Here is a 52248-nt window from a genome sequence, read left to right on the forward strand (position 1 = left end):
CGGGAAGAGCTTTTCTACATCGATGACGAACTGGGGCTCGAGGTTGTCGGCGAGTTCCTGGTCACCGGTAAATACACGGACGTAACAGTCGTCGGTAAGTCCCGGGTGGGTCTCGACCATGTGTTCCTGAACGACGGCGCCTCCGGGCATTGCGTGGTTCACGACGTGGAGATACTCGTTGATGGTTTCCGGAGTTACTTCTTTGCCAAGACGTTTCTGCAGGGTCTGGTGTGCCATATCCATTGATACAATGACAGTTCTGCGGATATCATCCCACATCTGCTGCATTGCGGCGTTGTTGACAAAGTGAAGGTCATCACCCTCAACGAAGGTTCCGGTGCCGGAAAGTTCGTAGGTCATCAGCTGACGCTGACCCATCGGAATACCACCAAGGTGGCAACGCTCTGGGTTGTACATGGAGATACCACGTTTTGCTTCGATCTTCTTGTTCTCTTCCATGAACTCCATCTTACGTGGAGACTGGCGAACACCGTTGAACTTATAGAACTCAGCGGTTTTGGACGTGGGGTCCTGCTTTGGGAACTTCTGCTTGAGTGCTTCAAGGAAAAGTTTCTGGGTCTTTTCTACTTTTGCCATATTACTCAGGCCTCCATGGGCATGAATCCGTACTTGGTACGAAGGGCGTGGATACGCTGGACATATGCGATGTACTCAGCGTCAGAGCGGTATGCACTCCCAACTAGCGAGTTGAAGATGGTAGTGTGCTCTTTGAGCCAGCCTGCATCCATCGGTTTGCCGACGGCAACTTTGCGGTCAAGTGGAACACCGACCTGATCTTTGATGTACTTTACAATGCCGTCTTTGTCGAGGATACAACGCTGAAGCATATCGAACATCATTCCGTTCTCTGCGAGACGGAGAGAGTGTCCATGCACAGTTGCACCGCGAATACCGGTGGTTGCCGGGTCGAAGATGGCGGACTCGATAAGCTCGCGTGCGTATCCTTCAAGGTCACGCTCACGGCACTCGACGATCTGACGACCGGAAAGAGTTCCCGGGTCAATACCCCGGAAGCGGTAGCATTCGAGGTAGGTTCTCTGGTAAGGCTGACAGGGTGCATTCTGCATAGAGTCAGTGAACTGGATGTATCTTACACGGTCACCTGCTTTCGCTCCTTCAGTCGGTTTAACGAGCTTCCGGATCGGGCAGTCAGGTTCTCCCTGTTCTGCGAGTGGTGGGTGTGCGGACGGGTATGCCTGTCCTGGTGCACGGTGTCCTAAGATAAGGACAATGTCCTCATCGGTGACGCTGCGAATCTTTTCGAGCTTTACGTTCGGGTTCATCTGGTTGCGGCGGTTTGCTGCAACTTTTGAAGTTCCCGGACCATACTGTGGTTTGTATGCCATAGTTTGTTCACCTAGTTTGTAGATTTAATAATTCTGAGTACTTCATGAATGACATCTGACATAGCCACACGACTTGGCGTCTGTCCCCGGGTTATCCCGGTAACAAGTCCCATTACCGTGCCTTTGGTCCGAATGTCATCTGGTTTTGGCATTACGTATGCGGTCTTAACACCGGCTTTTGCAAAATCCTCATAATCAACCGGAGCCTGGCAGACGACAACAGCATTTACGCTGCATTCCTGCAGGATCTTTCTTGATTTGTGGACCACATGAGACCGTATGTTTCCGTGGTGAAGAACGGCAACTTTGTGACGTTCTATCTGTTCTATCTCGCGATCGAGAATTCCGAAATTTGAGCCGAGTGCTACCCCGCCGATATCCGCATCAGGTGGAACTCCGCTGCCTGCGTTCAGCACCAAGGTACTTACGCTGTATTCGATCCCCTGCTGCCGCAGTGCTGACGTAATATCGCAGACAGGTTTTGTAATATGTCTCCGGCCTGGAGACATGCCCACGATGATAACATCAGGATTTTTACATTCAGAGATGGTTCCCCTCTGAGCAAGAGATCCCCCCTTGCCCATACCCATACTCTGTCTGCAGTCGACGAGTTGTGTTACACGACCAAGCGGCATTTTTATTTTGTTCCCTGAAGGATGATAGGGCGCTGTTTGCTTTTTGGATCGCTCATTCCGAGAATTCGTTTGTCATCGACAATACCGTATTTAGCATAGTCGGTGGTAGTCATGTTCGACCGCATATAGGTACCTTCGGTGATACCATACGGGAATTTGTCAGCGAAGACCTCATCACATGCCGCCTTGACAAGCGGAATCACAGAAGCATCTTCCAATTCAAGAAGAATTGCACCGACCTGAACGTGGAGAAGATAATCTTCACCGCAGACTTTTATGATGCGCCGATGCGAGTTGTCATTGATCTCGCCTCTGGCCGGACCGTAAGGTACGGTAGCCGGAAGGTTTGGACCATTGAGGACCAGACGGCGTATCCCATCTATTGCGCAGATTTTATCGAGAAGAATCTCGGTAGTTTCCGGATTCAGAAATCTCGTGGGGACGATTCTTAGTTGTGGATATGTTGTTTCTGTCATTCTAGTTCCTTTCCGCCTAAGCGGAAATCAGTACAGGTTTAAACTGCTTTTGCAATTGCCTGGAGCGGGTGGGCGAACTCATCGATCTGACCGAAGGTCTCACCATAGATCTTGGCGGTTCCTTCCGGAGAGAACATCTGAGTACCTGCATCAAGTGCACATGCTGCAACGATACAAGGCATACCGACACCTGCTGCGTGGCGGGTAACGACGTGGTTTCCGTTGAAGATACCAGGTCCTCCTCCACCATAGATGGAGTGGCTGAAGAAGGAGAAACCGACTGCAACACCCATCGTTCTTCCGAAGTCAGATCCCGGAAGTCCGGTTTCGTGTTCGATAAGGTCGTTGAAGTACAGTAAGGTCGAGGATACTGCCTGGGCGAAACGTCCGGCACCACAGTTTACCATGGTTGCTGCAAGCGTTCCGGCAGAGGTGTATGCGTTCCAAAGCATTGGGTCTTTGGTCTCGTAGGGTTTGAAGTAGCCGCCTTTTGCTGCTGCACCCTGTTTGATGACTTTATCTTCGACTGCACGCTCGACTAAGGACTGGACAACAGTACCGACAGTTCCCGTCTGGCCGTTCTCTTTTACAAGATCGTAGACGATGTTGTTGGCGTTGAGACCCTGGTAGGCGAGCAGTAAGAGCTGTGCACGCTCGAATGGACCGATAGCGGCACCCATTTCGAACTCTCCTGCCTGTTCAAAGACAGAAGTAAGTGCTGCGCCCTGCATTGCATTACGGTGGGTGATCATCACAGACTGGTTTGCCGGGATGTTACGAAGTGCATATCCAAGAGACTCGTTGTTCTGCGGGATGGACATGATCATGGAGCAAGCGCCGCCTGCCATATCCATAGTGACCGGGTAGGTACCGTATGCTGCTGCTTTGACAGTGTTTGCGTTGAACATGTCAACGTTGAACTGCTCAACAACTGCGTAGGTCGTTGCTGCTGCTACAGAGGTAAGAGCTGCATCGTAGGTCGCAGCTGCTGCAATACGTGCCGAGGGCACTTTGACGAGCAGAAGTTTTCCGCCGTTGTAGCGTTTGATCACTGTGTCGTCGCCTGCTTCAACAGAGACGTACTCTTTGATCTTTGCTTCGATAGCGTCGATGTTGCCGACGATATCAAGGTTGAGTTCACGGCCGAGGATCTGCTGGTGCTTACCGATCTTACCGGTCTTTAAAGCCTCCTGCATACCGCCGAGGTTGACTGCGACGGTCCTCTTGGTGTCGTCGATGATTTTCTTTACTGCCGGGTTAACCAGCGGGCTGATCTTTTCGAGTGCGACATTGCTCTTTAAGAGCTTGCCGTTGTCGTCGTAAAGGTCGATTACATCTTTGTATTTTGCCATAATTTTTCCTCTTTTGTAAGGTGATTGGATTGGCTGTTTTACCGTTACTTATACTGAAAATACCTGCTTGTTACTGAATAGAAACGCTGATGGTCAGTGACGGTTGCTTTTTTCACGTCCACGGCCCGGTTTTTGCAAACCTACAGGCCAGGCAGATAGCCATTGTCTGGATATCCGCCCCCTCTCGGGACATTTACACTGTTTCTTTGTGTCGGGATATAAGTATTATCTTTAGAAGAGAGATTAAGTGATTTAGTGTACATTCCTGATATTTTGACGAATTTTGCCAGTCAGAGCATATTTCAAGGGTGTTTTCATTCACAGGGATTTTTTACGTGCGTGAAAAAGTACATTTGTAATACTTTATTTGCTCAATTAGTTCTCTGCGTGATATTTCAGTATGCGCCCTAGAAATTTGCAGAAATCATCATCCTTTACAACGATCCCGGATGAACTTTTTTCACCCCTCACACCCAACCATAGTATCACAATGATAAGGTTTGCAGTAATAGGACACAAAGCAGTCACAACACCCGACTTCTCACTAAACGACATGCCGGGAGGAGCCGGACGGATGGATGTTTTATGCAGATGCATCAACGCCTCGTTTTTTCTCAGCCATGACCTGCGGCGAAACACCGAATGTTTTCTTATCCTGAAAGGAGGAGAACAGGCCGACCCTGAGAACACAGTCACCCTCCGGTTTTCCGGTGAAAAGATCAAATCCCTCAACCCCGACGAACGAAGTGCCGGTGCACTGATCAAAAAAGCACTCGTAACTATTCCTGAGGAGGAATACCAGCGGGCAGCTCCCGGAATATCCATCAGAAAAAGCGGACTTTCCAAACTTCTTCAAGAACACCCCTTCGCCGTCCTTGATGAAAACGGCGAAGACATCCGAACAGCAAAAATCCTTCCGGAAAATTTCATATTGAGTGATCATCAGAACTTCACCGAAGAAGAAATGGACCTTATCAAAGACCTCCCGAAATACTCAGTCGGCCCCCGTGTCCTCCATGCAGATCACACGATCACCGTAATCTTAAACGAGTTTGACCGCCGTGGAGAACAAGCCTAAATGGTTTCCCATCCAATATAACAGAATCAAATGCTTGAACTCGTCAACACCATATTAGAGTACGGCGATATCTGCGATCACTGCCTTGGCCGGCTGTTCGCAAAAAAATCATTCGGACTCACCAACGAAGAGCGGGGCCGTTCCCTTCGGATAGCTCATGCCCTTGCGTATAATATCCCCTACAAACCCTATGAAAAAGGAACCTGCTGGGTCTGCAACGACTTATTCGATACGATTCCCTACTGGGCTGAGAAAGCAGCAGCAGCCGTACAAGGAATCGACCACGAGACATTCGTCATAGGCACCCGCGTTCCCCCGATGATGGCTGAATCAGAAGAGATGCTCTGGTCCGACCTTTCACTCGAAAACCCCGAACCCCTCAAATCCGAGATGAACCGTGAAGTCGGAAAAGCAGTTTCCGCTCTCACCGGCAAACGCGGGAATCCGAAAAATCCCGAGGTCACCATCGTTTTGAATATTGCCGACGACTGTGTCGAAGTCCAGATCGCCTCATTATACTTCTACGGCAGGTATCTGAAATATGAACGCGGGATCCCGCAGACCCACTGGGACTGCCGCGCATGCAAAGGGAGAGGGTGCGAAATCTGCAGCTTTACCGGCAAACAATACCCCACATCAGTGGAAGAACTCATTGCAGAAGTCCCAAAACAGATTTTCGAAAGTGACTGCGGGGTCCTGCACGGAGCGGGAAGAGAAGACATCGACGCAGTCATGATCGGGACCGGAAGACCCTTTGTTATGGAGATGCAGAACCCGAAAAAGCGGACATATGACATAAAAGAACTGGAAAAAGCGATAAACGAGTCTGCAAACCCCAGAGTAGGGGTCGTCCTTGAAAGCTGGTCCGACAAAAAAACCGTGGAAATGCTTAAATCAAACAAAGGGCATAAAACATACAGGATTCTAGTCTCAATAGATGACAGTATCTCTCTGGAAAATGTTCAGAATGCCGTATCCAAGCTCAAAGGAGCCTGGATTGATCAGCGCACGCCTGAACGGGTCTCGCACAGACGTGCAGACCTCGTTCGAAAGAGACAGGTCATTGACATAGGAGTTCTTGGTGTGGAAAACGGCCTTTACCGGCTTGAAGTGCTCGGTGAAGGCGGCCTCTACATCAAAGAGCTCGTATCAGGAGACGGGGGTCGAACGACCCCCAGTCTTGCTGAAATCCTCGCCGTTCCGGCTAAAGTCGTCGAATTAGACGTGGTGCAGGTCGACGGATTACCAAATATTGGAGATGAGTAAACATGGCAAAGCACAATGGAATTAAAAAACGAACAAGATATAAGTTACAGAAAACCCTGCGCACCCGCGGAATGCCCAACGTGACCAAGATCATTCAGAACTTCGACGAAGGACAGAAAGTTCACCTTGTCTTAGACTCAAGCGTTCAGAAAGGACAGCCCCACCCGAGATTCCACGGCAAGACCGGAACGATCATCGGCAAGAGAGGCAGAGCCTGGCTCCTTGAGATCAAAGACGGCAATGCAACCAAAACAGTCATTGCAAGACCGCAGCACCTCACGGCGCAGAAATATAATTAACCCCCAAATACTTATTTTACATTTATCAGGAGTCTCGCATGAAAGTAAAGAAAATTATCAGTGAAGATATGATGACCCTTCCGGAGCTTCGCGTAGAACTTATTGCTATCCGCGAAAAACGCTCGGTTGGAGAACTGGATGATGAACCATCCCGGAGCATATCATACGAACTGCGTAAGAGTATTGACCATGCAGACAGTCTCAGTAAATGCAGTGTTGAAACGGCAAAGTCACTCCTTGTTGACCTTGCCTCAATGGAAAAAACGAAACCGGAGATCGCCTGCAGGATCGTCAACATTATGCCGCAGAGCCGTGATGAGATCAGAGCGATCTATGCAAAAGAGCGGTTCACCCTTCTTCCAGAAGATTTAGATCAGATTCTTGACACTCTGCACAAATACGAGTGAGTGGTAGCGATGCCGCCAAAGACTGAGAGGACCGATAAAAAGGAAGTCGAAGCTGTAGTCCTTGACTATCTTCAGTGGGGATATGCAAGCGACAGACGTCCGTTGAATCAGCGCGAGTCGATTATTATCGCAGTCGGCACTGACCAGTTCAAACTTCTCGAACTCATCGCAAAAAAAGACGTCGCGATCAATCTGCACGACAAAGTCTACATCGGCGAAGAGGAGAGAAAACATGTCGAGCGGGTAAAACGCCGGTTGTCGTACGACGAACTGACGCCGACCGCGAAAGGCGAGCTTGAGCCGGTAGTTGAAAAGATCATTGCAGCGTCTGAAGGCAGGTTCGTGGAGTTCTACAACACCGCTGTTCCCATCAGCCTCAAGATGCATATGTTAAATCTCCTCCCCGGATTCGGAAAGAAAACCCTTACCGACACCCTGGAAGAACGCCAGAAAAAACCGTTTGAGAGCTTCGAGAACATCCGCACCCGGGTCAAGACCCTCCAGAAACCGGAGAAGTTTATCCGTGAACGGATCATGCTCGAACTTGAGAATCCGGAAGAGAAGTATCATCTCTTTACCTCAAAATAATCTTTTTTATGAAAGCGCCAAAGGATCAGCATTTTCTGATTGATACAGACGCCGTAGATTTTATCGCCGGGTCGGTCCCGATCCAGGGACGAAAGGTGCTTGAAGTAGGGCCGGGCGGAGGAGTCCTGACAGCGGCTCTTCTCGAACGGGGAGCAAATGTCAGAGCGGTCGAACTGGACGGAACGCTTCTCCCAAACCTTGAACAGCGGTTCAAAGATGAACTCGCTTCAGGTCAGCTGACCATAACCCGGGGCGATGCTTCCAGAGTTGACCTCCCGGATTTTGATCTGGTGATCGCAAATCTGCCCTACTCCATCTCATCGAAGATCACGTTCCGGCTCCTCGAAACCGGATTCGAGACAGCTGTTCTGATGTATCAGTGGGAGTTTGCAAAACGCATGGTGTCCCCGCCTGGCGACGGAGAGTACGGCAGACTTTCCGTAATGGTGCAGACCTATGCGGATGTGGAGCTCATCCTCAAACTTCCGCCCCGGGCGTTCAGCCCCCCGCCGGAAGTCGATTCAGCAGTAGTAAAGATCATCCCGCGTGAACCCCCGGTCAAAATACTGAACCGCGAGGTCCATGCAGTTCTCGTTCGCGAACTCTTCTCCCACCGGAGAAAAACCATCCAGAACGGACTCAAAGGAATGAAAAGCATCTACGGTGAAGAGATCATAACAAAACTCATCGGCAGTCTACCAAAAGATCTCACAGGCAAACGCCCCGAGAAGCTTTCTATTCTGGATTTCATTGAGCTTGCCAACCGGCTAAGTGATCTGATATAATGGATATCGACAGGACCCAGATCTATTTTCCCTCTGACGATACGTATCTCCTGATAAAAGCAGCACTCGCCGAAGTAAAGCCGGCCGACCGGGTCCTTGAGATCGGAACCGGATCGGGGGCAGTGGCAAAATCCGTAAAAGAAGTAACGCCGGATGTCCTCGCAGTCGAAATAAATCCCCACGCGGCAAAATATGCACACGAAGTAAACGGTATCGAGGTCATCAGAGGGGATCTCTTTGATCCGATCTGCGGAGAGTTCGATCTGATCTTATTCAATGCACCCTATCTTCCGACGGATCCGGAAGAGCGGCTTGACGACTGGCTTGAGTATGCTCTTGACGGAGGGCCGACCGGCCGGGAGGTCGTTGAGCGGTTTATCCGCGAAGCACCCCCTCACCTTTCAACATTCGGACGGATCCTCCTTCTCATCTCCTCCCTTACCGGGATCGATGACGTCCTGAAGATCTGTCATACAGAAGCATTGATCGCTCTCGTGACGGCAGAAGAACGGCAGGAAGACGGGGAGATCCTGTATGTTCTCCGGATCTCGCGGGATCTGTGTTCTCTTTGCAAAACCTAATTAATCCATGAATCCCCAATGTAGAATATGTCTCGTATATTATCAGAACACGATATAGCCCTTCTTTTAAAACTCGCACCCGAGTGTGATACACTTGTCTGCGGAAAATCAGAAACAGCGTTTCGCTCGATCCTCCCGCCGGTAGCCAACCATTATGCAAAGGATGCGGATGATTTCGCAGCACGGCTGAACAGGCTCACGGAGGAGGAGTTTATTTCGCTCATCGAACTCATCCGGATCGGAAAAGAAGGAGTGGCATGTCTGCCGGCCGAGTGTGCCGAAGTTCTGATCGAACAGGCGATGCGCCGTGCCGGAGCAGATGCTGCAAATGAATTATATGCACTCTACGAACTTGGCAATCAGTGCCAATAATTTTTTTACCACATTGCAATACTTTTTATCCCCGGAAATGAGTAAGAAGATACTATGGATAAAAAACAGGATCTTACTCATGAAAACGGAGCGCCGGTAGCCGACAACCTGAACTCGCTCACTGCAGGACCCCGCGGACCATTGATGCTCCAGGATCTGTGGTTTCTGGAAAAACTTGCACATTTCGATCGGGAAGTCATCCCGGAAAGACGTATGCATGCAAAAGGTTCCGGAGCGTTCGGCACCTTTACCGTGACCGCTGACGTGGAAAAATACACCAAAGCAAAAGTTTTCGAGAAAGGAAAAAAGACCGAGGTCTTTGTCCGGTTTTCTACCGTGGCAGGCGAGAGGGGAGCTGCCGATGCAGAGCGCGATATCCGGGGATTTGCGATCAAATTCTATACCGAAGAAGGAAACTGGGATCTTGTCGGCAACAACACGCCGGTCTTTTTTATCAGAGACCCTCTGCAGTTTCCCGATCTGAACCATGCCGTAAAACGTGATCCTAAAACGAACATGCGTTCCGCGCAGAACAACTGGGACTTCTGGACCTCGCTTCCGGAAGCGCTCCATCAGGTAACGATCGTCATGTCTGATCGGGGGATCCCGGCAAGTTACCGGCACATGCACGGGTTTGGCAGCCATACCTACAGTCTGATCAATGCCGAAGGGAAGCGGGTATGGGTCAAGTATCATTTCAAGACCCAGCAGGGGATCAAAAATATCACCGACCAGGAAGCGGAAATCCTCGTAGGCAAAGACCGGGAAAGTAATCAGAGGGATCTCTTTGAAGCGATCGAACGAAAAGAGTTCCCGAGATGGAAGATGTACTTCCAGATCATGACAGAAGAGGAGGCGAGAGTCAGAAAAGAAAATCCGTTCGACATCTCCAAAGTCTGGAGTCACAAAGAGTATCCGATGATAGAAGTCGGTGTGCTTGAACTGAACAGAAATCCGGAGAACTACTTTGCCGATGTGGAGCAGGCGGCGTTCAATCCGGCAAACATCGTTCCGGGAGTCGGCCTTTCGCCGGATAAACTCCTGCAGGGCAGACTGTTTTCCTACGGCGATGCGCAGCGTTACCGGTTAGGCGTGAATCATTCGCTGATCCCGGTCAACCGTCCGAAAGTCGACGTCCATGCATTCCATCGGGACGGACTTATGCGGGTGGATGGAAACTACGGAGCTGCCAAAGGGTATGTGCCAAACAGTTATGATGAGTGGAAACAGCAGGAGGCATACCGTGACCCGTCGCTGAAACTTTCCGGGGATATGGACAGGTATGAACAAAAAGATGATGAGAATGACGACTGTTTCTACCAGCCGGGCGATCTGTACCGTCTGATGACGGAGGATAAAAAACAGGTCCTGATCGAAAACACCGCACGAAACATGGAGGGCGTAACGGAGAACATCAAATACCGACACGCAGCCCACTGTTATCTTGCAGATCCGGATTACGGGACGAGGTTTGCAAAACTCTGCGGTCTTGATCTGAATAAAGTTGTCTCCCTCTCAAAAATGAGCCATGCGGAGAGGATGGAAAATACAAAAAGGTAGAGGATCTCCTCACTCTTTTTTCTTTTTTACGATAGCAGGTCCTTTTCCGGCGCCGGGGATGTCCGTGTCGATGTCAACAGTGATCCCGATCAAAAACGCGTTCATTCGGTCGATCGCTTCACGGTTTCTGGTATCGGCCGCAGCAGCTCTCTGATAACACAAATATGCTGTATCCCGCTCGTTTCGAAGGTCATACACCTTGCCAAGTTCAACAAGGGCACGGCTGTCTTTTGGATTGTCGGCAACGTAATTGCCAAGCATCGACAGTGCCTCGTCATATTTTCCGGCACGTCTGAGATCGACAGCGGTCTCGATGAGGGTGTGCGGATCACCGGATGACGATGTGCGTCTGGATCCGGATTCGCCGGGACCGGAGGTATTCTGCTGTTTTCGCTTCGGCGGAGGGATATACTGGGAAGCTTCGCGTTTTTTGCGCTCGACACGGTCCTCCATCTCTTTGTTCGCCCGGCGGGGAGGTTTGGGCAGCTCAGGCTCTGCTGATTCACGGCGGAGTTTTCTGGATCCTGCTTTTTTCCGCCGTTCATCCTCATGGACATGCTTGTCGGCTGCATGGATCTCCTTCTTTTTGGCAACCCAGGCCGGCTCGGAGGCGGGTTTAGCGGAAGCCTTTTTGTCGCCGATCCAGGCGGCTTCCTTTTTCTCCGTCGAACGGCGGTCGGTCCGGCGCTTTTCCTTTTCCCGTTCGTCGTCCATACAGGAAAGTTCAGCGATCATTTCCAGGGGATCATCCATCACGCGAACGAGTTTGTCGATCTCCAATAACCGCTCCATACCGATGAAGTGTTCGGCCATGATCTTTCCAAGCTGGGAAAGTTCCAGGACCCCGCCGGATTTCCTGACGAGTTTGTGTTTGATAAGTTCCGCAAGGGGATCATCACCCACGCCTACCATGGTGTTTCCAACGGCGATGATATCTGCTTCACGTCCGCGGCAGACGATCGCATTGGCGGCAAACTCTTCAGATGTCTCCTCGATGTCATACACCGGCGAGACCTCTTCCATATCTCCTTTGAGAAGCTGGATGGCCACCTCCTCCTCGGTGAGTTTGGTTTCACGCGAATACGAGGCCCCGGGCTCGGCGAGGACGACAACTCTGCCAAGATCATGGAAGTCAGGCCGGCCGGCACGTCCCATCATCTGATGGAACTCCTGAACGGAGAGCCAGTCGATTCCCATCGCGAGAGCATCGAAGATCACCTGGCTTGCCGGGAAATCCACGCCGGCTGCGAGTGCCGCAGTAGTGACAACACAGGCAAGTTTTCCCTCTTCGAACTGCCGTTCAACTGCCCGGCGTTCCTGGGACGTAAGTCCGGCGTGATACGGAGCGGCGGTCCCTCCTATCGCCTCGGCTACGGTATGACACCTGCTCCGGGCATTCGTGAACACGATCGTCTGCCCTTTGAATCCTTTCGAAGAGGTTTTGTTGAACTCCTCAAAGACCAGTTTTTTGATGAACGGGATCTTTCCGTCTTTTTCTGTGAAGATCAGATGGCGTTCCAGAGCCACCGGACGGTCTGCATACGATACAAGAGCAGCATTCAGTTTTTTTGCGAGAAGGTTGGGTGAACCGATCGTTGCCGAAAGATAGAGGAACTGGGCTTTTGGAGCGATATATTTCAGCCGTGCAATCAGTCCGTCGAGACGGTGACCCCGTTCGGGATCCTCGAGCATCTGGACCTCGTCGATAACGACCGTGCCAATATTGCTGACCGGCATGCCCTTTCTCAGAAGATTGTCCATACCTTCGTAGGTTCCGACAACGATCCCTCCGCCTGCACCGCGGTTTCCAATAGGACGGGTCTCCGGCAGATTCACCCGGGAGACACCGGTCATTATCGAGGTCTGGGTTATGGTCTTGTATTTTTCTGAGAATCGGTCATACTTCTGATTGGCAAGAGCGACGAGTGGAACGAGAAACAGCATTCTTCCGCGCTTCTCGAGATAATTTTTCAGCCCGGCCATCTCACCGATGAACGTCTTCCCGCTTGCCGTCGCGGCGACAACGAGGAGATCTTTTCCATACAAAAGTCCCGACTCGACCGCACGCTGCTGGGCAGGCATGAGTGTCTCAACACCGCACCGTTCAATAAATTCCCGGGGAAGCGGCAGGTTTTCGATACGTTCGGTCGGCGTCTGATCATGCGCCTCGAGCCGGTCGAACATCGTCTTTTTGGTGTCGAGCGACTCAGGCTGAAGGATCGCAAGCACCATATCCAGATCACGATACTCTTCGAGAAGATTTTCGATATGGAGCTGGGTTCGTTTTCCAAGATGTTTGATGTGACCGAGTTCACGGCGGAGCTCACGCTTTGCGCAGTCAAGGCAGACAAACTCCTGCCCGCATCTGATCCTGGTCTCTTCGGTAAGGGGGGTGATCCGGTCGTCAAAAAGACAGGTCCGGCAAAGTGTCGTTGTTTCCCAGGATAACTGCATGCCTCTGAGAAAATCCTGGAATTCCGGCAGGGTCTGGGTGAGTTTAATCGGACCGTTCCCCCGAAGTACCGTGATGAACTCTTTTGTGGGCGTCTTCTCGACGTGGGAAGTCCCGGGTCTTCTGACAAAAAACTCAGACGGACGCATGCCTTTTGAGGTCTCTTCGAGTTCGACGGTACCTACATGTTTTATTCTGCCTGCCTTTGCGTCGTCACAAAAATAGACTTTATACCCTTTTTTCCAGGGCTGAACGATGGTCGTCACGTTATTCAGTCACCAGTTCGTGGATCGTATAGGAAAGACCCGCAGTTTCCAGACGTTTCAGGAAATCGGTGAACTCCTCGTCAACGATCAGGATCAGGCAGCGCATCCCGTGGAATGCCGCCTCAACAGCCCCTTCCCGCGCCCCGAAGAACATATCCGGCGTTAGGCCTGAATTTTTACAGGCAAGATAGGCCTCAAGTCCGACGGCTGCGATGATATCCGCATTCTTTGCAAGAGAGAGGAATTTTTCCGTCGAAACCATCTTTGAGCCGCCGCGTTCGATGCGCGGAACTTTGGCAACGTCCACTTTTCCTTCCGTGTGTTCGATGATGCCGGCAAGTCGGGCTACGCCGACGTCCATTCCTTCCGATGCATCGGCCGTGACCATTCCCATTGCCGTCTGAGGGCGTTTGCCCGCATACAGCCAGCCGGATTTCATGTACACGCCGACCGAGTCGCCTGCTTTCAGATCGGAATCGGCGATAGCGGCCCAGGTCACGACCTGATGGATGATGTCACGGCGAACATGCCGGGCGTAGGATTCCAGGATCTCCGCATTGTTCAGGACCCACTCGACCCCTTTGTGGGTGACATAATACCGCCCTCTCCCTTCAGCGCTGATGTACCCCTCTTCGGCGAGGTCACGAACGTATTCAGATATTGCCTGGGGGGTGACGCCGAGCTTTTCCGCGATCTCCTGCTGGCGGATCGACGGCTGGTGCTCGGCAACCTCGACTAAGACCTGGAATCTGGTCGTTTCACGTTTACTGCGAAGGATGTTGGTTAATGGATCATCAGGCATGGTATATCTCCTATTCTGTAGTATGGGCGCTCCACAAAGAAAATATGTGGGGCACAAAACCCTACACTTATATTGTCTGTGATTCTATAATCCTTTTTGAGAGGGATTGATGAAGTCAGGTAAAATAATCCTGCGCGGAATCGTGCAGGGAGTGGGGTTCCGCCCGTTTGTCTATGCGCTGGCACAATGCTACGAAATGTGCGGAACGGTCATCAATCACGGAAGTGAAGTGGAGATCGATGCCGGCGGGGAAAATTTCGATGAGTTCTCCCGTGAAGTGGCAAAAGGGCCCAAGATGGCGGTCATCGATTCGGTATCGGTCCAACCTCTGCCTGACTGGATCCCGCCAAAAGGATTTTTTATTCTGAAAAGTCAGGACGGGGCGAGGACGGGATTTGTTCCGGCTGATATTGCGACCTGCGAAAACTGTCTGCACGATATTATGGACCCGGAAAGCAGATACTTCGGTTACTGGGCAACGTCATGTACCGACTGCGGACCAAGATACAGCATAATAAAATCCGTTCCCTACGACCGGGAACGAACAAGCATGGATGAATTTCCTGTATGCAAAGCATGTCTGAACGATTACGAAGACCCGGGAAACAGAAGACATCATGCCCAGACGATCGCCTGCACAGAATGCGGACCGAAACTTTCTCTCCTGAAAGGATCCGGAGAGCTTGTGCAGACGGCCGATCCGATAGCCGCCGCAGCAGAGCTGCTGGATGCGGGAAATATTGTTGCCGTCAGAGGGGTTGGGGGATTTCATATCTGCTGTGTTGAAAAAACGGCAGAACGCCTGAAACAAAATCTCGGACGGCCGAACCAGTCGCTCGCCGTGATGATGAAACCGGAAACGATTCGGGAGTTTGTGGTCGAACCGACAAAAGATGAGTGGGAACTTCTGAACGGACCTGTCCATCCAATCATGGTCCTTGACAAGCTTGATCCGGAGTCACATGGGTCCCTGTCGAGCCTGCATAATCTCGGGATCATGCTGCCGTACACCGGACTTCACCATCTGCTTTTTGCAAAACTCAGGTCCCCTCTTCTGGTAATGACGAGTGCGAATTCTCCGGGAACACCGATGATCACCGAAACGAAAACCATCATCGAAAAGATGGGGCGGGTCGCGGATTATATTCTCACCCACGGCCGGGAGATCGTGAACCGGTGCGATGATTCTGTCGTTCGGGACGGGTATCTGATTCGAATGTCACGGGGATTTGCCCCGCTCAGAACCAGAATGGATCTCGGGGACAGGCAGATCCTCGGGGTAGGCCCGGAACTGAACGCGAATGCAACGATCTATAAGGGCGGATTTCTGATAACTTCGCCGCATATCGGAAACATCAGAAACCCCCCGACCGTGGCATATTTAGAGGAGACGATCGAAAAACTGACCAGTCTTACCGGATCGGTTCCCGAAATCATTGCTCACGACCTCCATCCGCAATTCCTGAGCACGCGGGTCGCTCAGGAACTCGCCGAACGATACGGGGCAACCCTATGCCCGGTCCAGCATCACTGCGCACATATCGCCTCGGTGACCACCGGAGAGGTCGTGGGTATCGCGATCGACGGTGTCGGCTATGGGGACGATGCGACCATCTGGGGAGGGGAGATCCTTGCAGGATCGCCGGCAAACGGATACATCCGAACCGGCCATCTCGAACCGGTCATGATGCCCGGAGGGGACCTCGCAACAAAATTCCCGGAGAGAATGCTCTACGGCATTCTTCCAACAGAAGAGACCCTGGCACTTCTCCAAAGCAGAGGATGGAACGACACGGCTCTCAGGATCCTTTCCCAGCAGACAGCTAAGCGTTTCAATACTCCCGTCACGACCTCGACGGGCCGGGTTCTGGACGCAGCGGCGGCATTACTCGGGATCTGCCGGGAACGGACCTACGACGGCGAACCGTCAATGATGCTGGAAGCATATGCAGCACGAGGCGTTGCCCAGCCGATGGAGATCACTATCGAATCACGGGATGGGAGGGATGTTCTGTCGACCCCGGCCCTTTTACGCGAAGGAATGGAGATGATGAGCGAGGGGATCTGTGCAGAAGATATTGCAGCTTCGATACAAACCTCGCTCGCGAAAGGAATAGCAGAGCTGGCACTTGCAGGCGTGGAAAAAACCGGGATACGCAAAGCAGCGCTCTCCGGAGGGGTCGCGATCAACCGCCAGATCAGGGAGACGATCATTTTGACCCTGCGTGAATCGGGCGTTTCATGCCTGACAAATCCCCGCTATCCGTTAGGTGACGGATGTATCTCCTGCGGACAGGTAATCACCGCCGGAATCCTCGCAAAAGAGGGACGCATATGACGTCATGCAGATTACATGACTCATGGACAGCAATCGAACTGCGGATCACCCATCAGATCCAGTTTTATAATTTTCTCGACCCGGCGCCGAATGATGAAAAGGAGATCAATCAGGCAACAGAAACATATATCATGGACTCCCTTGAGGACATGCCGAATGATAAACGCAGTTCTGCCAAGATCATTTTATATCTGGAACGGACACTTTACGATGATGAGGAGATCCGGGCCGATATGGAACAGGCGATCCATTCGCATTTTGCTCTGAGGCACTGCTCGGAAAACCAGAAATATAAGCTTTCGATGAGCAAAGGAAGACGATACCTCCTCCGCGGTCTGATATTTCTGGTGATATGCCTTATCCTCAGCAGTATTATTACAAGCACCTACGACCAAAATGACATACTGTATGCTATCGGACAGAGTTTTGTGGTGATCGGCTGGGTCGCTCTCTGGAAACCGGTGGAGTTCTATCTCTATGACCGGCGCGATATTTTAGATGAGATTAACATACTCACGCAGCTGGAGACGATTCCTGTGGAGACACGCAGATGGAATAAAAATCTTGAGAATGAAACTCTCATACTGATGTAGAACGTTTCTGACACCTTTTTTTCATAAACCCATCGGTTGCTAAAAAACACCGGAACAAACGATAAAGGATCGGCTCGATACTGCCGGATTAATAAAAAAAAGATTTAGCCGAAGAGGGCGCCAAGGCCTGCCATGGCGTTCTCTTCTTCTTCTTCCTTGCTCTCTTCGGGCTCTGCTGCCTCTTCTGCTGCTGCTGCTGCGCCTGCTGCTGCCGGTGCTGCTGCAACTGCTACGGGTGCTGCTGCTGCCTTGGAGATTGCTTCCTCAATGTCAACACCTTCAAGTGCTGCAATTAATGCTTTGACACGGGAGTCGTCGACTGCGATACCTGCGGCAGAGAGAACTGCCTTTACCGATTCTTCATCCACAGTCTTAGCTGCGGAGTGAACTAACAGAGCTGCGTATATATACTCCATTTTGATTTCACCTTTGTATTTGTTTAAATTGCCTTCAGGGCGTTTGCTTGTCTGTATGCCTTGCTGATGATCAGCTCGATGACACCCTTCTCATAGATGGATGCTTCTACACCGAGGTTTCTTGCCTCACGGACGGCCTTCGCGATCTGAGCTTCAGTAACTCCGGCACATGCCGTTGGAACTGCTGCGTTGACTGCGAGGTTGAATGCCTGCTGTGCTGCGAGAGTGATCTTTGCCTTGTATGCCTCGTCGTCTACTGAGAGGACGTCCGGCAGATACATATCTCCCTCGTAACATACTGCGAGGAGGGAGAGACCGACCGGCATTGGTTTGATACCAAGCTTGGAAAGTACGTCGGCCTGTTTTTTGTTGATAGCCTGACCGGCCTTAACAACGGTCTTGGTCTCTTTGATCTTGACCTTACCGCCGTCGATGGCTGCCGGGATACCAGCCTGCTGGAGTTCTCCTACGATCGGTCCGGGCTTAAAGGTAGTTGGTCCTGCCGGAACAACAATGTCTTCAGGAGTGATCTCGCCTGCTTTGGCGGAGCGTTTTGTCTTTGTCTGCTCAAGGGACTTGAACAGTTTGAACGGGTTGCCGTTCGCAAAGATCAGCGCCGAGTGCTCGGAAACCTTCTCGTTCAGATCAACGAAGTGACCGCCGAGTTCATTCAGGGAATGCTCGACAAGAGTGTTTCTTGCAACCTTCACAACTGCATTGCTGCGCAGATTTCTGCGGATCTGCTGGAACTGTCTTGCGGGAATACCGTAGACATCAACTAAGCCGACGAGTGTATACTTGCCGGCGAGATCTTTGATCTGCTCAACTTCTTCACGTTTCCATGCCGGAAGATGGTGGGTATAAATTGCCATACTTACATCACCTTCACTGCTGGACCCATCGTGGTTTTGACGTAGACGGAACGGATGTTTAACTCTCCGCTTTCAAGTCTTCCTACAACCCTCTTTACGACGGCGTCAATATTTTCTGAAACTTCCTCAACGGTCATGCCGGTGTTGCCGACTTTGACAGACATATTGAGTCTGTCTTTTGACCGGATCTTGACGGAGTTTCTCAGACGCTCGACGATCGGAGTGATGTCCTGGGTCGGCGGGATCGGCTGCGGCATTTTGCCGCGGGGACCGAGTCTCTGACCAAGCCAGCGACCAACAAGGGGCATGACCGCGGTCTCTGCAAGGAAGAAGTCATATTGTCCGGCCATTTTGCGTGCTTCACGCGGAACGCCGCCCAGACGCTCGATCTCGTCAGGGCCGATAATTAAATCGACACCGGCGTTACGTGCCTGGGACACAATATCTCCCTTACCAAGAACGGCGATCTTTTTGACGCCTATTGCCTGTGGCAGAAGAATCGTCTCATCAATACGGTTTTTAGGCTGGGCCATGTCAACGTGTTTCAGGTTGATAGTGATATCAATACTTTCCTGGAACTTACGCTCGGGGGCCTGCTTGAGTGCTGCCGTAACAGCTGTTATAATTTGGGTTCTTTCAACCATTTGATGAAGCCTCCCATAGTTCTTCGACTGGAGTGTTCCCCAATCTCCTATGGTTTTGTTCTCTACTACTGTACATTTTTTTACGTGGGAAATCCACGTACCCGTTTGAAGCGGCGCGAACTAACTCACTTACGCGAGCTGTTCGTCCCACTCGCCTGCATTGACGGCGGCAATTGCCTGTTTGGCAGTTTTGCCTTCGACGGTTACACCAACGGAAACGCAGGTGCCCATAACTTCCTTTACGGCCGTTTTCAGGTCGTAAGAGAGCATGGATTCCATCTTCATCTTTGCAATGCGAATGACAGCTTCAAGCGGCAGATTACCAACTGCCTGAGTGTTCGGAGTGCCGGAACCCTTTTCGACGCCCGCTTCTTTCATTACAAGAGCGGTTGTCGGAGGAATACCGACTGTTAACGTGACGTTCTTTTTGTCATCGACCATTACCGTTACCGGAACAGACATGCCATTGAACTCAGCGGTCTTTTTGTTGATATCATCAACGACTGCTTTTACGTTGATCCCAAGGGGACCCAGTGCCGGACCGAGTGGCGGTCCTGCAGTTGCTCTACCGCCGGGTACCAGTACCTCGACAGTTTCTGCCATTGTATCACCGTATGTTGGCACATACCCGAAGGTAGCCCAACATTGGTTCACTAAGGTCGACCTCTGAGAACATAAATCTACTGGATAGATAGGCCGAAAAAAACAGATGGATGGGAGAATGGATCAGGATTTTCTGCATCCTCGCAGAAAAATCCGGGTTCAATCCTGATTACGATCGATCACACGGACATTATCGCCGCGAATGGTGATCGGGATCGGGACGATCGATTCGTAAAGTTCAACGGTGATCTCTTCTTTGGTGTGGTCAACGCGCTTGACCACTGCCTTCTCACCCTTGAACGGACCGGCGATCAGTTCCACGATAGTTCCCTCGTCGATGCCGGAAACTGCCGGCTTTGGAACGAGGAAATGTTTGATCTCTTCCAGAGATGTTTCATTCTTCAAAACAATTCTGGCATGAGCGATCGATTCGACAAGCTCTTCGATCCTGGCATGCTCTTCAGGGCTTTCCACGAAGACATAGCCTTTGATATCTTCCGGTACGACTACTGCTGTGACGACGACGTCCGTCATATTGTTCTCGATAGCCTCACGGATGTTGTCTGCAACGGTCCGCTCGTGCTTGGAGGTCGTCTTTAAGATATAGTAGTGATTGCCAAACTTTGATTCTGTCATAGTTATGGAAGGAGATATTCAAATATCAGATATATCAGGAACCCAAGGACGCCGATAAGTGCGATACCCACGGCGGCGACGGCGGAGATCTTCCAGAACTCCTCTTTTGTGGGCCTGCGTGCAAGTTTCAGAACACGAAGGTATTTTCTGAAGAATTCTGAAACACTTGCTTTCGTGATCACCGGCTTCTTAATATGAATGGTGGGAAGTGCCTTTTTTTCATCGGTATTTTTCTCGTTTTTAACCATGTATTCACCTCAGGAAGTCGATCTCAAACTTTGAGCGCTGGACCTGACTAGATTGTGATGCCCTAGATATTTGTTCCTGCTTACCATAAATCTGTGGTGACTGAACACCGGTAACGATGATCATGGTACGCATGCGGCCTTCCATCTTCGGGTCGACCTGGACACCCCAGATGATGCGTGCTGCAGGATCGATCCTCTGATAGACTTCCTGGACAACACCTTCCGCTTCCACCATCGTCATATCGGGTCCGCCGATAACGTTGATGAGAGCAGCCGTCGCGCCGGTGATATCCACATCGAGGAGCGGGGAACGGAGAGCTTTTTTGATCGAATCGGTCGCTTTGTCCTCACTGTCAGAGTCGCCGACACCGATCATCGCGATGCCGCCCTGTTCCATAACGGTCCGGACATCGGCGAAGTCGAGGTTCACGAGACCAGGCAGCGTGATAAGTTCGGTGATACCTTTCACGGCACGCATTAGGACTTCATCGGAGACTTTGAATGCCTGGGCGAGCGGAAGGCGCGGCACAACTTCGAGGATACGGTCGTTCGGGATCACGATAACCGTGTCGGCAACTTCCCGGAGACGCTCGAGACCGATCTCGGCGTTTTCCATCCTGGTCGCACTTTCACTCGTAAAAGGCAGAGTAACGATCGCGATCGTCAAAGCGCCGATCTCTTTTGCGACTTTGGCAACGACGGGAGCGGAACCGGTACCGGTGCCGCCTCCAAGACCCGCGGTCACGAAGACCATATTGCTGCCGGCAAGCGCCTGGCGGATAACATCCTCGCTTTCAACGGCAGCCTCTTCACCGCGCTGGGGGATCGCGCCGGCGCCGAGACCTTTGGTGGTCTGCCGGCCGATAAGGATACGGCGGCCGACTTTTCCGCGAAGCATAGAGAGATGCTGGGCATCGGTGTTGAGTGCATAGATCTCGGCACCCTCAACCCCTTCCTCATAAACGCGGGCAACGGTGTTGGACCCTCCGCCTCCGCAGCCGATCACCGTGATCTTTGTCCGGAGAGCAGCTAAGATGTCGTCGAACTCTTCGTCATCGTCGGTCGGTGTTGTCTTGGCAGCGGTAAAACTGTACTGGCTGGAGTAGTCTACCTCGGGTTTTGGCTGCTCCTTCTTTACAGCCGGAGCCGGAGTCTGGACCGGAGCTGCCGCCTGGGCCGGTGCCGGCGTCTGCGGACGGGCAGAGTAGGTTTTTGCACCGAGCTCAGCCTCGGTTTCCGCATCATAAATTGCGGAGACCGGTGTATCGTCGCGTGCAACGTCTTCGAACCGTTTGCGTGATAATGCTTCTTCTACAATTGATCTCATGAGTAATTCTCCAATCCCGGTATTTTGATGGATTTCCTGACCACTTTCGTGACCATATCCGGCGTGATCGTTCTGCCGTCGGGAAGATCCACAGATGATCCGGCGGCGAGCTGCCCGTACAGCGGACCTGACGGGACCCCAAGCGTGCGCGCGATACCGGGGTCAAACTGCCGGCGGGTTATCGTGATTTGATCACCTTCCACCAAACTATCCTGTGTACGTGTTATTTGTTGAACGGATAAGACTATTAAATCACCTGATACCTGACGCCTGTTTTTTGCAGATGTCAGCAGAGTCGGCATAATCCTGCCGCCTTTTCCTGTCGTGTGAAAAATATTCCCCATTTTCTCCAGCTCAGCCATAAAGAGCTCTTCATACCCGAGAAATGCTGCAGAAAACAGATCCGGAGGCATCTCGATCACCGAAGGTTCTTCGTCCAAAATCCTGCCGTGCGGAAAGATTTTCAGATCCTGACCTGTTTTTGCGGCCAGATCGCGATACGCGAGCCAGGTCCCAAACGACATCTCATTGATTTTTCGCAGGTCGCCTTCGGTGATCTCCTCAAGACCAAGATCGGCGAGGATCCCGTCAATATGCGCTAACTCCTGCTTTGAAAGAGCTTTACGGTCGATATGCGCGGCCGCGGCCCCGCCGGATTTTGCGATCATCTGGGATACCATCTCCTTTGACACGGAACCTGCATCCCGGGTGTGCATCATATGGCCGAATGCCCCTTTCGTCTCGAGACAGATCGCCGTCTGCCTGGCTGCATAATGGGTCCCGCCAAACCCGATAAGCGCCAATGCTTCCGGCGAAGGCTGAGCATACAAAACACTTTTAGCCGCAGCCGTACATGCGGAAACATCGTTCCACTCCTTTTCGGTACTGCCCACCTCGACAAAGAAGAACGGAACCGGAAGATCCGTCGGTCCGTGATGAGTGATCTCATAAGAGACCCGGTAACCTTCCGGAGCGAACATTGCATGATTCTGCAGAACCGCCTTCATCCAGGCCGGACTCGTCAGACCAAGCTCCATATGCCGGCCGCCAAGTCCGGCGACGCCGAAGTTTCCTGCCGGATGGACCGTCAGGACCGGAACCGGGTTCACACTTGAGTGACGGGAAACAACGATGATAAGATCAGCGTTGGGATTCACCGCGGATCTTTCCGCGTGAATGATCCGGCCGGGAACAGTGTGAAACGTCACCTCGTTTCCATTGAAAAGAGGGAACCCTCCCTTTGGCGGATTTTTCAGAAGGTCATCGACAGCAGCCCGGATATTTCGTCCCGCCGGATCGGAATCAGAGTTCACTATGTCAATGATCATACTACAAATATCCGATCCCCGTCAGGGAAGAGAAGATCCACAAAATAACAAATATCACCGGAACATGGACGAGATAAATGAACAGCGTCACCATCCCGTTTCCAAGCTTTGCAAGACCGGTCCCGACCGGCCCGGGTTCCCGAAGGGAAAAACCCCGGCGTCCGTGAGGATAGAAAACATTCCCCAGACCCACTCCCAGAAGAAGTACGCCAAACCAGGGAAACAGCGGGAAGTAATCCTGCGTATACTGCATAAAATCCTCTGCATGGATGCCCAGAGGATAGAGCCAGGACGGATCATTGATATACGGAAAAATGAACGCGCCGACCGCGATGATGATCATGCCGATGATGATGTTCCATTTTCCGTATCTCAAGAGAGGGATCGCAAGAAGCATGGAAACCCCGAGCATATGGAGAAAACCGAACTTGATAAATGCCTCGCTCCCAAGAAAGACAGAGGCGCCGATCCAGCTCGCGATCGTGATGCAAAAACCGAGAGCCAAAAGAAACAGGGCTTTGACGACCAGAGCGCCGTAATACTCTTTTGTGGTTTTTCCCCTCATCCGTTCATGCCGAAGGATCATCGCCATGCCTGCAATGAGAACGAAAATGCCGGACCCGAACATATACGTGTTATAATAGGCAAGGAACCGGGGATCCTCGGTGATGATGTGAAACATCACAAGACACGCAAGTAAGTGGTAAAAGAGCATCCCCAAAATGGCAATACCGCGAACGGCGTCCACCTCCCAGTACCGCTCGCTCTGCGGAGCGCCTGACCCGCCGGGCATTACCCGGAGAGAGTCGTCGTTTTCCAGTATTTCACCACCCATTGTTCCATTCCTATTGGTTGTGTGCATCTAAGTACTTTATGAACAGCTAAACATACCCGATCCCGGTCGTGATGCTGAGCAGCCACAGGATAACAAAAAAGACCGGCATGTGAACGAGATAAATGATCAGCGTGATCTTGCCGTATCCCATCTTCGCGAAAAATCTGCCGAGGATCCCGGGCTGTCTGACGGAAAACGATCTGACGCCTTTTGGATAGAAGATGTTTCCAAGACCCACCCCTAAGAGAATGAACCCGCTCCACGGAAAGATCGGGAAGTAGTCAGGCGTGTGATCCATAAAATCGGCGCCATGGATCCCGAGAGGATAAAGCCACCCGGGATCCTGGATCCCTGGAATGATGAACACCCCGATAAGGATGATCAGGATGCCGAATAAGATGTTCCATTTCCCAAACCTCAGGAGAGGGATCGCGATCAGCATCGAAATACTCAGCATATGGAGGAATCCGAACTTGATGAAGACATCGTTGTTATAGATAACGACCGAAGCAAGCCATGTCAGCGCCGTGATACACATCGCGATAAAAAACAGGACCAAAGCCTTTTTCGCGATCTCGCGGTAATAAGACCCCATCGGCTTTCCAAGCATGCGGTTATACCGGAGAACGATCGCCACGCCGGCGATCAGAATAAAGGCCGCCGAGACGATCACGATCGGGCTGTAATAAAAGAGAAACTCTTTGGTCTCCTCCAGGATGTGAAACATCACGAGGATCGCGAGAAAATGAAAGTAGAGCATCCCGAAAAGGGCAAGACCGCGGATGGCGTCGATCTCCCAGTATCGTTCACTTTTCACCCGCGGGGGAGAACCCGGAGTGCCGCACTGCTCTTCATTTCTCATTGTTTCAGGCATGTATGCGCTTTTTGGATAAGTAGTTTGTCAGCAGGGATTCAGAGATGACCGATCGGAAAACCGAGCAGACCGGAAACTACGACGATCACGAGGATCACAGCGCCGATCAAAGGTATGTGGGCGAGGTAGATCTCCAGAGGATATCGGCCGATGAAGGCAAGCGCCTGACTGATCTTTCCCGCTTCGGGGAAAGCATATCTGCGGATCCCTTTTGGATACAGAAGAGCTCCGATGCATACGCCAAGCAGCATAACGCCGACCCAGGGAAAGATAGGGAAATAATCACGCGGAACAAAATCCGGCGGCAGGATCCCGAAAACCATCAGCCATGCCGGTCCTTTGATCTTTTCAAGACCGATCCCAAGCAGGATGAAAAATACCGCAGGAATCAGATTCCATTTGCCGAGCCGCAAAAACGGGATACATATGATCATCGAAAGACCCATCATCTGCAGAAAATTGAAGTACATGTACCTTGCGTCGTTGATGAACAGCAGGATCAAAAGAGAGGCAACGACAGAGACGCCTACGCCGATCAGAAATATCTCGACACCGCGTTTCAGGATGGCGAAATGATAAGCACGTCGCGGCCGGCCGGCCATTCGTCCGTGACGAAGGACAAGGGCCGCTCCGGATATGATGACAAACACGCTTGTCCCGAGAGGCAGATAGACATAGAGTCCTAACCACACCTCCGTATCAATGATGTGAAAGACACCCAGAAGAAAAACGGTGTGGAGAATGATCATCGCCAGAAGCGCAAAACCGCGTATCGCATCGATCTCCCAGTACCGTTCCTTCACCGGGGCGGGACAGACGTCATCCATGTGCATCACTATAGGTCGGGGGAGATAAAGAAGGTCGGCATGGAAATGATCCGGGGAGGGATCAGTACACCTTCTTTGCCAGTTCGCTCACGAGCCCGAAAAGTTCCGGCGCCACCCACGCGGGATCACAGTATTTCTCATAAATGCAGAGCCGTTCTCTGAGTTCATATCCGCGGGCGGTCTCTTTGAGCGCATCCAGAGCCGGCCAGGGATGCTCCGGATTGATGTAATCGATCGTCACCGGAGAAACACCGCCAAGATCCGTCACCCCGAGATCGAGGAGAAGAGAAGCGTCGGCAAGATTCGGCGGGATCTGGATCGAGACGTCTGATGGCAGGATCTCTTTTGCAAGCCGGATGGTATCCGCGATCACCTCGGTCGAAGCGCCGGGGCAGGACGCCATCTCGGTTCCCGGTTTTGGACAGAAGTTCTGGACGATCACTTCCTGGATGTGCCCGTATCTTTTATGCAGATCACGGATGACTTCGAGAGACTCGATCCGGTCGTCCCGTGTCTCGCCGATCCCAAGGAGCAGTCCGGTCGTGAACGGGATCTTCAGTCTGCCGGCATTTTCCATCATCTCGATCCTGACGGCCGGATCTTTTCCCGGACTGTGGGCATGGGCAGGGATCGCGGCGGTGGTTTCAAGCATCAGACCCATGCTCGCGTTCACGGGCCGGAGCTCCTCCAGCTCTTCATAGGTAAGGATGCCGGCATTCGTGTGAGGCAAAATCCCAAGCGATATGGCATAGCGGCTCATGTCCTTACAGTAGGAAAGAATATCCGGGTATCCCATCCTGTTGATGTATGCGGTGAACCCGGCTTCCCGTTCGGGGCGTTCGCCGAACGTAAAGAGGGCTTCGGTGCAGGAAAACGCGGCTCCCCGTTCCAGCGTGGAGATGACCTCCTCTTTTGGCATAACACATCCGTCCGCCACACGGGATTTGAACGAACAGTATCCGCAGGCATTTGCGCAGACATTGGTCAGCGGGAGAAACACATTGCGGGAAAACGTAATGACCGGCATATCACACAACCTCATTTTCAAAACGGCGTCCGATGAAGATGCAAGCGAGTGAAAGGATCAGGCATACGCCGGCGACTAAATAAAAAACACCGGCATTGCCGATCAAAAGTCCGGCAACTGCCGAGACGACCGAAGCAACCAGGAGCCCTTTTCCCCAGTACTCGAAGAGCATTCTGTAAGACACCACAATATAGTATCATTCGAGGTGTAGATACATCAACTTTTATCATCCGCAAAGCGCATATTCATGTATCTTATGCTTGATCTGGTATCCGTAATCATCGAAGAGTTTCTCTGGTTTCTGCAGCTGATCGTTGTGCTGCTGGACATCGGCGCATGTATCACGGTGATATTTCTGGAAAGACGGAGCCCCCAGACGGCACTGACCTGGGTCCTGGTCATGATCTTTCTCCCGTTTCTGGGATTATTTCTGTACCTGTTCTTCGGCAGACACCTCTACGGATCGCGTATCTTCAGCAAAAAGACCAAAGCCGATCTGATGCTGGCGGCTCAGGCTGAGGAACAGTTTCAAAAGATCACGGAGAACGCACTGGAACTTGCCCCAAGCATCTCACGGTTCGACAGCACGATCGCACTCCTTCTCAGTCTGGACAAGGCGGTCCTGACAAGAAATAATGAACTCACCCTCTACACCGACGGAGAGATGAAGTTCGCCGCCTTCAAAGAAGCAGTGGCGGGAGCAAAACATCACATCCACCTGGAGTATTTCATCATCCGGGATGATGAGCTTGGAGATGAGATCATACAGCTTCTCGCAGAAAAAGCAGCAGAAGGGGTCGAAGTCAGAGCGATCTTCGATGCCGCCGGGACGTTTTCCGTGAAGGATGAGTTCTTTGCTCCGCTGAAAAAGGCAGGCGGGGATGTGCGGATCTTTTTCCCGCTCAAGGTTTCATTTCTGAATACCCGGCTGCATTTCAGGAACCACCGAAAGATCCTGGTGGTCGACGGGGTGACCGGATTTATCGGCGGGTTCAATATCGGGGATGAGTATCTGGGGAAAGGACCGATGGGATACTGGCGGGACACTCATCTGCGTCTTCACGGAAAAGCCGTCGTTGCATTGCAGACCAGGTTCATTATGGACTGGAACTATGCGGCAAAGGATGCCCAGATATCAGTGGAAGACAGGGACTGTCCGTACTATCCCGAGGACGGGTTTTTAGATGTTACGGGGCATTCCTATGTCCAGATCGCCTCTTCCGGACCGGATTCTGCGGAAAAAGCCATCTATTCCGGGTACATGAGTCTGATCGGCCATGCGAAGGAGTCGATCTATATCCACACGCCGTATTTCATTCCGGATGAACCGATGCTTACCGGTCTTGTGCTTGCTGCACGCTCAGGGATCGATGTGCGGATCGTTATCCCCTGCAAACCCGATCATCCGTTTGTGTACTGGGCGAATCATTCGTATCTGGGGGATCTGCTGGCGGCAGGCGTGCGGGGTTATATCTACAATGACGGATTCATCCACAGTAAAGCCGGGATCTTCGACGGGATAAGTACAACCATAGGTACAGCCAACTGGGATATCCGCAGTTTCAAACTGAACTTTGAAACGAACGCGTTCGTCTATGATATCGAGTTTGGAAAACGAATGAACCGGATCTTTCTTGAGGAGCTGGAGACGAACTGTACGGAGATCATGCTGGAAGAGTACAATCTGCGATCAACATCCGTGAGGATAAAAGAGGGAATTTCGCGGCTGTTTTCTGCTCTGCTGTGAGGAGTTTCAATAATCTATTTATAGCGAAGAGAACCAGTAGAAAACATATGAAAAAAATCTGGTATGTTTTTGGTATGCTCATCGTCCTGACAGGGATAATCCTGTCGGCCGGGTGCATCTCAACACCCTCTGATACACCCACACCCGTCACTTCGGTACCGACCACGACGCCTACGCCTGTTCCGACACCGGCCGAAGTCATGCAGGGTCAGGAACTGACTGTCACCGATACCGGCAAAACGATCTCGATACGTATCATACAGAAAAAATTCGGCAGTGAAGTTGAAGAGATCCTGAAAAAAGGCTCAGCCGCAAATCCAAAACCGGCTCCGGGACAGTATGCAGTGATGCTGAAGATCTCCGAGACTTATGAAAGCGGAGACGAAGCCGCAAAAGTCGTTGCTCCGTATCATTATGAGATTTATGTAAACGGGATCGGCTATCCTGCCGTATCAGCCGCCCTTCCAAACGGTTATACGCCGCTTTCGACGACCAACATTCTGAAATATGCAAAGATCGAGGGATGGCTCACATATATCATCCCTCAGGGCGACGCAAAACTTGCCTACGAAGTAAAAGATGAACCGCTCGGATTTATCAGAATAAATTACTGATCTTCCACATTTCTTTTTTTATCAGGAATTAAGATCTCATCCGCATCCAGCTCTGCCGTGCGTGGATCCTCATCGCCGGCGCCACATACGGGATATATCCCGGCGTCATGCATGCTCCCATCAGCAGATTCTGCCCGGATGAACGGTTTACCCCGCACACACCCGTTCTTTTCCCTCGGACCTCCTCCAAAAACTCGACCGGCGTCTGATTTTCACAGCCGACCGAAACCGCCCGTCCCACTTCCCAGAGAACATGGGCATCCGATCCGCCCGTCATGCACGCACCGTTCTTTTCCGCATACTGCTCGGCCCGCATATTCAGCCGCATCGACATCCCGCTGCATATCACTTCAAGTCCGTCAAGCTCTCCCGCGACCGCGGGATCGATGACTCCCACGTCTACTCCTTTCATCACGCCTCTCACGCTTACTCCATACCCGTAAGGATGAGCAGACACGACAAATCCTCCTGCATTTTTTGCGCCGGAGATGACATCCTCGGTTAAAATGTCCACTGCCATGTGCGGACATTTGCCCCGGTGATACTGGATCGAGGAGGAGTAATACGAGGCAAGATCACGGTAGGTATCGAAATACACCAGAATGTGCGGACCTTCGAGAGCGGAGACCTCGATTCCCGGAATGATGTTTTCAGAATGATCAAGCGCCTCCTTTACCCCGGAGATCACATTATGATCCGTTATTGCGGCGGACAGGCCGTGTTTATTGAGATATTTTGCCAGTGTTTTCGGGGTTGTCCGTCCGTCTGACGCGGTCGAATGGACATGCATATCGAATCCTTTATTTTCATCGTCCTTTACAAAAGGGATATACTGAACACTGTTTTGCATCTGTCTTTAGTATATTGGAGCGCGGAGGTCAAAAAGTAATTGGCCGCGGCAATGGTTTTACATAATGTAATATGAACAAACCAATATGGCAATTATAGTTTACATGCGGCCGATCTGGAGGAGGGGACTGGAGGGAGGGCTGCAATTAAAACAGAAAAAATATTCAGGTTTCACACAGGCATATCGCCCATGTGAAACGGCCAGATGACCCTTGAACGTGAAAAATTAATCGAGGTAATCCTTCGGAGTCGGGATCTGTTCTTTGAGACCCTTTCTCTTTCTGATACCCATAACGATCTCGGAAAGCATTCCCTGGGGAACCGGGGAGAAGCCTGCGAACTCGGTAGACCACATAGCACGGCCTTCGGTTGCTGAACGGATATCGCCCGCGAAACCAAAGAGCTCTGCGACCGGTGCCTCACCGTTAACCACGATCTGGTCACCTTCGGACTCAGTCGTGGACAGCTGACCACGGCGACCCTGGATCTGGGAGATTGCTGCACCCATCTGATCCTGCGGAACAGTGATCTGGATCTTCTGAATCGGTTCAAGGAGTGTGTCGCCGGCCATAAGAAGAGCTGCCTTCATACCACCGCGAACTGCAGGAATGACCTGTCCCGGACCACGGTGGATAGCATCCTCGTGAAGCTTTACATCGTGGAGTTTGATCAGAACATTCTGGACCTGCTCATCAGCAAGCGGTCCGCCGTCGAGTGCCTCGTGAACACCGTCAAGGATCAGTTCCATCGTTTCATTCAGGTACTGGATACCTTTCGTGCAGTCAATGAACATGTTCGAGCCGTAGATATCCTTCACGGACTTGGCCTCATCCTTGTCCATACCAAGTGCTACAAGAGCGTCACGGCGGGCAATGTTTTCCATGTTCATCGAGATCTCGCCCGACTGGATCGCTTTCAGGATGTCTTCCGGCATCGGCTCAACAGACATAAAGAATCTGTTGTGTCTGTTCGGAGACTTACCCTCAACGGTTCCGTCAAGCGGCTTTGCGACCGTCTCACGGTACACAACGATCGGCGGGGAGGTAACGATATCCACACCCTTGTCTCTCTTGATACGGCCGGTAACGACCTCAAGGTGGAGTTCGCCCATACCGGCGATCAGGTGTTCGCCCGTCTCTTCATTGATGTTGATACGGACAGTCGGGTCTTCCTTTCCGACCTGGTGAAGAACTTCGATAAGCTTTGGAAGATCCTTCATGTTCTTTGCTTCGACCGCGACGGTCATAACAGGCTCGGAGTAGTGCTTAAGGGACTCGAACGGCGTCATGTCTTTAAGGGACGTAACGGTCGAACCGACGATCGCATCACTCAGACCGGTCACTGCCGCAATGTTTCCGGCAACGATCTTATCTACCTCAACACGGGTCGGACCCATAAAGATACCAACACCCTGAAGTCTGTTCGGCTTACCAGCTGTCCCGGAGATGAAGACCTCCTGACCGCGGGTAAGGGTTCCGGAGAACAGTCTACCCGTAGCAATCTCTCCTGCGTGCTTGTCAAAGGAGATATCGGTGATCATCATTGCGATCGGACCTTTGGCATCGCATGCATACATTGCCTTTCCGACCGGGGACTCAACATCGCCGTGCCAGATGATGTGGCATCTCTTACCCTGTGCCTGAAGCGGGTTCGGGAGGAAAGTCACGACCATATCGAGAAGTACTGAGTGAAGCGGAGAAGCCTTTGCAAGGTACTTCATATCGCCTTCGTTACACTTGTCGATAACGGTCTGCAGGGAAACACCGGTCGTCTTGATGTAAGGGATCGAAACGGCCCAGTTGTACAGAGCAGAACCAAAAGCGACGTTTCCTTTCATCGGATCGAGTTTCCATCCACCTTTGGTGTAGAGCTCCTCGTTCATGCCTTTGATGAGCTTGTTGACCTTGTCAATGACTTTTCCAAGACGGATCATCATTTCCTGGGGGTTAACTTTCAGCTCGTTGATAAGTCTGTCGACCTTGTTGATGAACAGGACCGGGTGAACACCCTCTTTGAGTGCCTGACGAAGAACGGTCTCCGTCTGGGGCATCGGACCTTCGACTGCGTCGACAACGACGACTGCGCCGTCGACTGCACGCATTGCACGGGTAACATCCCCGCCGAAGTCGACGTGGCCTGGAGTATCGATCATGTTGATAAGATACTCGTGACCGCCGACCATGTGGACCATGGATACGTTTGATGCATCAATGGTGATTCCGCGTGCCTGTTCCTCTTCATCAGAGTCCATCCAGCAGGCTTTTCCGGAGAGTTCCTCGCTGATCATTCCTGCTCCTGAGAGAAGGTTGTCCGAGAGGGTGGTCTTTCCGTGATCAATGTGCGCTACGATACCGATATTACGGATGTGCTCGGGATCATTCATGAGCTCCGTAATTCGTTCTACCATCTTTTTTCCGCGTGACATAAAACACCTTTTTTAAAAAAGAATATATGGGGAAATCACCGTGCGGATTTTGCAATCCGTTCGACTTCTTCCTTCTTTCCAACAGAGAAACACTTTGCGTCTCCCTTTGCTGCCATGATGAGTTCATCGGCAAGCACAAGGTATGCGGGTTTCTTTGTTTTGTGTGAGCCTCTCCAGGTTGCAAGAGCAATGTATCTGAGGGCAGTGTTGACACGGCGGATCGGGGCTGAGTCAACGGACTTTGGAACGTTGATACCGCCGTACTTCAGACGAACGGTCTCCTCACGGGGACCTGCATTTGCTACGGCGTCAACAAGAACCTGAAGCGGGTTCTGCTTGGTTTTCTTGTTGATGACGTCGAATGCGTCCATGACCATCTTGGTACACATCATCTTCTTACCGGTGTTGTATTCCTGCTGCATGAGACGGTTGATCAGTCTTTCGACGATCGCCATTTCACTCTTGGTGAACTGCTGCTGGGTAAGTCTGCCGCAGCTGCTTGGAACTTCGGTAGAGGTGACAGTGACGTAGCGGACCATTCCTGGGTCCTTTACGACAACTTCGCTCATATCCCACTTGTTAAAGAGAAGGATCTTGCTGGTGGCTGCTTCTTCTGTCATACTATTTACCTCCGTGCTTTCTCGGCACGTCCGATGACAAGTTCATTGAGCGAGACGCCGTTGACGCCGCTTACAACGAAACGAACTCCGGGAATATCTCCCATTGAACGACCTGCACGACCGCCGATACCACAAATGGTGACTTCGTCGTGTTCATCAATGAAGTTGATAGCACCGTCGCCGACCGCGAAGGCGGTGACCTGACGGCCGTTTTTGATCAGCTGAACACGGACACATTTTCTGATTGCCGAGTTCGGCTGTTTTGCTTCCACACCGACCTTTTCAAGAACGATTGCGCGTCCGATTGGTGCTCCCTCAAGGGGATCTGCTTTCAGTTTCAGTTTAAGCGCTCTGCGCGAGTAAACCGAGTCGCTCCACCGGAATTTCTTTGCGGTGCGAACGAGTTGTCTTGCTGCGAATTTTCCCTGTCCCATGAAGTTTCCTCATTGGTTTGGATTATATTGTGAATGAACCCGCCCGAATAACGGGGGGGAGGGTTCGACATCCTGCATGCAGGATCCCGAACACCTGCTGACCGACCGTGCCTGACATAGATACGGTCTTCTCAGCGTGTTCCTATACTTATGAGCGGGGAGTGATAATAATAGTAATGGGCGCTCTCTCAGGGATGAAAAAATGCTGGTTTTGAGATAAATTCAGGAATTACCGCCTTTCAATCAGCACATTTATATACCACATTTCAGGAACTCCTTTTCGAGAGTGTGATTTTAAGAACCCTGTCGTGGACTTGATCCAAGCTGGATCAGGACCAAAAAACAGCATCCTCGCGGGAGGGTGAATGGACTCCGAAGAAGAGTATTATGGTCTTGAAGGCAAAACAGTACATCAATGGTTACCCGGATCTATAAAGAAACCCACTTCGATGCATCCCACCGTCTGATGCATTACGAGGGAAAATGTTCCAGACTTCATGGTCACCGCTGGAGCGTTGAGGTCTGGATGGACGGAACGCCGGATGAAAAATCACGGATCCTGCTTGATTACAATATCATCAAAAACATCATCAATGTCTACGACCACCAGGTCGTGTTGAATAAAGACGACCCGATGGTTGAGGCGCTTTCCCGATTCCAGACACCTGTTCTGACGAACGGCGACCCGACAAGCGAACTTCTGGCGGAAGACATCCGCGAGCGGCTGAACACGTTCTGCAAAGAGCATGAACTGAGCGCCAGGGTCGCAAAACTGCGGGTATGGGAGTCGGAAGGCTGCTATGCCGAGGTCTTTGCAGAATGAGAGTTGCGGAAACATTCGTGAGTCTGCAGGGCGAAGGGGAACGGCAGGGTATGCCCTGTTTTTTCCTCAGGCTTTCGGGCTGTAATCTCCGATGCGCCTGGTGCGACACGGAATACTCGTTTGAGAAAGGGACGGACAGAAGCGTGGACGAGGTCGTGAAAGAGATCGCGGATTCCGGTCTTTCCTATGTCTGCGTGACGGGAGGCGAACCCCTTCTCCAGAAGGAGGAGCTGATCCCTCTTCTGGAGATTCTGGGGGCCGCAGATATCCATGTGGATATCGAAACGAACGGCACGATCCCGTTCGACGATGTTTCGGCGTATGCGTCCATTTGTATGGATGTGAAGTGCCCGTCATCCGGGGAGATGAGCGATCTGTCGCTTTTATCGAGCCTCACCGAAAAGGATTGTCTGAAATTCGTTATCGGCGACGAGGCGGATTATCTGTATATGGTGGAGGTTCTCGCCGCCCATAAACCGAAATCCCCGGTCTGTATCACGCCTGTGTTTGGTACAGACACGAAGTGGCTCATTGAAACGATCATTGCTGAACGTCTGCCGGTCAGATTCCAGCTTCAGCTGCATAAAGTGGTGCATGTACAATGAAAAAAGCAGTATGCCTCCTGTCAGGAGGAATGGACTCCACGACTCTTGCCTTTGTTGCAAAGAAGATGGGGTATGATATTCTGGCCCTTCATGTGAATTACGGTCAGAGAACAGAAAAGAAGGAACTTGAATGTGCGAAAAAGATCGCAGAACGCCTGCGTGCAGTCGATTTTGTAGAGATCACACTCGATTACTTCACGAAGTTTGGAGCGAGCAGTCTGACGGATCCAAACATTCCGGTCGAGTCAGGGGTATTGGGAAAAGCCAACCGCCCAAATACGTATGTGCCGTTCAGAAATGGAAATCTGATTTCGATCGCCACGTCGTACTGTGAGTCCCGGGGCGGGGAGGCGATTTTCATCGGTGTTCAGTCGGGCGACCACACGGGGTATCCGGACTGCACGCCGAAGTTCATCGAAGCTATGCAGAGAGTGATCTACATCGGAACACAGACGCCTACACCGATCCAGCTCCTGACCCCGTTCGTATCGATGAATAAGACCAGCATCCTCCGGGAGGGAATACGTCTGTGTGTTCCCTACGAAGACACATGGTCCTGTTATTCGGAGAATGACGAGGCATGCGGGGTATGTTCATCCTGCCTTGCACGGATGAAGGCTTTTGCGGATCTCGGGATGGAAGATCCGATCCCCTACAAAAAATAATTTGTATCATCCGCTCTTTTTTTCTAATAGGAGTTACGCGGTGTGCTCTCAACCGAAAAAACCTGCACTCCTTATGAGATCTACTTCGATTTCGTGTATGGCATTAGTGTGGGTGTATGAGATAAAAGAACCGCGAATCTCCGCGAATTAACGCGAATCGCATTTTCCTTACGTTCGGGTGCTCTGCTTCGGCTGATCGCCTCCGCAGGAATCGCACCCTCTCTTGAAAAATGCTAACGGAAAAACCCGCGTGCGGGTTTTTCTGTTGGTTCATAATATATTGATTTCACAAAAAGAGAAGTTAACAGAGAGAAAAACCGGCACGCCGGTTTTTCCGTTAGCATTTTTCCAGACGGCGTGCGATTCTGCGGAGGCGATCAGCCGGAGCAGAGCACGACGGTGCAAGAAAAATGCGATTCGCGAGGATTCGCGGAGATTCGCGGTTAAAAAATCTCATGTGCCAGCATCCAACCATACCCTTTCCGAATTGAATCCACATAAACACCGCGTAACTCCTATTCTAAGAAAAATTCGTTCGAAAAATAAAAAGAAAAAAAAAGGATTACTCTGCGGTTTCCTTTTTCGGCCGCTCGGGTTTCACATACGTGATCTCGTAGGTCTCAACGCTCCGTTCAGCAGGAGTCGCCGACTTCGCGTATTCCCGTTCCATCGAGAGGGCATCAAACTTACACACATCAACACAGTTCCCGCACATAACGCAGCGGAACCGGTCGAGTGTCCAGATCTTCTCAGCCCGCTGAACGGTGATCGCCTGTGAAGGACACCTTTTCATACACATCATGCATGACGTGCACTTCGCCGGATCGAAAACCAGATGACCCCGGGTCCCCTCGAAGTTCTCCAGAGGCACATACGGGAACATCGTCGTCGCCGGCTTGTTGAGGAACTGTTTCAGGATCGTTTTAAGCATCTTCATGACAGTTCACCTCTCCATACAGCCGATACACGGATCGATCGTCAACACGATCTGTGGAACATCGGCAAGCTCGCAGCCTGCAAGGATCGACACCAGAGGCGGGATATTCGTCAGGGTCGGCGTTCTCACCCGGAACTGTGCAAGATGCTTGGTTCCATTCCCTTTCAGATAATGGATGACCTCGCCCCTCGGCTGCTCGGAGCGGCTGAAGTATTCGCCGTCGGGATTACCCTTCACAGGAGTGAAAACATCTCCTTCCGGCATATCGGTGATCACCCGGCGGATGATCTCCACCGACTGGAACAACTCCTTACATCTGACCGCACAGCGGGCATATCCGTCGCCGCCTTTCTCAACGACCGGTTTGAACCCGATATCGCCGTAGGCGAGATAGCCGGTAGACCGGGCATCCAGATCAAGACCGCTGCCCCGCGCCGTCGGGCCGGCAGCTCCGAGATAATAGGCATCCTCTTTTGAGAGAACGCCTTTGCCGACCAGACGTTTGGTCAGCGTGTAATCATTCAGGAACACGTTCGTAAGATCCTTCATCTCATCCTCGATCTCGTCGAGCCGGTCATCCATATCCGAAAGGAAGGAGTTTGCGACATCACGCCGGACACCGCCTACTTTGCAGACCCCCTGGATCACCCGGCCGCCCGTCGTTGCCTCCATCTCATCAAGGATCGATTCGCGGATCTTCCATGCCTGATAGAACAGGCTCTCGAACCCGAGCGAGTCGGCAAACAAGCCGAGCCACAGAAGGTGACTGTGGAGACGCGAGTACTCGCCCCACATCGTCCTAAGATACGTCGCCCGCTGCGGGACCTGGATACCCATCAGCCCTTCTATCCCCTGGCAAAAGGTCGAGGAGTGTGTGAAACTGCAGATACCGCAGATACGCTCCGCGAGAAACACAAAATCCTGATAATCGCGGCGGTCCACCAGGCTCTCAAGCCCGCGGTGGACATACCCGATCGACGGGATCGCCGAAACGACACGCTCATCCTCCACGACCAGATCCAGATGGATCGGTTCGGGAAGCACAGGGTGCTGGGGTCCGAACGGGATGATCGTCTGTCTGCCGGTCATTCTTTCGCCTCCTTAACGACGGTCACCGTCGGAGCAGGCTGCTCCTTCTTTTTGAACGGATACGGAACGGATGTTTTGATGAACGTTCCGCCGAAATCAAGAGACATCCCTTCAAACGTAAATCCATACAGGTCATGGATCTCGTTTTCATACACGAATGCCCCGCCGTAGGATGACCCGATCGACGGGATCTTCGTCCCTTCAGAAACGGCGATGCGGTAATGCCGGAGATCCGTCTCCTTTTCGAACGAGTAGGTGATATAGTAGCCTTCGTCGGCCGGCGTGCAGGTCATCACAACCAGCCGGTATCCGCCGGTTCGCATATTGCCGGCGGTTTTCTGCACATCAGCAACTTCAATGGAATCGATCTTCATATTCATTTTTTTGCCTCCATAGCTGCCCGTTTTTCTTCCAGAACGCCAAGCGCCTTCACGATTCCCTCAATGAGCGCCTCGGGACGAACGGAACATCCGGGGACATACACGTCCACCGGAATGATCGTATCGACGCCGCCTGAGATATTGTAACACTCACGGAAAACACCGCCGCTCGATGCGCAGATTCCGACCGCGACCACGACCTTCGGTTCAGGGATCTGGTCGTAGATGTTTTTCAGAACCGCTTTGTTCTGTTCATTCACCCCGCCGGTCACCACAAAGATGTCGGCGTGAGCCGGGTTTCCGGTATTGATGATACCAAACCGCTCGACGTCGTAGACTGGAGTCAGGGCGGCGAGTATCTCGATATCGCATCCATTACAGCTGGATGCATTGTAATGGAGAAGCCAGGGGGATTTTGATGCCGAACTCATTATACTATACCTCCAAGGATGCCAAGAACGACAATGTTTCCTACTCCAAAGACGAGAGTGACGATCCACAGACTCTTGACCGTCATCTTCCAGGTCACACGCGGGAAGATATTGTCGATGACGATTTCCAGAAGGAACACGAGAATGATCGCTACTGCGGAAAGTACTGGATACCCGGCAAAGAAGAGGAGGATCATGGAAAGGAAGATCATCATCTCATACCAGTGGGCGATCTCCACCTTGGCAAGACTTCTGCCCGAAAGGGAGGAGGTCACACCTTTGACCAGTTCCTGATGGGCGTGATGGGATGTCGAGATATCAAACGGCGATTTTCTGAGTTTGAGGGTCAAAACAGCGATGAATACTATGAACACACCAGGCAGGTAGATGATTCCCGGCACATCCAGAATGAGCATATGATAGGTATCGAAACTGCCGGTTACCAAGAAGCATCCTGCAGCGAACAGGATCAGGATCGGTTCGAGGATCATGACGCTGAGAAGTTCACGTTCCGCACCGATATGAGCATAGGGAGCGTTAGCCGAATATGCTGCAAGTATCAGGAAGGTGTGGGCGAGCGCGAGCGAGAAGAACACAAACAGCAGATTGCCTCCGGTAGCAAGCATCGCTCCGGAGAATGCGATCAGGACCAGATATGCCGTGGTGAAGATGATCTCCAAAGGATTGGAGAACGCTTTTTCCTTATGCCAGAGTTTGGCCACATCGTAAAACGGCTGAAGAAGCGGCGGACCGACTCTTGACTGGAAACGGGCAGTTAACACGCGGTCGCATCCGGTAAGGAGTCCGCCGAGGATCGGAGCGAGGATCAAAAATAATACTGCCCCTACAATAAACATTATATCCATATCATCACCCCCATAAATCCGAGAACAAGCATCACGATGATCAGAACTCCCGAGATGACCCATGAGGGTTTGAGAAGGGCCTTTTCACCGCAGTACTCTTCAAGATAGTAGTTCGAGGTCTTTGCCTCTTTATAAACGCCGAGAGAACCAAGGAATCTGCCTTCGCTGTCAACAGCGCGGCCTCCAAGATACGGAGCGATCGTCCGTCCCTCCCGGGAACCAAGGAAAGCTCCGATCACGAGGAACAGCAGGATGAAAGCCATAAGACCGAGCATGACCAGGGTATCGAAGTAGAAGAATCCCTTATTGCCCAGATAGAAGTACGGATGGATCCCGTTAAGGTAGGGGATGATCACTCCCGTTATGATCGCCGGGAACCCGAGACAGCATACGATCACCAAAACACCCATAACGATCACCGAGAGCTTCTCGGATATATGGAGGGCGATCTTTTCCGCAGGCGGTCTGTTCATTCTCATGAACAGTTTGCCGAGCCATTTTGTCCAGAAGAAGATGGTAAAGGCACTGCCGAATGCAAGGATCGCGATGAACACGCATCCGAGCGGAGCGGTCAGGAAAGCTTCCAGGGCCGCCCATTTGGAAATGAGCATACCAAAGGGTGCAAGGTACATCCCGGAGATACCGATGACCATCATTGTGGCAAGAAGCGGGAGACGGACCAGAAGTCCGTCCATATCTTCAATGTCCCGGCTCCCGATCTTGTGTTCGACTGCACCGACACAGAGGAAGAGAAGCGCCTTGGCGACCGCATGGAAGATGATCAGGAGGATAGCCGCTTCAATAGCCTCGGCCGTTCCTATTCCGGCACACGCAGTGATAAGACCAAGGTTCGCGATCGTTGAATAGGCGAGAACTTTCTTCGCATTGCTCTGCGAGATCGCGAGGGCCGAGGTCGCAAGGAAGGTGAATGCCCCGATCAGAGCAAGGAAGATCCCCACCCATGTCTGCGAAAACAGCGGGGCGAAGAGCACCAGAAGATACACGCCGGCCTTGACCATCGTGCTGGAATGCAGCAGAGCGGATACCGGGGTCGGGGCGACCATTGCTCCTGTGAGCCAGGTCGAAAACGGCATCTGGGCAGCCTTCGTCAATCCGGCCACCGCGATGAATGCCAGCGGGATCGTCAGAGCGGAGACGTTCGGGAAGGCGAGCAGATCGGTTACCGAGAGCAGATTCACCGGCGTATTGATGCGAAGCAAAAAGAATATCGCAAGGGTGAAACAGATCCCGCCGATCAGATTCATCCACACAGCACGAAACGCATTTTTCACTGCTTCAGGGGTCCGTGAGTATCCTATCAGAAGGAAGGAACACAGCGTTGTGACTTCCCACGCACAAAGTATCCACATAAGATTATTGAACAGAACCAGTCCGAACATCGCCGAGAGGAAGAGGAACATCAAAGCGAAGAAGTAGCGTTTGCGTACCGGAACGCCGATCTGATGATCATGATAATCCTTCATATAGCCCAGAGCATAGACACAGATCAGTGTGCCGATGATGCCGATGATGAGGACCATCACAGCTGAGAGGCCGGTGACCGTGAACGTGGTCATCGCATGAGGGCCGGCAATGCCGAAGAGCTCGAGGATCAGAATAAGGATCAGCTGGACAACCGAAAGAAGAAGCGGAAGTATTTTCCGGTATTTGATCGAAAGGCCCAGAATAACGAGAGCTACACCGATTTCAGCGATGAATAACAGCATCCCGATCCATTCAGTATGTTCGAGGGTCAAAGATACGGGAGCAAGCAATGCTTTCCATGCCAGAAAGACGGATGAGCCGATAATAATGACCGAGGTTATGCCTGCGAGGATATTGCGGACAAGATCCGGTTTGAAGACCGCTAAAAGAACAGCGGCAGAAACAGGGACAAGCAGCAATATCAGTATGGCAATGAGTTCCGGCGGGTACATAGATATCACTTGTTGAAAGTATTGACATTCATCATTATTAATCATTCTAATGAACCCCGGGAGAATACGAGTATTTTTGGCCGGGATGAAAAATGCGGCCGGAAATGATCCGATACATATCAGGGATCCAGGCAGGATCCAAAAAAAGATCCATTTGTCTCTCTATGATAAGAACAAAAAAATACCTGGCTATTCTCCAGATTACTAGAGATTATTGCCGGATAAATTACCGGAATGGGATAGGAATCTCTGAAATCCTGCAGGAAGACATCGCCGGCCGGCAGATACAGCGCGCCCGCAGTAAAAAGCTGAAAAAAAAGAAAAAAATTAGAGATCGGGAACGAACTTCGTTCCGTAATGGATGATCCCGTCCGAACCTTCGCGGTCAAGAACACGGAAGACGGATTTTACCGGCATGCCGATATGGACGTCTTCGGGCTCACAGATGAGGTGCGAGGTGACCCGTGTTCCTTCTTCGAGTTCGATGATCGCGAGAACGTACGGTTTCAGGGCAGAGAACTGATCACTTGCGGCTGAGAGGACCGAGTAGGTCATGACCTTTCCTTTGCCTGAACACTGACAGGGGACGATTTTTCCATCCCTGCGGCAGTGAGGACAGATCGCTCTCGGCGGGAAAAAGACATCGCCGCATACCTCGCATTTCGTTCCCACCAGATTATATCTCTGGGGGATCTCTCTCCAGAATCGTGCTACGGTCATCTCAGGCCCTCCTAAAGATGTGTGATACAACGGTAGCGCCGGTTCCTCCGACATTCTGTGTCATACCAATTTCAGCTCCTTCGACCTGACGTTTGCCGCCCTCGCCGCGAAGCTGCTGGACGACTTCCCAGATCTGTTTGATACCTGTGGCACCGACCGGGTGGCCGCATGCCTTGAGACCTCCGGACGTGTTTACCGGAAGCTTTCCGCCAAGCTGGGTCTCGCCCTGCTCGGTGAACTTGCCGGCTGTTCCCTTCGGAACAAAGCCGAGATCCTCGATCGCACAAAGTTCTGCGATCGTGAAACAGTCGTGAACTTCGACAAAGTCGATGTCCTTTCGTTCGAGTTTTGCCTGCCGGAACGCAGAGTTTCCTGCGGCAACGGTTGCGCCCATCGTGGAAAAGTCAGGACGGTCGTGTAAAGCGATCGTGTCACCGGCCTGGGCTGAGGCAAGGACCTTGATCGGCGTGTCGGTGAACTCCCGTGCTTTTTCAAGCGGGCAGACAACTACGACTGCGGCACCGTCGGAAACGGGTGAGCAGTCGAAGAGTCTAAGCGGGGAGGCGACGAGGGTCGAGTTCATCACGGTCGACTGGGTGATCTCGTTCTGGAAATGGGCGAACGGGTTTCTTGCTCCGTGGAAATGGTTTTTCACCGCGACCTGGGCGAGCTGCTCACGGGTCAGTCCGTACTTGTGCATGTAGTCACATGCGATCATAGCGTAGAGACCGGGGAAGGTCGCTCCTGCAAAACTCTCCCATTCTCTGTCGGCTGCTCCGGCGAGGACATCCGTCGAATCACCGACATCGGTCATCTTCTCGACACCTGCCGCGATGACGACATCAGACATGCCGGAAGAAACGGCCGCTACGGCCTGACGGAAGGCAAGGCCTCCGGACGCACAGGCCGCCTCGACACGGGTAGCCGGGACGTGGAGATCTCCGCCGAGTCCCACGTAATCGGCAACGAGCGCCCCGACGTGTTCCTGACCGACGAATCTGCCGGCTGACATCGACCCGACGAACAATGCGTCGATCTGTTCTCCCGCCACATTTGCATCTTCAAGTGCGGCGATTCCTGCTTCTGTACACAGATCACGGAAAGATGTGTCCCATCTTTCTCCGAACTTCGTCATTCCTGCACCAATTACTGCTACTTCTCTCATGATACACCTCACATCCGGATCTTGCCCTTGTGCCGGGCATAGACGGCATAATCAAGATACTTCTTTGTGGCAAGCATCTGCTCAACGGTCGGACCCTTGGAACGGTCGATCTTATGCAAAATCGCGTCGGTCACGGTGATATCAAAGGCATCGGATCCGGCGCCGCTTCCGTAACTTGTAACAAAGATCCGGTCACCGGGTTTTGCCACATCCAATACGGCCGCTAAACCGAGAGGAACAGCGCCGCTGTAGGTGTTGCCGAGTCTTGGAGCCAGAAGACCGGCCTTGATCTGTTCCTTCGTGAACCCAAGCATCTGTGCTGCTTTCTGCGGGAATTTGGCATTCGGCTGGTGGAAGACTGCATGTGTATAATCGGAAGGTTTCGTTCCGCGAAGCTCCATCATCAGCTTTGCAGCCCCGAGCGTGTGTTTGAAGTATCCGGGATCCCCGGAGAACCGGCCGCCATGCCGCGGATAATCCTCTCCTTCACGACGCCAGAAGTCCGGCGTGTCGGAGGTAAAGGAGCAGGTCTCATTGATGACTGCTATCGGATCATCATTACCGATAACGTATGCCGCGCCTCCGGCAGCCGCCGTATATTCCAGTGCGTCGCCGGGGGCTCCCTGAGCAGTGTCCGCTCCGATCGCGACGGCATACTTCATCATTCCTGACGAAACCAGGCCCATCGCGGTCTGGATGGCGGCCGTTCCTGCTTTACAGGCGAACTCGTAGTCTGCAGCTGTCATAACCGGTGTTGCGCCGATCGCCTCTCCGACCGTGACTGCGGTCGGTTTGACCGCATAGGGGTGTGACTCGGATCCCACATAGACCGCCTTTATGTCGGCAACGTCTACCGGACGCCGGCACAGAGCCGAGCGGGCAGCCTCAACGGAAAATGTGGCTGTGTTCTCATCGTAATCGGGTACGGCTTTTTCTAAAACGCCAAGTCCGCCGGTAATCTCCGCGGCGTTCGCTCCCCATACACGAGCAATCTCTTCGATTTTAATTCTGAAACGGGGGATGTATGCCCCGTAGGTGATTATGCCTACCATTGTGTTTTCCTCAAACGTGTAACGAGATCCTGAACTCCCAGGGGCGTACAGAGAACGGTAATGTGATCTTTTTCTGCGAGCTTTTTGACGAGCGGGCTGACATGTTCCTCATCTATCCCCTGAAGGATTACATACGGGGGTTTGAACGGGGTGACGCGGATCGCGATCATCGGGGATTTTCCGGTCGAAATATCCGTGAAAATCAGAGCGCGTTCCGTACTCCAGCCGTAAATGCGGTTGAACTCATTGGGCGAGAGATTCAGAATGGCATTCGTACTGTTGATAACAGTGTAGCCGAAGATCTGGGAATCAAGCTCCCCGCAGATGAGGGTACATTCAATCAGTTCCGATAATTCCCTGATAGGAATAGAGGTCGCGAAGTCATGAATATCATAAATGACCTCGTCATCATAATCCGAGAACAGGAGTTTGCCATACTTTTTGATGTATGTCCCGCCATTTTCTTCGTCAACATCCAGAAGCGAGTCTACGATTTTCCCAACGACACCGGTTCCCGGACTTTTTCTCCTGCCGCTCTCATAATCACTGATAACGGACGGAGAAACTCCAAGATGGTCTGCGAGTACGCCCGGAGCGATCTGAAAACTTGTACGCCATTTTTTCAGGGCTTTTCCGGGTGAATCGGAGAGGGTGATCTCGCCTGCCATCTTTTCGGCAAGCTGCTGGCGAAGTACCGGCTTCATACTTACCTATATTTCGTTACTTACATAAGAAGTTGGTTGTCGAATTCGTCAATGCGCGAACAACGCCCATACCAACCCATAAATAGTAAGCAATTCAACGATGGGTTATGCATACAATAGATGCAGAAGATGCGGCCTGTCTGAGACGGATCGCCCTGCTTGGCGGATGTAAAGGACCGGTTCGTCTCTCCACGCAGACTCTGGGAGATCAGCTCGGGATCAGCCAGCAGACCGCATCACGCAGACTTCAGTCGCTTGAAAAGGCACAGATGATCTCACGGACCGCCGAGCCGACCGGCCAGTTCGTTCTCGTGACCCGGTCCGGCGAAGAGCATCTCCGGCGGGAATTCTCCGAGTATTCCAAGATATTCGATGTAAAAGATGAACAGTATATCCTCACGGGAACCGTCATCTCCGGAGTGGGCGAGGGAAGATATTACATGTCGATCCCGCATTATCAGGAACAGTTTCAAAAACTCTGCGGATTCACGCCGTATCCGGGGACACTCAATATAAAACTCAATCCCCAGAGCGTGCAGATCAGAAAACGGATGGACTCTCTGGAATGGACGACCGTTCCCGGATTCAAAGATGAACACCGGATGTTCGGCGAGGCACGCTGCATCAGATGCACGATATCTGACATCCCGTGTGCGATCGTTGTGCCCGGACGGACCCATCACCCGGAAGATGTGATCGAGATAATCTCCGGGACCCAGCTCCGTGACACCCTGGGTCTGCAGGAAAACAGCGACGTCAGCGTGGTCATCGGATAAACCACACCCTTTTTTAGCAAATCTTCGTGTTCACACACGGGAAAAGAGGATCGGCTCATCCACCTGACTCTGATCAGGTATCAGTCAAATTGGAATACCTCTTCGACCGTTGTATGAAAATATCTGGCGATCCGAAACGCCAGGTCAAGCGACGGATCATACTTGCCCTTTTCTATCGCAAGGATCGTCTGGCGGGTCACCCCCAGTTCCTTTGCCAGAGCATCCTGCGTCAGATCATGCATCGCCCGGTAGACCTTGATCTTATTCCTCATCTTCACCCCAGACACTGAACTTTTGGGCGTAATAGAATCTGAATCCGACATAAATGAACAGCGCCGAGACGATCAGACCCAACTGCAGTACAGCAAACAGCCCGAGTTCCCAGATCGGGATCATGTCGGGAGGAATGGGAAAATACGGAATGGATTCATACCCGCCTGCAGGGATCATCGGATCTTTCAGACGGCTGTAGGTAAATATATGAAAACCCAGAGGGCCGCTGAACACATAAACGGTCGTCGCAAGATTCACCGTCAGAAAAAGAACGACCGATGCCTTGATCGTTGCCGACGCGGTTTTCATTTCGATGAGAACACTCCGCTCATCCTCATCAAGATCGGTAACGCGTTTTTTGAGAACGAAGAAAATTACCGCGGAAAGGAGTACGGATATTGCGATGATCCACGGACTGGTAAGTTTTACCGAAAGCCAGAATAAAAGAAGCAGCGAGACGGCAATCAAACCGAATATAATATAGAAGGTATTTTTCTTCATCAGATAATCCTACTTTATGGTAATTGAACACTATAAGGATTTGCAAAATAGAAATACCCGCCCGCGTGTGTGTGGGAAGGGGGCGGGCATCCTGGTATGGTTGTATGAGAAAAAATCTGATTCTGCTTTTTTCTGTTGTGGTACTGAAGAACAGGAGAGCGGCATTCACCGGATCCATCCTTCAGCGTACAATCTATTTTACATAATGTAATAAATAGCTTCCGTTTTTTTTCAAATAGCGGGAAGCCCGTCAAAATAAACTAAAAAAACTCCCCGGATCTCTTTTGATGGTGTGGATCGGATCCGGGGTCTGCTGGTGTGTGTGTATGGTTCTATATAGGGAAAATCTGTGTTTTCTGCGTCATGAAGTATCGGTATAACCGATCTTCATTAATTGGTATATAATTCATTTTACTATATATAGATTCTGAACGTGGACATCCCGCGTAAATCTTAATCTCCGTAGAGAGCCCATCATACGGATAAGCATGCCTTCAATCACCACCGGAAACATCGCCGGGCAGCCGCACTATATTCCAATAACAGCTGAGGAGTTAAAAATGACCGGGAAAAACACCCCGGACATCATCCTCGTATCAGCTGACGCCTATGTCGATCATCCGTCATTTGCCGCCGCACTCCTCGGACGAACACTGATCAACGCAGGATTCTCCGTTGCGATAATCAGCCAGCCCGACTGGAAAGACCGGGAAGGGACCGACTTCGCACAATTCGGCAGACCAAACCTCTTCTTCGCCATCCTTCCCGGAGCCGTTGACCCCATGGTCAGCGCCTACACCCCGGCACTCCGCCGCCGGCACGACGATGCGTATTCGCCCGGAGGAAAACCCACCCGCCCGGAAAAAACGACCCTCGTTTACACGAATATCCTGCACCGTCTGTTCAAAGACACCCCGATAATCATCGGAGGGATCGAAGCAAGTCTCAGACGCTTCGCTCATTACGATTACTGGAGCGACACCGTCAAACAGGGGATGCTTGCCGACGCTCCGGCCTCGCTTCTCGTCTACGGCATGGGCGAACTCCAGCTGATCGAGATCGCCTCCCGCCTGAAAAACGGCGAAAGCGCGAAAGACCTGACAGACATCAGAGGCACCTGCTACACGATGAGCATAGCCGCGTTCCGGGAACATCCGCCGGCCGGGACCGTACTTCCGGGATATCCTGACGTAGTGAAAAAGGAGATCTATGCTGAAGCATTCAGGACCCAGTACCTCTCGAAAGACACCCTGATCCAGCCCCACCCAAAGACCGTCATCGTCCAGAACCCGCCTGCAAGGCCGCTTACGACGGAGGAACTCGACATCATTTACGAGCTGCCCTATACCCGAAAACAGCACCCGGCGTATAAGGAACCGATCCCGGCACTTACCCCGATCCAGTTCTCCGTCACCACCCATCGGGGATGTTTCGGCGCCTGCTCGTTTTGCGCCATCACCCATCACCAGGGAAAAGAGATCGTCTCGCGAAGCGAGGCTTCGATCCTCAGGGAAGTAGAAAGGGTCACAAAAATGCCCGAGTTTCGGGGAACCGTCTCGGACCTTGGAGGACCTTCGGCAAACATGTATGCATCCCATTGTGCAAACTGGGAAAAGAACGGCCCGTGCCCCGACAAAAACTGCACGACCTGCCCCTCGCTCAAGTTGGGCACGGAAGAACAGTTATCCCTGCTTAGAAACGTTTCTAAAGTCAGAAAAGTCAAACATGTTTTCATCAGCTCAGGGGTAAGATACGACCTCATCCCCAATACCGAAGACGGGGACAAATACCTGAGAGAGCTGACCGAACACCACATCTCCGGCCACCTCAAAGTCGCCCCCGAACATATCAGCGACCGGGTCACCCGGCTGATGAACAAACCGGGAAAAGCGGCCTTCGATGCATTCTGCAAACGGTTCGATGCTCTGCAGAAGGACAAACCGAGACGTCAGTACCTCGTCCCGTATCTCATGTCGTCCCATCCGGGATGCCGGATAGACGACATGGTCACCCTTGCCCTCTATCTCAGAGAGAAGGGCATGTACACCGAACAGGTCCAGGACTTCACTCCGGTCCCGATGACCCTTTCGACCGCGATGTACTACACCGGACTCGATCCCCTGACCGGCAAAAAAGTCCATGTCCCCCTTGGAGATGAGAAAAGGATCCAGAGAGCCCTTCTTCAGTGGAAGGATCCAAAACAGTATGATTATGTCGTCTCCGGCCTTTTGAAGGCCGGAAGAAGTGACCTGATCGGGGATCTCGTGCCGAACAAAGGTCTGCCCCCGGTGAAAAAATCCGGCAGCTCGAAAAAAAGAAGGGTCTAACTCTCTGCTTCCTGCTCACATACAACGGACTTCGGCTTCTCGCCTCGGAAAAAGAAGCCTTTGTAAACCAGCGGAACGATCACGGTCGTTACAAGAGCTATCACCACGATCGCGATAAACAGCTCGTTTCCTAACTGAAGGAGATGTTCGGCTTCGGCCGGATCTACGGCTTTTGCCGCCATCTCCTCAAAATGATTCAGAGCAATAAGACCGACGATCATCGCGACTTCTCCCCGGGGATTCATCCCAAATCCGATAACAGCCGAGTCCTTCCAGCTCATCCCCATGAGTTTTGCAGGGATACCGCAGCCGATAACTTTCGTGATAACGGCGACGATCGTCAGGATCACGATGAACAGGACCATATCCTGGGTTAGATACCGCAGATCGGCGATGATACCAAGGGACACGAAGAAGATCGCCGCGAAGATGATATACAGATACTCGGCGCCGAGTTTGATGTCCATACTATGTTTCAGACTCACTCTGTTTACGCAGATGCCGGCAAGAAATGCGCCGACGATAGCGGATATCCCCACCATTTCAGCCATCATTGCATAGAAAAAGGCGATCATCATAGCAAAGATGAACACAAACTCCGGGAACTGCCGGGCGATCTTGGTCCCGTCCATTTTGGTAATGAGTTTGGGGATGAACTTGACACCAAGGACTGCAGCGATTATGACGAAGGCAAACGCTTTGATGACCGTCAGGCCGACCGAGACCGGGATCAGTTCTCCGGTCGCCGCAAGATCGACACAGATCGAGAGCACGATCAAACTTAAGATATCGTCGATGACCGCAGCGCCGATGATCGCTTTGGCAAACGGCTGATGGAGTTTGCCCATCTCCCGCAGAACATTGGCGGTGATCGCGATACTGGTCGCAGTCAGAGCGGTTCCGATGAAGATGGCGCTGTAAAAGTCCATGCCGAAGAAAACTGCGGTGATGTACCCCCCGATCCAGGGGACGATGACACCCAAAAGAGCGATAACGATATATTTCCAGTTGGTGATGTCGCGCAGTTCAAACTCAAATCCGATTACAAACAGCAGGATAATAGCGCCAAGACCGGCGAGACTCTGGACGAAATCCGTGTAAGTAATCAGTCCGAGAACACTCGGCCCGACGATCAGACCCACCAGGATCTCGCCGATGACCGCGGACTGGTGTATCCGTGTCGCGAGAAGATATCCTCCCAATGCCACGAATAACAGCAGGCTCATCTGAAATTCGATGGTGGATACGAGTTCTTCCAACATAAGTATCTTGATTTAGGTTGTGCTACTAAAAAGAATTTCTCTTGTATGTCCGCAGTCTCAGTACTCGGGATCCTGTTTTGCCGGACAGTAGTTACACAGCGCCAGGGGAAGGTCCTTTTCCCGGTCGCGGATCGGGCAGTAGACGGTGTCTCCCTCCTGACGGATCCGGAGGCCCCCCGGAAACGGCATGCCGATCGGATGACCGCAGCCTCCTTTTACGAACATGACGTAGGCAAATACCAGACGGTAGAAGAATTTTGCGAGAGGGTGATCCTGGGGAGGCAGGATATTTTCCGAGCGGGCCGCGTCCTGAAAGCAGTGTTCGGGAACAGGCTCCCAGTATTTTTTCCAGAGACCGAGATCCGGAAGCGGACCTGAGCAGACGATCCCGGGCCTGTACTCCTGCATGAATGCATGGTACTGATCGAAGAGGTCCATACAGTACGGTTTGTACAGCCGGCGGTACGGATCCGGGAGTCGATCGACCTCACGTTTCAGATAGCCGCCGATGTACTGCAGATCAAAAACCGTGTAGGCCGATAATGCCCTGCCGATTATTTCTGCGGCCGCCTGATTTGTCTCTGCAGAAAGAAGAGCCGTGACCGTATCTTCAATAAAGGTCCGGGAGGAGGAGGCGGAACGTGAAAAGATGTCCATTGAAAGATTATCATACATTGGCTTCAAATCCTATTAATTTTCTGGGCTGGAAAACAGCACATGTTTATATTCCGGGGAGTCGAATACAGTGTACTTTTCATGGACATATTCTACGCCGTAGTGGTGATCATCGGCCTTGTTGCCTTCGAAACCGTTGCCAGCATAGATAATGCCATCATTAATGCGGATATTTTATCGACGATGAAGGCCTGGGCGCGGCGCTGGTTCCTTACCTGGGGTCTTATCATCGCGGTCTTTGGTGTCCGCGGTATTCTGCCCTGGGCAATTATATGGGCATCGGCTCCCTCGCTTGGTCCGATCGGAGCTCTTACCGCGACTTTTTCCGGCGATGAGGCGGCGGCGCTCGCGATGGAACATAGTGCCCCGTTCCTTCTTCTCGCAGGCGGAGTGTTCATGGTGTTTTTGTTTCTGCACTGGTTTATGGCAGAGCAGAAGAACTGTATCGTGCCCGGAGAACTGGCTTTTTCCAGAACCGGTCCCTGGTTCTATGCGGTGGCCGCACTTATTCTTCTGGCGCTTGTCTACTTCGCCGTACAGATCAATCCGTTCCTCGCCGTCGCGGCGGTCGCGGGTTCGGCAATCTTTTTCGTGATGCAGGGATTCCGTCTGTTTGCGGATGCGAAAACGCTGGAGCTTGAGAAAGGAACGGGCGATCCGGAATCAGCGAGCCATAAATCCCAGATCAGTAAACTGATGCTTCTGGAAGTGATCGATGCGACGTTTTCGATTGACGGGGTCGTCGGCGCATTCGCGTTCACGATGTCGGTCCCTCTGATCCTGATCGGTAACGGTATCGGGGCATTGGTGGTCCGTGAACTGACGATCAGAAATATCGACAGTATCCGAAAATATGCGTATCTGAAAAACGGCGCGATGTACTCGATCCTTTGTCTGGGTCTGATAATGTGCTCGGAAGGATTCGGTCTGGAACTGCCGATCTGGATCGCGCCGATCATTACCGTGACGATCGTTACGACCTTCTTTATTCTTTCTCTGCGCAGGATCCGGAGACATGACTACGGAACCTGCCCGGCGCCGAGAAAAGAGTAACTATTTTTTTGAGGGAGGGGTTAGGCGGGGTTGTGATCCCATCTACCTTCCGAATTGGAGTGAGCATTTCTGCAGGGAATCCGTAGAGAAAAAATAGAAAATTCGCCGGGAGAGGTGGGTTCACCTCTGCCCAGCAAGAAAACTCGCAAATCCAAAGATTTGGTCGCAAGTCTATCGACTTGCTCAGCTAAGACCGGTCCTATGGACCGGTCCGCCTCGGCTGAGGGACCTAAAGGTCCCCGCCACTCGCAAACCTTCGGTTTGCTCAGTTGAGGTCGTCCGCTTTCAGCGTCCAACCCGCAGTCGCAAGTTTCCTTCGAAAACTTGCTCCGCTAAGGGCGAGCCTTGCGGCTCACCCCGCCTCATCTACAAGCTTCCCAAAAAGCATGATGAGAAACCCGAGGAAGAGCATGATGAGCTTCCTAAGGCGGCTGGAGATTCTCATCTCCTGCCCCCGTTAGTTC

Annotated in this window: 56 protein-coding genes and 1 pseudogene; 19 read left to right on the forward strand and 38 right to left on the reverse strand. The window is 51.9% G+C overall.

Annotation, left to right across the window (positions count from 1 at the left end):
* From EYA77_RS09465 to mcrB, 5 genes and pseudogenes are all read right to left on the reverse strand, one after another.
* Positions 1-597: pseudogene (locus EYA77_RS09465) on the reverse strand (methyl-coenzyme M reductase subunit alpha); the annotation flags it as partial.
* A 5-nt stretch (positions 598-602) separates the two neighbouring features.
* Complete coding sequence (mcrG, locus tag EYA77_RS09470) at positions 603-1367, reverse strand: coenzyme-B sulfoethylthiotransferase subunit gamma (RefSeq protein WP_167816545.1); 765 nt, start codon at positions 1365-1367, stop codon at positions 603-605.
* 11 nt (positions 1368-1378) lie between these two features.
* A complete protein-coding gene (gene mcrC, locus EYA77_RS09475) occupies positions 1379-2002 on the reverse strand; it encodes a methyl-coenzyme M reductase I operon protein C (RefSeq protein ID WP_095642568.1) in 624 nt (207 codons plus the stop codon).
* 2 nt (positions 2003-2004) lie between these two features.
* A complete protein-coding gene (gene mcrD / locus EYA77_RS09480) occupies positions 2005-2478 on the reverse strand; it encodes a methyl-coenzyme M reductase operon protein D (RefSeq protein WP_042697833.1) in 474 nt (157 codons plus the stop codon).
* A gap of 38 nt (positions 2479-2516) precedes the next feature.
* Positions 2517-3830 carry a coenzyme-B sulfoethylthiotransferase subunit beta gene (gene mcrB, locus EYA77_RS09485; RefSeq protein ID WP_167816546.1) on the reverse strand — a complete coding sequence of 438 codons (1314 nt, stop codon included), beginning with the start codon at positions 3828-3830 and terminating at the stop codon, positions 2517-2519.
* A 490-nt stretch (positions 3831-4320) separates the two neighbouring features.
* Between mcrB and trmY the strand changes: the two genes are divergently transcribed.
* From trmY to EYA77_RS09530, 9 genes are read left to right on the forward strand one after another with little or no spacing between them, the layout of a single operon-like run.
* Positions 4321-4908: a tRNA (pseudouridine(54)-N(1))-methyltransferase TrmY gene (trmY, locus tag EYA77_RS09490; RefSeq protein ID WP_042697827.1), complete on the forward strand. Its 588-nt coding sequence runs from the start codon at positions 4321-4323 to the stop codon at positions 4906-4908.
* Positions 4909-4938: 30 nt separating this feature from the next.
* Positions 4939-6174 carry a tRNA pseudouridine(54/55) synthase Pus10 gene (locus EYA77_RS09495; RefSeq protein ID WP_167816547.1) on the forward strand — a complete coding sequence of 412 codons (1236 nt, stop codon included), beginning with the start codon at positions 4939-4941 and terminating at the stop codon, positions 6172-6174.
* 2 nt (positions 6175-6176) lie between these two features.
* Positions 6177-6473, forward strand: coding sequence for a 50S ribosomal protein L21e (locus tag EYA77_RS09500; RefSeq protein WP_095642573.1), 297 nt, complete (start codon positions 6177-6179; stop codon positions 6471-6473).
* Between the two features lie 38 nt (positions 6474-6511).
* Entirely contained in the window at positions 6512-6880 is a 369-nt protein-coding gene (locus EYA77_RS09505) for an RNA polymerase Rpb4 family protein (RefSeq protein ID WP_042697818.1), read from the forward strand.
* Positions 6881-6889: 9 nt separating this feature from the next.
* A complete protein-coding gene (locus tag EYA77_RS09510) occupies positions 6890-7468 on the forward strand; it encodes a DUF655 domain-containing protein (RefSeq protein WP_095642575.1) in 579 nt (192 codons plus the stop codon).
* Between the two features lie 8 nt (positions 7469-7476).
* Positions 7477-8253, forward strand: coding sequence for a 16S rRNA (adenine(1518)-N(6)/adenine(1519)-N(6))-dimethyltransferase RsmA (gene rsmA, locus EYA77_RS09515; protein WP_042697812.1), 777 nt, complete (start codon positions 7477-7479; stop codon positions 8251-8253).
* Positions 8253-8834 (forward strand): HemK2/MTQ2 family protein methyltransferase, encoded by a 582-nt coding sequence (locus EYA77_RS09520; RefSeq protein WP_042697807.1) that lies wholly within the window; start codon positions 8253-8255, stop codon positions 8832-8834. Before rsmA ends, EYA77_RS09520 begins: the two co-directional genes overlap by 1 nt.
* Before the next feature lie 27 nt (positions 8835-8861).
* The gene (locus tag EYA77_RS09525; RefSeq protein ID WP_042697805.1) at positions 8862-9206 is read left to right on the forward strand and encodes a hypothetical protein; all 345 of its coding nucleotides are present in this window, start codon (positions 8862-8864) and stop codon (positions 9204-9206) included.
* A 54-nt stretch (positions 9207-9260) separates the two neighbouring features.
* The gene (locus EYA77_RS09530; RefSeq protein ID WP_095642576.1) at positions 9261-10766 is read left to right on the forward strand and encodes a catalase; all 1506 of its coding nucleotides are present in this window, start codon (positions 9261-9263) and stop codon (positions 10764-10766) included.
* 9 nt (positions 10767-10775) lie between these two features.
* Here the strand turns inward: EYA77_RS09530 and EYA77_RS09535 are convergent, their stop codons facing one another.
* Both EYA77_RS09535 and EYA77_RS09540 read right to left on the reverse strand, forming a co-directional pair.
* Positions 10776-13484, reverse strand: coding sequence for a DEAD/DEAH box helicase (locus tag EYA77_RS09535; RefSeq protein WP_042697799.1), 2709 nt, complete (start codon positions 13482-13484; stop codon positions 10776-10778).
* Between the two features lies 1 nt (position 13485).
* Entirely contained in the window at positions 13486-14286 is an 801-nt protein-coding gene (locus EYA77_RS09540) for a winged helix-turn-helix transcriptional regulator (RefSeq protein ID WP_042697796.1), read from the reverse strand.
* Positions 14287-14395: 109 nt separating this feature from the next.
* Here EYA77_RS09540 and hypF point away from each other — a divergent pair, with 109 nt between their 5' ends.
* Positions 14396-16624: a carbamoyltransferase HypF gene (gene hypF / locus EYA77_RS09545; RefSeq protein ID WP_167816548.1), complete on the forward strand. Its 2229-nt coding sequence runs from the start codon at positions 14396-14398 to the stop codon at positions 16622-16624.
* Positions 16621-17217 (forward strand): hypothetical protein, encoded by a 597-nt coding sequence (locus tag EYA77_RS09550; RefSeq protein WP_042697788.1) that lies wholly within the window; start codon positions 16621-16623, stop codon positions 17215-17217. Before hypF ends, EYA77_RS09550 begins: the two co-directional genes overlap by 4 nt.
* 104 nt (positions 17218-17321) lie before the next feature.
* On the opposite strand, the gene rpl12p is transcribed toward EYA77_RS09550, so the two are convergent.
* The 13 genes from rpl12p to EYA77_RS09615 form a co-directional block, all read right to left on the reverse strand.
* Positions 17322-17633, reverse strand: coding sequence for a 50S ribosomal protein P1 (gene rpl12p, locus EYA77_RS09555; RefSeq protein WP_042697785.1), 312 nt, complete (start codon positions 17631-17633; stop codon positions 17322-17324).
* A 23-nt stretch (positions 17634-17656) separates the two neighbouring features.
* Positions 17657-18505, reverse strand: a complete 849-nt coding sequence (locus EYA77_RS09560) for a 50S ribosomal protein L10 (RefSeq protein WP_042697782.1) — start codon at positions 18503-18505, stop codon at positions 17657-17659.
* Between the two features lie 2 nt (positions 18506-18507).
* Positions 18508-19149 (reverse strand): 50S ribosomal protein L1, encoded by a 642-nt coding sequence (locus EYA77_RS09565; protein ID WP_042697779.1) that lies wholly within the window; start codon positions 19147-19149, stop codon positions 18508-18510.
* A gap of 129 nt (positions 19150-19278) precedes the next feature.
* On the reverse strand, positions 19279-19752 hold the full coding sequence (locus EYA77_RS09570; protein ID WP_042697777.1) for a 50S ribosomal protein L11: 474 nt from the start codon (positions 19750-19752) through the stop codon (positions 19279-19281).
* Positions 19753-19911: 159 nt separating this feature from the next.
* A complete protein-coding gene (locus EYA77_RS09575) occupies positions 19912-20388 on the reverse strand; it encodes a transcription elongation factor Spt5 (RefSeq protein ID WP_011833950.1) in 477 nt (158 codons plus the stop codon).
* Positions 20389-20390: 2 nt separating this feature from the next.
* Positions 20391-20636: a protein translocase SEC61 complex subunit gamma gene (locus tag EYA77_RS09935; RefSeq protein ID WP_280841939.1), complete on the reverse strand. Its 246-nt coding sequence runs from the start codon at positions 20634-20636 to the stop codon at positions 20391-20393.
* Between the two features lie 4 nt (positions 20637-20640).
* On the reverse strand, positions 20641-21963 hold the full coding sequence (gene ftsZ, locus EYA77_RS09585; protein ID WP_081406635.1) for a cell division protein FtsZ: 1323 nt from the start codon (positions 21961-21963) through the stop codon (positions 20641-20643).
* Positions 21960-23291: a D-aminoacyl-tRNA deacylase gene (locus tag EYA77_RS09590; RefSeq protein WP_167816549.1), complete on the reverse strand. Its 1332-nt coding sequence runs from the start codon at positions 23289-23291 to the stop codon at positions 21960-21962. Before EYA77_RS09590 ends, ftsZ begins: the two co-directional genes overlap by 4 nt.
* 1 nt (position 23292) lies before the next feature.
* A complete protein-coding gene (locus EYA77_RS09595; protein ID WP_167816550.1) occupies positions 23293-24126 on the reverse strand; it encodes a heparan-alpha-glucosaminide N-acetyltransferase in 834 nt (277 codons plus the stop codon).
* Positions 24127-24172: 46 nt separating this feature from the next.
* Entirely contained in the window at positions 24173-25000 is an 828-nt protein-coding gene (locus tag EYA77_RS09600; protein WP_245241246.1) for a heparan-alpha-glucosaminide N-acetyltransferase, read from the reverse strand.
* Positions 25001-25038: 38 nt separating this feature from the next.
* Complete coding sequence (locus EYA77_RS09605) at positions 25039-25827, reverse strand: heparan-alpha-glucosaminide N-acetyltransferase (protein WP_042697760.1); 789 nt, start codon at positions 25825-25827, stop codon at positions 25039-25041.
* Between the two features lie 61 nt (positions 25828-25888).
* Positions 25889-26854 (reverse strand): 7,8-didemethyl-8-hydroxy-5-deazariboflavin synthase subunit CofG, encoded by a 966-nt coding sequence (gene cofG, locus EYA77_RS09610; RefSeq protein WP_167816551.1) that lies wholly within the window; start codon positions 26852-26854, stop codon positions 25889-25891.
* 1 nt (position 26855) lies between these two features.
* Positions 26856-27041 (reverse strand): hypothetical protein, encoded by a 186-nt coding sequence (locus tag EYA77_RS09615; protein ID WP_167816552.1) that lies wholly within the window; start codon positions 27039-27041, stop codon positions 26856-26858.
* 60 nt (positions 27042-27101) lie between these two features.
* On the opposite strand from EYA77_RS09615, the gene cls reads away from it, so the two are divergent.
* Positions 27102-28601, forward strand: a complete 1500-nt coding sequence (cls, locus tag EYA77_RS09620) for a cardiolipin synthase (RefSeq protein ID WP_245241247.1) — start codon at positions 27102-27104, stop codon at positions 28599-28601.
* A gap of 47 nt (positions 28602-28648) precedes the next feature.
* The gene (locus EYA77_RS09625; RefSeq protein ID WP_042697754.1) at positions 28649-29215 is read left to right on the forward strand and encodes a hypothetical protein; all 567 of its coding nucleotides are present in this window, start codon (positions 28649-28651) and stop codon (positions 29213-29215) included.
* A gap of 28 nt (positions 29216-29243) precedes the next feature.
* Here the strand turns inward: EYA77_RS09625 and EYA77_RS09630 are convergent, their stop codons facing one another.
* The 4 genes from EYA77_RS09630 to EYA77_RS09645 all read right to left on the reverse strand — a co-directional run bounded on the left by EYA77_RS09630 (position 29244) and on the right by EYA77_RS09645 (position 33543).
* Positions 29244-30065 carry a PHP-associated domain-containing protein gene (locus EYA77_RS09630; protein ID WP_042697752.1) on the reverse strand — a complete coding sequence of 274 codons (822 nt, stop codon included), beginning with the start codon at positions 30063-30065 and terminating at the stop codon, positions 29244-29246.
* A gap of 225 nt (positions 30066-30290) precedes the next feature.
* Positions 30291-32489 (reverse strand): elongation factor EF-2, encoded by a 2199-nt coding sequence (locus EYA77_RS09635; RefSeq protein ID WP_095642587.1) that lies wholly within the window; start codon positions 32487-32489, stop codon positions 30291-30293.
* A 35-nt stretch (positions 32490-32524) separates the two neighbouring features.
* Positions 32525-33109 (reverse strand): 30S ribosomal protein S7, encoded by a 585-nt coding sequence (locus EYA77_RS09640; protein ID WP_042699588.1) that lies wholly within the window; start codon positions 33107-33109, stop codon positions 32525-32527.
* Positions 33110-33114: 5 nt separating this feature from the next.
* Positions 33115-33543, reverse strand: a complete 429-nt coding sequence (locus EYA77_RS09645; protein ID WP_042699591.1) for a 30S ribosomal protein S12 — start codon at positions 33541-33543, stop codon at positions 33115-33117.
* Positions 33544-33958: 415 nt separating this feature from the next.
* Between EYA77_RS09645 and EYA77_RS09650 the strand changes: the two genes are divergently transcribed.
* The 3 genes from EYA77_RS09650 to queC are packed head-to-tail and all read left to right on the forward strand — an operon-like array spanning position 33959 to position 35636.
* On the forward strand, positions 33959-34366 hold the full coding sequence (locus EYA77_RS09650) for a 6-carboxytetrahydropterin synthase (RefSeq protein ID WP_042699594.1): 408 nt from the start codon (positions 33959-33961) through the stop codon (positions 34364-34366).
* Positions 34363-34971 (forward strand): radical SAM protein, encoded by a 609-nt coding sequence (locus tag EYA77_RS09655; RefSeq protein WP_042699596.1) that lies wholly within the window; start codon positions 34363-34365, stop codon positions 34969-34971. The genes EYA77_RS09650 and EYA77_RS09655 overlap by 4 nt, the downstream gene beginning before the upstream one ends.
* The gene (gene queC, locus EYA77_RS09660; RefSeq protein ID WP_042699598.1) at positions 34968-35636 is read left to right on the forward strand and encodes a 7-cyano-7-deazaguanine synthase QueC; all 669 of its coding nucleotides are present in this window, start codon (positions 34968-34970) and stop codon (positions 35634-35636) included. Before EYA77_RS09655 ends, queC begins: the two co-directional genes overlap by 4 nt.
* A 562-nt stretch (positions 35637-36198) precedes the next feature.
* Here queC and EYA77_RS09665 read toward each other — a convergent pair.
* The 10 genes from EYA77_RS09665 to EYA77_RS09710 all read right to left on the reverse strand — a co-directional run bounded on the left by EYA77_RS09665 (position 36199) and on the right by EYA77_RS09710 (position 44917).
* A complete protein-coding gene (locus tag EYA77_RS09665; protein WP_042699601.1) occupies positions 36199-36573 on the reverse strand; it encodes a 4Fe-4S binding protein in 375 nt (124 codons plus the stop codon).
* 6 nt (positions 36574-36579) lie between these two features.
* Positions 36580-37662, reverse strand: coding sequence for a nickel-dependent hydrogenase large subunit (locus tag EYA77_RS09670; protein ID WP_167816554.1), 1083 nt, complete (start codon positions 37660-37662; stop codon positions 36580-36582).
* Positions 37659-38036 carry an NADH-quinone oxidoreductase subunit C gene (locus tag EYA77_RS09675; protein ID WP_209315050.1) on the reverse strand — a complete coding sequence of 126 codons (378 nt, stop codon included), beginning with the start codon at positions 38034-38036 and terminating at the stop codon, positions 37659-37661. The genes EYA77_RS09670 and EYA77_RS09675 overlap by 4 nt, the downstream gene beginning before the upstream one ends.
* A 2-nt stretch (positions 38037-38038) precedes the next feature.
* Positions 38039-38473, reverse strand: a complete 435-nt coding sequence (locus EYA77_RS09680; RefSeq protein WP_042699607.1) for an NADH-quinone oxidoreductase subunit B family protein — start codon at positions 38471-38473, stop codon at positions 38039-38041.
* Positions 38473-39330 (reverse strand): NADH-quinone oxidoreductase subunit H, encoded by an 858-nt coding sequence (locus EYA77_RS09685; RefSeq protein ID WP_306463695.1) that lies wholly within the window; start codon positions 39328-39330, stop codon positions 38473-38475. The genes EYA77_RS09680 and EYA77_RS09685 overlap by 1 nt, the downstream gene beginning before the upstream one ends.
* Positions 39330-41276, reverse strand: coding sequence for an NADH-quinone oxidoreductase subunit L (locus EYA77_RS09690; RefSeq protein WP_167816557.1), 1947 nt, complete (start codon positions 41274-41276; stop codon positions 39330-39332). The genes EYA77_RS09685 and EYA77_RS09690 overlap by 1 nt, the downstream gene beginning before the upstream one ends.
* A 327-nt stretch (positions 41277-41603) precedes the next feature.
* Positions 41604-41996 carry a Zn-ribbon domain-containing OB-fold protein gene (locus EYA77_RS09695; RefSeq protein ID WP_042699616.1) on the reverse strand — a complete coding sequence of 131 codons (393 nt, stop codon included), beginning with the start codon at positions 41994-41996 and terminating at the stop codon, positions 41604-41606.
* Position 41997: 1 nt separating this feature from the next.
* Positions 41998-43161: a thiolase domain-containing protein gene (locus EYA77_RS09700; protein WP_095642593.1), complete on the reverse strand. Its 1164-nt coding sequence runs from the start codon at positions 43159-43161 to the stop codon at positions 41998-42000.
* Between the two features lie 8 nt (positions 43162-43169).
* Complete coding sequence (locus EYA77_RS09705) at positions 43170-44213, reverse strand: hydroxymethylglutaryl-CoA synthase (protein ID WP_042699622.1); 1044 nt, start codon at positions 44211-44213, stop codon at positions 43170-43172.
* On the reverse strand, positions 44207-44917 hold the full coding sequence (locus EYA77_RS09710) for a helix-turn-helix domain-containing protein (protein ID WP_167816558.1): 711 nt from the start codon (positions 44915-44917) through the stop codon (positions 44207-44209). Before EYA77_RS09710 ends, EYA77_RS09705 begins: the two co-directional genes overlap by 7 nt.
* Before the next feature lie 107 nt (positions 44918-45024).
* Between EYA77_RS09710 and EYA77_RS09715 the strand changes: the two genes are divergently transcribed.
* Positions 45025-45693 carry a DUF120 domain-containing protein gene (locus tag EYA77_RS09715; RefSeq protein ID WP_095642594.1) on the forward strand — a complete coding sequence of 223 codons (669 nt, stop codon included), beginning with the start codon at positions 45025-45027 and terminating at the stop codon, positions 45691-45693.
* A gap of 80 nt (positions 45694-45773) precedes the next feature.
* Here the strand turns inward: EYA77_RS09715 and EYA77_RS09720 are convergent, their stop codons facing one another.
* Both EYA77_RS09720 and EYA77_RS09725 read right to left on the reverse strand, forming a co-directional pair.
* The gene (locus EYA77_RS09720; protein WP_042699630.1) at positions 45774-45965 is read right to left on the reverse strand and encodes a helix-turn-helix transcriptional regulator; all 192 of its coding nucleotides are present in this window, start codon (positions 45963-45965) and stop codon (positions 45774-45776) included.
* Positions 45955-46467: a DUF2178 domain-containing protein gene (locus EYA77_RS09725; protein WP_095642595.1), complete on the reverse strand. Its 513-nt coding sequence runs from the start codon at positions 46465-46467 to the stop codon at positions 45955-45957. Before EYA77_RS09725 ends, EYA77_RS09720 begins: the two co-directional genes overlap by 11 nt.
* A 488-nt stretch (positions 46468-46955) precedes the next feature.
* Between EYA77_RS09725 and EYA77_RS09730 the strand changes: the two genes are divergently transcribed.
* Positions 46956-48794, forward strand: a complete 1839-nt coding sequence (locus EYA77_RS09730) for a YgiQ family radical SAM protein (RefSeq protein WP_167816559.1) — start codon at positions 46956-46958, stop codon at positions 48792-48794.
* Here EYA77_RS09730 and EYA77_RS09735 read toward each other — a convergent pair.
* Both EYA77_RS09735 and EYA77_RS09740 read right to left on the reverse strand, forming a co-directional pair.
* Positions 48791-50056, reverse strand: a complete 1266-nt coding sequence (locus tag EYA77_RS09735; RefSeq protein ID WP_167816560.1) for a cation:proton antiporter — start codon at positions 50054-50056, stop codon at positions 48791-48793. The genes EYA77_RS09730 and EYA77_RS09735 overlap by 4 nt on opposite strands.
* A 57-nt stretch (positions 50057-50113) precedes the next feature.
* Positions 50114-50731 (reverse strand): DUF2115 domain-containing protein, encoded by a 618-nt coding sequence (locus EYA77_RS09740; protein ID WP_167816561.1) that lies wholly within the window; start codon positions 50729-50731, stop codon positions 50114-50116.
* A gap of 81 nt (positions 50732-50812) precedes the next feature.
* Between EYA77_RS09740 and EYA77_RS09745 the strand changes: the two genes are divergently transcribed.
* Entirely contained in the window at positions 50813-51784 is a 972-nt protein-coding gene (locus tag EYA77_RS09745) for a DUF475 domain-containing protein (protein WP_167816562.1), read from the forward strand.
* Positions 51785-52248 lie beyond the last annotated feature (464 nt).

The organism is Methanocorpusculum sp. GPch4, assembly GCF_012062385.1.
In the GTDB taxonomy this organism is placed as follows: domain Archaea; phylum Halobacteriota; class Methanomicrobia; order Methanomicrobiales; family Methanocorpusculaceae; genus Methanocorpusculum; species Methanocorpusculum parvum.

Coding starts and splice junctions, on each gene's coding strand:
- mcrG (WP_167816545.1), bottom strand. CDS start 1,367: ATGGCATACAAACCACAGTATGGTCCGGGAACTTCAAAAGTTGCAGCA.
- mcrC (WP_095642568.1), bottom strand. CDS start 2,002: ATGCCGCTTGGTCGTGTAACACAACTCGTCGACTGCAGACAGAGTATG.
- mcrD (WP_042697833.1), bottom strand. CDS start 2,478: ATGACAGAAACAACATATCCACAACTAAGAATCGTCCCCACGAGATTT.
- mcrB (WP_167816546.1), bottom strand. CDS start 3,830: ATGGCAAAATACAAAGATGTAATCGACCTTTACGACGACAACGGCAAG.
- trmY (WP_042697827.1), top strand. CDS start 4,321: ATGATAAGGTTTGCAGTAATAGGACACAAAGCAGTCACAACACCCGAC.
- EYA77_RS09495 (WP_167816547.1), top strand. CDS start 4,939: ATGCTTGAACTCGTCAACACCATATTAGAGTACGGCGATATCTGCGAT.
- EYA77_RS09500 (WP_095642573.1), top strand. CDS start 6,177: ATGGCAAAGCACAATGGAATTAAAAAACGAACAAGATATAAGTTACAG.
- EYA77_RS09505 (WP_042697818.1), top strand. CDS start 6,512: ATGAAAGTAAAGAAAATTATCAGTGAAGATATGATGACCCTTCCGGAG.
- EYA77_RS09510 (WP_095642575.1), top strand. CDS start 6,890: ATGCCGCCAAAGACTGAGAGGACCGATAAAAAGGAAGTCGAAGCTGTA.
- rsmA (WP_042697812.1), top strand. CDS start 7,477: ATGAAAGCGCCAAAGGATCAGCATTTTCTGATTGATACAGACGCCGTA.
- EYA77_RS09520 (WP_042697807.1), top strand. CDS start 8,253: ATGGATATCGACAGGACCCAGATCTATTTTCCCTCTGACGATACGTAT.
- EYA77_RS09525 (WP_042697805.1), top strand. CDS start 8,862: ATGTCTCGTATATTATCAGAACACGATATAGCCCTTCTTTTAAAACTC.
- EYA77_RS09530 (WP_095642576.1), top strand. CDS start 9,261: ATGGATAAAAAACAGGATCTTACTCATGAAAACGGAGCGCCGGTAGCC.
- EYA77_RS09540 (WP_042697796.1), bottom strand. CDS start 14,286: ATGCCTGATGATCCATTAACCAACATCCTTCGCAGTAAACGTGAAACG.
- hypF (WP_167816548.1), top strand. CDS start 14,396: ATGAAGTCAGGTAAAATAATCCTGCGCGGAATCGTGCAGGGAGTGGGG.
- EYA77_RS09550 (WP_042697788.1), top strand. CDS start 16,621: ATGACGTCATGCAGATTACATGACTCATGGACAGCAATCGAACTGCGG.
- rpl12p (WP_042697785.1), bottom strand. CDS start 17,633: ATGGAGTATATATACGCAGCTCTGTTAGTTCACTCCGCAGCTAAGACT.
- EYA77_RS09560 (WP_042697782.1), bottom strand. CDS start 18,505: ATGGCAATTTATACCCACCATCTTCCGGCATGGAAACGTGAAGAAGTT.
- EYA77_RS09565 (WP_042697779.1), bottom strand. CDS start 19,149: ATGGTTGAAAGAACCCAAATTATAACAGCTGTTACGGCAGCACTCAAG.
- EYA77_RS09570 (WP_042697777.1), bottom strand. CDS start 19,752: ATGGCAGAAACTGTCGAGGTACTGGTACCCGGCGGTAGAGCAACTGCA.
- EYA77_RS09575 (WP_011833950.1), bottom strand. CDS start 20,388: ATGACAGAATCAAAGTTTGGCAATCACTACTATATCTTAAAGACGACC.
- EYA77_RS09935 (WP_280841939.1), bottom strand. CDS start 20,636: ATGGTTAAAAACGAGAAAAATACCGATGAAAAAAAGGCACTTCCCACC.
- ftsZ (WP_081406635.1), bottom strand. CDS start 21,963: ATGAGATCAATTGTAGAAGAAGCATTATCACGCAAACGGTTCGAAGAC.
- EYA77_RS09590 (WP_167816549.1), bottom strand. CDS start 23,291: ATGATCATTGACATAGTGAACTCTGATTCCGATCCGGCGGGACGAAAT.
- EYA77_RS09595 (WP_167816550.1), bottom strand. CDS start 24,126: ATGGGTGGTGAAATACTGGAAAACGACGACTCTCTCCGGGTAATGCCC.
- EYA77_RS09600 (WP_245241246.1), bottom strand. CDS start 25,000: ATGCCTGAAACAATGAGAAATGAAGAGCAGTGCGGCACTCCGGGTTCT.
- EYA77_RS09605 (WP_042697760.1), bottom strand. CDS start 25,827: ATGGATGACGTCTGTCCCGCCCCGGTGAAGGAACGGTACTGGGAGATC.
- cofG (WP_167816551.1), bottom strand. CDS start 26,854: ATGCCGGTCATTACGTTTTCCCGCAATGTGTTTCTCCCGCTGACCAAT.
- cls (WP_245241247.1), top strand. CDS start 27,102: ATGTATCTTATGCTTGATCTGGTATCCGTAATCATCGAAGAGTTTCTC.
- EYA77_RS09625 (WP_042697754.1), top strand. CDS start 28,649: ATGAAAAAAATCTGGTATGTTTTTGGTATGCTCATCGTCCTGACAGGG.
- EYA77_RS09630 (WP_042697752.1), bottom strand. CDS start 30,065: ATGCAAAACAGTGTTCAGTATATCCCTTTTGTAAAGGACGATGAAAAT.
- EYA77_RS09635 (WP_095642587.1), bottom strand. CDS start 32,489: ATGTCACGCGGAAAAAAGATGGTAGAACGAATTACGGAGCTCATGAAT.
- EYA77_RS09640 (WP_042699588.1), bottom strand. CDS start 33,109: ATGACAGAAGAAGCAGCCACCAGCAAGATCCTTCTCTTTAACAAGTGG.
- EYA77_RS09645 (WP_042699591.1), bottom strand. CDS start 33,543: ATGGGACAGGGAAAATTCGCAGCAAGACAACTCGTTCGCACCGCAAAG.
- EYA77_RS09650 (WP_042699594.1), top strand. CDS start 33,959: ATGGTTACCCGGATCTATAAAGAAACCCACTTCGATGCATCCCACCGT.
- EYA77_RS09655 (WP_042699596.1), top strand. CDS start 34,363: ATGAGAGTTGCGGAAACATTCGTGAGTCTGCAGGGCGAAGGGGAACGG.
- queC (WP_042699598.1), top strand. CDS start 34,968: ATGAAAAAAGCAGTATGCCTCCTGTCAGGAGGAATGGACTCCACGACT.
- EYA77_RS09665 (WP_042699601.1), bottom strand. CDS start 36,573: ATGAAGATGCTTAAAACGATCCTGAAACAGTTCCTCAACAAGCCGGCG.
- EYA77_RS09670 (WP_167816554.1), bottom strand. CDS start 37,662: ATGACCGGCAGACAGACGATCATCCCGTTCGGACCCCAGCACCCTGTG.
- EYA77_RS09675 (WP_209315050.1), bottom strand. CDS start 38,036: ATGAAGATCGATTCCATTGAAGTTGCTGATGTGCAGAAAACCGCCGGC.
- EYA77_RS09680 (WP_042699607.1), bottom strand. CDS start 38,473: ATGAGTTCGGCATCAAAATCCCCCTGGCTTCTCCATTACAATGCATCC.
- EYA77_RS09685 (WP_306463695.1), bottom strand. CDS start 39,330: ATGTTTATTGTAGGGGCAGTATTATTTTTGATCCTCGCTCCGATCCTC.
- EYA77_RS09690 (WP_167816557.1), bottom strand. CDS start 41,276: ATGTACCCGCCGGAACTCATTGCCATACTGATATTGCTGCTTGTCCCT.
- EYA77_RS09695 (WP_042699616.1), bottom strand. CDS start 41,996: ATGACCGTAGCACGATTCTGGAGAGAGATCCCCCAGAGATATAATCTG.
- EYA77_RS09700 (WP_095642593.1), bottom strand. CDS start 43,161: ATGAGAGAAGTAGCAGTAATTGGTGCAGGAATGACGAAGTTCGGAGAA.
- EYA77_RS09705 (WP_042699622.1), bottom strand. CDS start 44,213: ATGGTAGGCATAATCACCTACGGGGCATACATCCCCCGTTTCAGAATT.
- EYA77_RS09710 (WP_167816558.1), bottom strand. CDS start 44,917: ATGAAGCCGGTACTTCGCCAGCAGCTTGCCGAAAAGATGGCAGGCGAG.
- EYA77_RS09715 (WP_095642594.1), top strand. CDS start 45,025: ATGCATACAATAGATGCAGAAGATGCGGCCTGTCTGAGACGGATCGCC.
- EYA77_RS09720 (WP_042699630.1), bottom strand. CDS start 45,965: ATGAGGAATAAGATCAAGGTCTACCGGGCGATGCATGATCTGACGCAG.
- EYA77_RS09725 (WP_095642595.1), bottom strand. CDS start 46,467: ATGAAGAAAAATACCTTCTATATTATATTCGGTTTGATTGCCGTCTCG.
- EYA77_RS09730 (WP_167816559.1), top strand. CDS start 46,956: ATGCCTTCAATCACCACCGGAAACATCGCCGGGCAGCCGCACTATATT.
- EYA77_RS09735 (WP_167816560.1), bottom strand. CDS start 50,056: ATGTTGGAAGAACTCGTATCCACCATCGAATTTCAGATGAGCCTGCTG.
- EYA77_RS09740 (WP_167816561.1), bottom strand. CDS start 50,731: ATGTATGATAATCTTTCAATGGACATCTTTTCACGTTCCGCCTCCTCC.
- EYA77_RS09745 (WP_167816562.1), top strand. CDS start 50,813: ATGGACATATTCTACGCCGTAGTGGTGATCATCGGCCTTGTTGCCTTC.